General features: G+C 37.1%; 46 protein-coding genes, 1 tRNA gene, 1 rRNA gene and 5 pseudogenes (1 of these 53 running past the window's edge). 12 read left to right on the forward strand and 41 right to left on the reverse strand.

From position 1 onward, the window contains the following. The 6 genes from V192_RS0108345 to V192_RS0108370 form a co-directional block, all read right to left on the reverse strand. A 16S ribosomal RNA gene (locus V192_RS0108345) occupies positions 1-727 on the reverse strand; the annotation flags it as partial. Between the two features lie 621 nt (positions 728-1,348). Then, positions 1,349-2,851, reverse strand: a complete 1,503-nt coding sequence (locus V192_RS0108350) for a HAMP domain-containing sensor histidine kinase (protein WP_025870777.1) — start codon at positions 2,849-2,851, stop codon at positions 1,349-1,351. An 11-nt stretch (positions 2,852-2,862) separates the two neighbouring features. Further along, positions 2,863-3,549 carry a response regulator transcription factor gene (locus V192_RS0108355; protein ID WP_025870779.1) on the reverse strand — a complete coding sequence of 229 codons (687 nt, stop codon included), beginning with the start codon at positions 3,547-3,549 and terminating at the stop codon, positions 2,863-2,865. A gap of 147 nt (positions 3,550-3,696) precedes the next feature. Beyond that, the gene (gene gndA / locus V192_RS0108360) at positions 3,697-5,118 is read right to left on the reverse strand and encodes an NADP-dependent phosphogluconate dehydrogenase (RefSeq protein WP_025870781.1); all 1,422 of its coding nucleotides are present in this window, start codon (positions 5,116-5,118) and stop codon (positions 3,697-3,699) included. Positions 5,119-5,362: 244 nt separating this feature from the next. Continuing rightward, positions 5,363-5,542, reverse strand: a complete 180-nt coding sequence (gene rpmF / locus V192_RS0108365; protein WP_010763436.1) for a 50S ribosomal protein L32 — start codon at positions 5,540-5,542, stop codon at positions 5,363-5,365. A 56-nt stretch (positions 5,543-5,598) separates the two neighbouring features. Beyond that, positions 5,599-6,168 carry a YceD family protein gene (locus tag V192_RS0108370; protein WP_025870785.1) on the reverse strand — a complete coding sequence of 190 codons (570 nt, stop codon included), beginning with the start codon at positions 6,166-6,168 and terminating at the stop codon, positions 5,599-5,601. Positions 6,169-6,326: 158 nt separating this feature from the next. Between V192_RS0108370 and V192_RS19715 the strand changes: the two are divergent. Next, positions 6,327-7,105: pseudogene (locus tag V192_RS19715) on the forward strand (ABC transporter ATP-binding protein). Between the two features lie 410 nt (positions 7,106-7,515). Here the strand turns inward: V192_RS19715 and recQ are convergent. The 5 genes and pseudogenes from recQ to V192_RS0108405 all read right to left on the reverse strand — a co-directional run bounded on the left by recQ (position 7,516) and on the right by V192_RS0108405 (position 14,011). After that, positions 7,516-9,303, reverse strand: coding sequence for a DNA helicase RecQ (gene recQ / locus V192_RS0108380; RefSeq protein ID WP_025870787.1), 1,788 nt, complete (start codon positions 9,301-9,303; stop codon positions 7,516-7,518). A gap of 254 nt (positions 9,304-9,557) precedes the next feature. Then, positions 9,558-11,392 (reverse strand): annotated as a pseudogene (gene typA, locus V192_RS19720) (translational GTPase TypA). A 243-nt stretch (positions 11,393-11,635) separates the two neighbouring features. Next, positions 11,636-12,408, reverse strand: a pseudogene (locus tag V192_RS19725) (inositol monophosphatase family protein). 1 nt (position 12,409) lies between these two features. Then, the gene (locus V192_RS0108400; RefSeq protein ID WP_025870789.1) at positions 12,410-12,688 is read right to left on the reverse strand and encodes a UPF0223 family protein; all 279 of its coding nucleotides are present in this window, start codon (positions 12,686-12,688) and stop codon (positions 12,410-12,412) included. A gap of 45 nt (positions 12,689-12,733) precedes the next feature. Continuing rightward, complete coding sequence (locus V192_RS0108405; protein WP_025870790.1) at positions 12,734-14,011, reverse strand: voltage-gated chloride channel family protein; 1,278 nt, start codon at positions 14,009-14,011, stop codon at positions 12,734-12,736. A 319-nt stretch (positions 14,012-14,330) separates the two neighbouring features. Here V192_RS0108405 and V192_RS19730 point away from each other — a divergent pair. Continuing rightward, positions 14,331-15,694 (forward strand): annotated as a pseudogene (locus V192_RS19730) (MATE family efflux transporter). A gap of 42 nt (positions 15,695-15,736) precedes the next feature. Here the strand turns inward: V192_RS19730 and V192_RS0108415 are convergent. Next, positions 15,737-16,243, reverse strand: coding sequence for an HD domain-containing protein (locus V192_RS0108415; RefSeq protein WP_025870792.1), 507 nt, complete (start codon positions 16,241-16,243; stop codon positions 15,737-15,739). Positions 16,244-16,644: 401 nt separating this feature from the next. Between V192_RS0108415 and V192_RS0108420 the strand changes: the two genes are divergently transcribed. Then, the gene (locus tag V192_RS0108420; protein WP_025870794.1) at positions 16,645-18,366 is read left to right on the forward strand and encodes a MucBP domain-containing protein; all 1,722 of its coding nucleotides are present in this window, start codon (positions 16,645-16,647) and stop codon (positions 18,364-18,366) included. Between the two features lie 26 nt (positions 18,367-18,392). After that, a complete protein-coding gene (locus tag V192_RS21205) occupies positions 18,393-18,578 on the forward strand; it encodes a MucBP domain-containing protein (RefSeq protein ID WP_420834556.1) in 186 nt (61 codons plus the stop codon). 227 nt (positions 18,579-18,805) lie between these two features. Here the strand turns inward: V192_RS21205 and V192_RS0108430 are convergent, their stop codons facing one another. After that, positions 18,806-19,765 (reverse strand): aromatic acid exporter family protein, encoded by a 960-nt coding sequence (locus tag V192_RS0108430; protein ID WP_025870797.1) that lies wholly within the window; start codon positions 19,763-19,765, stop codon positions 18,806-18,808. A 116-nt stretch (positions 19,766-19,881) separates the two neighbouring features. On the opposite strand from V192_RS0108430, the gene V192_RS0108435 reads away from it, so the two are divergent. Then, on the forward strand, positions 19,882-20,490 hold the full coding sequence (locus V192_RS0108435; RefSeq protein WP_025870799.1) for an FUSC family protein: 609 nt from the start codon (positions 19,882-19,884) through the stop codon (positions 20,488-20,490). 130 nt (positions 20,491-20,620) lie between these two features. Here V192_RS0108435 and V192_RS19735 read toward each other — a convergent pair. From V192_RS19735 to V192_RS0108455, 4 genes and pseudogenes are all read right to left on the reverse strand, one after another. Then, a pseudogene (locus V192_RS19735) lies at positions 20,621-22,098 on the reverse strand (flotillin family protein). A gap of 20 nt (positions 22,099-22,118) precedes the next feature. After that, the gene (locus V192_RS0108445) at positions 22,119-22,643 is read right to left on the reverse strand and encodes an NfeD family membrane protein (protein ID WP_025870800.1); all 525 of its coding nucleotides are present in this window, start codon (positions 22,641-22,643) and stop codon (positions 22,119-22,121) included. Between the two features lie 218 nt (positions 22,644-22,861). Next, positions 22,862-26,290 carry an FtsX-like permease family protein gene (locus V192_RS0108450; RefSeq protein ID WP_051581941.1) on the reverse strand — a complete coding sequence of 1,143 codons (3,429 nt, stop codon included), beginning with the start codon at positions 26,288-26,290 and terminating at the stop codon, positions 22,862-22,864. A 6-nt stretch (positions 26,291-26,296) separates the two neighbouring features. After that, complete coding sequence (locus V192_RS0108455) at positions 26,297-26,998, reverse strand: ABC transporter ATP-binding protein (RefSeq protein ID WP_025870802.1); 702 nt, start codon at positions 26,996-26,998, stop codon at positions 26,297-26,299. A 163-nt stretch (positions 26,999-27,161) separates the two neighbouring features. Here V192_RS0108455 and V192_RS0108460 point away from each other — a divergent pair, with 163 nt between their 5' ends. After that, entirely contained in the window at positions 27,162-27,833 is a 672-nt protein-coding gene (locus V192_RS0108460) for a DNA/RNA non-specific endonuclease (RefSeq protein WP_025870803.1), read from the forward strand. An 83-nt stretch (positions 27,834-27,916) separates the two neighbouring features. Then, positions 27,917-28,303: a hypothetical protein gene (locus tag V192_RS0108465; protein WP_025870804.1), complete on the forward strand. Its 387-nt coding sequence runs from the start codon at positions 27,917-27,919 to the stop codon at positions 28,301-28,303. Between the two features lie 44 nt (positions 28,304-28,347). Here V192_RS0108465 and nagA read toward each other — a convergent pair whose 3' ends face one another. Further along, positions 28,348-29,496 carry an N-acetylglucosamine-6-phosphate deacetylase gene (gene nagA / locus V192_RS0108470; RefSeq protein ID WP_025870805.1) on the reverse strand — a complete coding sequence of 383 codons (1,149 nt, stop codon included), beginning with the start codon at positions 29,494-29,496 and terminating at the stop codon, positions 28,348-28,350. Between the two features lie 104 nt (positions 29,497-29,600). Further along, positions 29,601-30,428 carry a helix-turn-helix domain-containing protein gene (locus tag V192_RS0108475; protein WP_025870807.1) on the reverse strand — a complete coding sequence of 276 codons (828 nt, stop codon included), beginning with the start codon at positions 30,426-30,428 and terminating at the stop codon, positions 29,601-29,603. A 188-nt stretch (positions 30,429-30,616) separates the two neighbouring features. On the opposite strand from V192_RS0108475, the gene V192_RS21635 reads away from it, so the two are divergent. Continuing rightward, positions 30,617-30,793 carry a hypothetical protein gene (locus V192_RS21635; RefSeq protein WP_086346745.1) on the forward strand — a complete coding sequence of 59 codons (177 nt, stop codon included), beginning with the start codon at positions 30,617-30,619 and terminating at the stop codon, positions 30,791-30,793. A gap of 82 nt (positions 30,794-30,875) precedes the next feature. Here V192_RS21635 and V192_RS0108485 read toward each other — a convergent pair whose 3' ends face one another. The 9 genes from V192_RS0108485 to V192_RS0108525 all read right to left on the reverse strand — a co-directional run bounded on the left by V192_RS0108485 (position 30,876) and on the right by V192_RS0108525 (position 40,507). Continuing rightward, positions 30,876-32,093 carry a pyridoxal phosphate-dependent aminotransferase gene (locus V192_RS0108485; RefSeq protein WP_025870809.1) on the reverse strand — a complete coding sequence of 406 codons (1,218 nt, stop codon included), beginning with the start codon at positions 32,091-32,093 and terminating at the stop codon, positions 30,876-30,878. A 212-nt stretch (positions 32,094-32,305) separates the two neighbouring features. Then, complete coding sequence (locus V192_RS0108490; protein WP_025870810.1) at positions 32,306-33,964, reverse strand: glycoside hydrolase family 13 protein; 1,659 nt, start codon at positions 33,962-33,964, stop codon at positions 32,306-32,308. A gap of 287 nt (positions 33,965-34,251) precedes the next feature. Next, positions 34,252-34,992: a glucose 1-dehydrogenase gene (locus V192_RS0108495; protein WP_025870812.1), complete on the reverse strand. Its 741-nt coding sequence runs from the start codon at positions 34,990-34,992 to the stop codon at positions 34,252-34,254. 321 nt (positions 34,993-35,313) lie between these two features. After that, positions 35,314-35,769, reverse strand: coding sequence for an ASCH domain-containing protein (locus V192_RS0108500; RefSeq protein ID WP_025870814.1), 456 nt, complete (start codon positions 35,767-35,769; stop codon positions 35,314-35,316). Between the two features lie 116 nt (positions 35,770-35,885). After that, positions 35,886-35,968 (reverse strand) — tRNA-Leu (locus V192_RS0108505). A 92-nt stretch (positions 35,969-36,060) separates the two neighbouring features. Beyond that, positions 36,061-36,786, reverse strand: a complete 726-nt coding sequence (locus tag V192_RS0108510) for a YdcF family protein (protein WP_025870817.1) — start codon at positions 36,784-36,786, stop codon at positions 36,061-36,063. Positions 36,787-36,954: 168 nt separating this feature from the next. Further along, positions 36,955-37,452, reverse strand: a complete 498-nt coding sequence (locus V192_RS0108515; protein WP_025870819.1) for a SprT family protein — start codon at positions 37,450-37,452, stop codon at positions 36,955-36,957. Positions 37,453-37,454: 2 nt separating this feature from the next. Continuing rightward, positions 37,455-39,647 (reverse strand): Tex family protein, encoded by a 2,193-nt coding sequence (locus V192_RS0108520; protein ID WP_025870821.1) that lies wholly within the window; start codon positions 39,645-39,647, stop codon positions 37,455-37,457. Between the two features lie 125 nt (positions 39,648-39,772). Further along, positions 39,773-40,507, reverse strand: a complete 735-nt coding sequence (locus V192_RS0108525; RefSeq protein ID WP_025870824.1) for a metallophosphoesterase — start codon at positions 40,505-40,507, stop codon at positions 39,773-39,775. A gap of 208 nt (positions 40,508-40,715) precedes the next feature. On the opposite strand from V192_RS0108525, the gene V192_RS0108530 reads away from it, so the two are divergent. Genes V192_RS0108530 through V192_RS0108540 form a run of 3 tightly spaced genes read left to right on the forward strand, consistent with a single transcriptional unit; the run spans position 40,716 to position 43,520 of the window. Then, positions 40,716-41,576, forward strand: a complete 861-nt coding sequence (locus V192_RS0108530) for an efflux RND transporter periplasmic adaptor subunit (RefSeq protein WP_025870825.1) — start codon at positions 40,716-40,718, stop codon at positions 41,574-41,576. Between the two features lie 12 nt (positions 41,577-41,588). Beyond that, complete coding sequence (locus V192_RS0108535; protein ID WP_025870828.1) at positions 41,589-42,281, forward strand: ABC transporter ATP-binding protein; 693 nt, start codon at positions 41,589-41,591, stop codon at positions 42,279-42,281. A 15-nt stretch (positions 42,282-42,296) separates the two neighbouring features. After that, entirely contained in the window at positions 42,297-43,520 is a 1,224-nt protein-coding gene (locus V192_RS0108540; RefSeq protein WP_025870830.1) for an ABC transporter permease, read from the forward strand. 63 nt (positions 43,521-43,583) lie between these two features. Here V192_RS0108540 and V192_RS0108545 read toward each other — a convergent pair whose 3' ends face one another. From V192_RS0108545 to V192_RS0108570, 7 genes are all read right to left on the reverse strand, one after another. Next, on the reverse strand, positions 43,584-43,994 hold the full coding sequence (locus tag V192_RS0108545) for an EVE domain-containing protein (protein WP_025870832.1): 411 nt from the start codon (positions 43,992-43,994) through the stop codon (positions 43,584-43,586). A gap of 21 nt (positions 43,995-44,015) precedes the next feature. After that, positions 44,016-44,435 carry a pyridoxamine 5'-phosphate oxidase family protein gene (locus tag V192_RS0108550; protein ID WP_025870835.1) on the reverse strand — a complete coding sequence of 140 codons (420 nt, stop codon included), beginning with the start codon at positions 44,433-44,435 and terminating at the stop codon, positions 44,016-44,018. A gap of 115 nt (positions 44,436-44,550) precedes the next feature. After that, positions 44,551-44,934: a DUF4430 domain-containing protein gene (locus tag V192_RS0108555; RefSeq protein WP_025870837.1), complete on the reverse strand. Its 384-nt coding sequence runs from the start codon at positions 44,932-44,934 to the stop codon at positions 44,551-44,553. A gap of 23 nt (positions 44,935-44,957) precedes the next feature. After that, complete coding sequence (locus V192_RS19740) at positions 44,958-45,647, reverse strand: ECF transporter S component (protein WP_025870839.1); 690 nt, start codon at positions 45,645-45,647, stop codon at positions 44,958-44,960. After that, entirely contained in the window at positions 45,637-46,086 is a 450-nt protein-coding gene (locus tag V192_RS22580) for an ATP-binding cassette domain-containing protein (protein ID WP_275574532.1), read from the reverse strand. The genes V192_RS19740 and V192_RS22580 overlap by 11 nt, the downstream gene beginning before the upstream one ends. 49 nt (positions 46,087-46,135) lie before the next feature. Beyond that, positions 46,136-47,302 carry an energy-coupling factor ABC transporter ATP-binding protein gene (locus tag V192_RS19745; RefSeq protein ID WP_275574533.1) on the reverse strand — a complete coding sequence of 389 codons (1,167 nt, stop codon included), beginning with the start codon at positions 47,300-47,302 and terminating at the stop codon, positions 46,136-46,138. Further along, a complete protein-coding gene (locus V192_RS0108570) occupies positions 47,275-48,162 on the reverse strand; it encodes an energy-coupling factor transporter transmembrane component T (RefSeq protein ID WP_025870841.1) in 888 nt (295 codons plus the stop codon). The genes V192_RS19745 and V192_RS0108570 overlap by 28 nt, the downstream gene beginning before the upstream one ends. A gap of 315 nt (positions 48,163-48,477) precedes the next feature. On the opposite strand from V192_RS0108570, the gene V192_RS0108575 reads away from it, so the two are divergent. After that, positions 48,478-49,416, forward strand: coding sequence for a helix-turn-helix transcriptional regulator (locus tag V192_RS0108575; RefSeq protein ID WP_025870843.1), 939 nt, complete (start codon positions 48,478-48,480; stop codon positions 49,414-49,416). 54 nt (positions 49,417-49,470) lie between these two features. Here V192_RS0108575 and dnaJ read toward each other — a convergent pair whose 3' ends face one another. The 6 genes from dnaJ to mgtA form a co-directional block, all read right to left on the reverse strand. Then, on the reverse strand, positions 49,471-50,637 hold the full coding sequence (dnaJ, locus tag V192_RS0108580; protein WP_025870845.1) for a molecular chaperone DnaJ: 1,167 nt from the start codon (positions 50,635-50,637) through the stop codon (positions 49,471-49,473). 205 nt (positions 50,638-50,842) lie between these two features. Then, positions 50,843-52,672 (reverse strand): molecular chaperone DnaK, encoded by a 1,830-nt coding sequence (gene dnaK / locus V192_RS0108585; protein WP_025870847.1) that lies wholly within the window; start codon positions 52,670-52,672, stop codon positions 50,843-50,845. A gap of 66 nt (positions 52,673-52,738) precedes the next feature. After that, complete coding sequence (gene grpE, locus V192_RS0108590; RefSeq protein WP_025870849.1) at positions 52,739-53,299, reverse strand: nucleotide exchange factor GrpE; 561 nt, start codon at positions 53,297-53,299, stop codon at positions 52,739-52,741. Between the two features lie 61 nt (positions 53,300-53,360). Then, a complete protein-coding gene (hrcA, locus tag V192_RS0108595; RefSeq protein ID WP_025870851.1) occupies positions 53,361-54,398 on the reverse strand; it encodes a heat-inducible transcriptional repressor HrcA in 1,038 nt (345 codons plus the stop codon). A gap of 181 nt (positions 54,399-54,579) precedes the next feature. Then, on the reverse strand, positions 54,580-55,740 hold the full coding sequence (hemW, locus tag V192_RS0108600) for a radical SAM family heme chaperone HemW (protein WP_025870853.1): 1,161 nt from the start codon (positions 55,738-55,740) through the stop codon (positions 54,580-54,582). A 219-nt stretch (positions 55,741-55,959) separates the two neighbouring features. Then, positions 55,960-57,671, reverse strand: partial view of a magnesium-translocating P-type ATPase gene (gene mgtA, locus V192_RS0108605; protein ID WP_082266000.1) — the 3' portion only. It continues 1,018 nt past the right edge of the window; only the last 1,712 of its 2,730 coding nucleotides appear in the window; its start codon lies off the right edge, out of view; its stop codon occupies positions 55,960-55,962.

Here is a 57,671-nt window from a genome sequence, read left to right on the forward strand (position 1 = left end):
CATATATCTACGCATTTCACCGCTACACATGGAATTCCACTCTCCTCTTCTGCACTCAAGTCTCCCAGTTTCCAATGACCCTCCCCGGTTGAGCCGGGGGCTTTCACATCAGACTTAAGAAACCGCCTGCGCTCGCTTTACGCCCAATAAATCCGGACAACGCTTGCCACCTACGTATTACCGCGGCTGCTGGCACGTAGTTAGCCGTGGCTTTCTGGTTAGATACCGTCAAGGAAGAGCAGTTACTCTCCTACTTGTTCTTCTCTAACAACAGAGTTTTACGATCCGAAAACCTTCTTCACTCACGCGGCGTTGCTCGGTCAGACTTTCGTCCATTGCCGAAGATTCCCTACTGCTGCCTCCCGTAGGAGTCTGGGCCGTGTCTCAGTCCCAGTGTGGCCGATCACCCTCTCAGGTCGGCTATGCATCATGGCCTTGGTGAGCCGTTACCTCACCAACTAGCTAATGCACCGCGGGTCCATCCATCAGTGACACCCGAAAGCGTCTTTCAAATCAACACCATGCGGTGTCGACTGTTATGCGGTATTAGCACCTGTTTCCAAGTGTTATCCCCCTCTGATGGGTAGGTTACCCACGTGTTACTCACCCGTCCGCCACTCCTCTTTTCAAATGAGTGCAAGCACTCGGTAGAAAAGAAGCGTTCGACTTGCATGTATTAGGCACGCCGCCAGCGTTCGTCCTGAGCCAGGATCAAACTCTCATAATAAAAGTTGAACACAATCCGAAGATTGTTAAGCTCATTTGTTTGCTAGCATATTGCTTCGCTTTGTTAAAAATTGTTGTTTGTTTTTACYGTTGTAAAAACAACCTACACATTTGGTTCGTCTTACTTTGTTCAGTTTTCAAAGGTCTACTGTGTTACCTCGCAGCAACTTTTATATCATATCAAATCTTCGATTTGATGTCAATACTTTTTTTAAAAAAGTTTCAAAGTTTTTTTCTGCTTGATGTTATCGAATGTTTCGCGACAACTTCATTAGTTTATCAGGTTGTTTGTTATTTGTCAACAACTTTCTTCTTGATTTTTCAAGTTGTTTTGCTGTTTCTTAATTAACAACTTTGTTATTCTATCATGAATATCTTATACTCGTCAAGAGGAAAAAAATATTTTTTTCTGTCTCTTTTCAAGTGACGTACACTCAGTAGAACATGTATAAATATAACAAGTCTTATCATAAAATGCAACTAGAAAATGTCTATTTTTGTTTGTTTTTTTCGTTGACGAACAAATCGTTTAAAGTTTGTCCAAGCATTCGTTTTTCCCGGCTCGTTAAACATCTCGAACTGTATGATCATTCGTTATTCAAAAAAGTAGGGACTTTCGCCCCTACTCTACTATCGCACTGGTATCCACTATCGGAATATAAATTCTAAAGATCGTTCCTTGATGAACAACACTTTCTGCATCGATTCTTCCTTTATAGTTTTCTACTAACTGTCTAGCAATCGATAAACCTAGTCCGTTTCCACCTTTATTACGTGCTCGAGCTTTATCTACACGATAGAAACGATTAAATATTTTATCCAGATCCTCTTCTGGGATCCCTTCACCAAAGTCTTGTATGGCAATCTCAAATTCATTCAATGTTTTAGAAATTGAGATATGGACTTCTTTGCGCGTTGTTGAATATTTTACTGCGTTATCCAAAATAATGATCAGCAGTTGTTCAAAGTGATTACGGTAGATCCCTAATGTCACTTCATGCAATAAATCATCATCTAACGTAATGACAAAATCAGGATATAGAATTTTGAAATTGTTAAATACTTGATAAACAACTTGCTTAGCATTGGATGTATGATTTGAATATTGAACATCCACTTGCTCTGCACGTGACAGATCTAGCATTTCTTGAACTAGGCTCTTCATACGAACAATTTCTTGCAGACTAGCTTCTAAGGATTCATCTAGAACTTCCGGATCTTCTTTGCCCCAACGGTTCAATAGGTTCAAATGCCCTTCAATTATTGCAACGGGCGTGCGTAATTCGTGGGAAACGTCTTCTACAAATTGTTCCTGCTGCTCGATATAGCGTCTCATACGATCTAGCATCTCATTAAATATCTCTGCCAAATCTGCTAGTTCATCATTAGAATGAATGTCTGGCATATGAATATCAGACTGCGGATCTTTTCTGATCGTATCCATCGTATCTCTTAGCACTTGCAATGGTTTTAGGAAAAATGAAGACAAAATGAAGCCCAGAATACTACTTAAAATCAATGAAATGATTTCCAATGCAACTAAGGTTAGTAATAAGCGGTTTCTGATATCATAAAATGAAGAAAGCTCATAAAAAGCCTGAATATATCCAATTTGCTCTCTATTTTCTTTAGAATAAATGGGTTGGATAACCAAAAAACCCGTTTTGTCCTCTAGGGTTTGAATTTCAGCCGCCTGTTTTTCTTTTTTCAGTAGTTGACTTTTTACTTTCTGGGTTTCAAATATAAGCGTTCCTTTTGTATCATATATCGATAAGTATAAAGCTGGCTGCCCTAACTCTGAAAGCATAGTATCCATTTCCATCAAGGAGCCTTCTACAGAAACTTTCTTGTTATTTAGATCGCGTTCATCAACATTAGGCGTCTTTAACTTTTCATAGACCTCTGATATTGTCAAATTTTCTTTTGCATTAGCTAAGCGATTTCCAACTTCGCCAACCGTTCTTTCTACATTTTCGCGTTCTTTTTCAACAATAAGATTCACTGAGGTTTTATAGGTGATCACTGCAAAGATAGTGAACACAACGAATATGAAGAAAGAACTTGCAGAAGCCCACTTGATTGTCAAGGAAGGCCCCTTCAGTTCTTTTTTTGCCGCTTTTTTCATTTTTATTGATTTCACGAGCGCATCACATAACCTGTCCCACGAACAGTTTGAATGTAGCTCTCCTCGCCAGGAACATCAATTTTATTGCGTAAATAACGAATATAAACATCAACAACATTCGTTTCGACTTCTGTCTCATAACCCCAGACTTTATTTAATAAGACATCACGGGCTAATACAACATTTACATTTTCCATTAATGTTAATAGTAATTCATATTCACGCTTTGTTAATTCGATCATTTCAGAATTACGGCGCACAACACGATTTTCCTTTTCGATGGTTAAATCACGATAAGTAATCGTTGTTTGTTTTGCCACATTTTTGTCACCTTCAATATCAATACGACGAAGTAATGCACGCAAACGAGCTAACAGTTCTTCTATTGCAAAAGGTTTTACGATATAGTCATCCGCTCCGTGATCTAAACCAGATACTCGATCAATCACAGAATCTCTTGCTGTCATCATAATAATCGGCGTATTTTTCACTTGGCGTATACGGCGACAAACTTCAAGCCCATTCAATTCAGGCAACATCAAATCTAAAAGGATAGCATCCCAATCATTATTTAAAGCCGCTTCTAAACCAGTACGTCCGTTGTAGTGAACTTCTGCAGTATAGCCCTCGTGTTTCAGCTCCAGTTCTACAAAACGTGCTAAGTTTTTTTCATCTTCAATAATTAGAATATTACTCATTGGTTATTTGTCCTTTCTCTTTAAAAGCTATCTTAAAGCTTACCCATTATACCCACTTTTATCTTAAAAAGCTAGCAACAACCCATATTTTCCATACAGCAGAGAGAAAACCATGAGAAATTTTTGAATCCCATGGTTTCCAACATATTATTCTTCGTTATACCAGCTATAGTGGTAAGTGCCTTCTTTATCAACTCGTTGATACGTATGAGCACCAAAATAATCTCTTTGCGCTTGTATAAGATTTGCTGGCAAACGTTCTGAACGATAAGAGTCATAGTATGCAATTGCTGATGCAAATGTTGGAACAGGAACTCCCGCTTGGACAGCAATCGATACAACATCGCGAACAGATTGTTGATATTTTTTTGTAATATCAATAAAGTACTCATCTAATAATAAATTTTCGATCGTTGGATTTTTATCATATGCATCCGTTATTTTTTGTAAAAACTGAGCACGGATGATACAACCTGCACGCCAGATTTTGGCGATCTCACCGAATGGCAAGTCCCACTCATAATCTTCTGAAGCGACACGTAATTGAGCAAATCCTTGCGCATAACTCATGATCTTACTAAAGTAAAGAGCTTCACGAATTTTTTCAATCAATTCTTTTTTATCCCCTTGATAAACAGGAGCTTCTGGCTTCGCTAGGACTTTACTTGCTTTCACACGTTCATCTTTATATGCAGAAATGAAACGAGCAAAAACAGATTCAGTGATCAATGGTAGTGGAACCCCTAGATCTAACGCACTTTGGCTTGTCCATTTACCTGTCCCTTTATTACCAGCAGCATCCATGATGACATCAACGATTGGTTTACCAGTTCCTTCATCGTCTTTACGTGTTAAAATGTCTGCTGTGATTTCTACAAGATAGCTATCCAACTCACCTTGATTCCATTCTTTGAAAATATCAGCCATTTCATCAACAGAAACACCAAGAATATTCTTCATTAAATCGTAAGATTCGGCAATCAATTGCATATCACCGTATTCGATTCCATTGTGAACCATTTTAACATAGTGACCCGCACCATTTGGGCCGATATACGTAACACATGGTTCGCCATCTTCGGCTTTAGCAGAAATTTTTTCTAAAATCGGAGCAACTAATTCATAAGCTTCTTTTTGACCTCCCGGCATGATTGAAGGACCTTTTAATGCCCCTTCTTCTCCACCAGAAACGCCCGTTCCAATAAAGTTAATACCAGAATTAGCCAATTCTTCATTTCTACGGATCGTATCTTTAAAGAACGTATTCCCGCCGTCGATCAAAATATCTCCTTTATCTAAATGAGGCAGCAACTCTTGAATCGTCGCGTCTGTTGCAAAACCTGCTTGAACCATCAACATAATACGGCGCGGTTTTTCAATAGAGTCTACAAACTCTTCGATTGTATACGTCGCTTTGAAATTTTTATCTGGATGTTCCTCAACGACATCTGTTGTTTTTGAACCTGTACGATTAAATAGAGCAACTGTGTATCCTCTACTTTCGATATTCAAGGCTAAATTTTTTCCCATTACGGCCATTCCGACTACGCCAAATTGTTGTTTTGTCATCTTGTATCCTCCCACTATCTTTGAAAAGAACTTCATTAGAACTTTCTTATAATCTACATCATTATAACGTAGAATGCTTGATATGAAAACAAAATAGTTCGAATATTTTAATTTACTACTCTTTATTTATTAGATTTTGGACAATTGAAGATAATTGTCCATCCGTTTGATTATTTCTAATCAAAATAAATCCCCTAGGCTCCATGGTTAGCCTAGGGGATTTTAACATTTTCAAAAAAATGTTTTATGCTTCTTTAGAGATTACGTCTTTTCCATCGTAATGACCACATGCTGGACATACGTGATGGCTTTTTCTCATTTCACCACAGTTTGAACATGCATTCAAACCTTTAATAGTTAATTTGTAATGAGTACGGCGTTTGCCCTTTTTAGCTTTTGAAGTTCTTCTAGCTGGTACTGCCATTGGTGTTCCACCTCCTTGTAAAGATGTGTGCATAAAATGCACGATATATTCCAATCTTACTGCTTATCGTCCTCATCAGATGTTTCACTGAACAATTCGGATAATTTAGCAAGACGAGGATCCATTGTTTGTTGTGCTTCTTCTTGTCTTTTTCGTGCATATTCATCTTCTGATAGAACTTCCCAGTCATTACCCTTTGGCATCTCTTGACTCACTTGTTCTTCTTCTGATAATACTTGAATCGGAATAGACAAAAGAATGTTATCTTCGACTGATTCATCTAAATCGATCGTTGGTTTCTCCAACAAGATGATTTCTTCATCTGCCAAACGTTCATCTCTTTGCTGATACTGTTCTAGGGTCATAAAGACCTCATCAACATCAATTGTCAGCGTAAGCGGAACAGGTGTTAAAGAACGTGAAGATGGAACTGTTACAATAACATCGATTCTATAATGAAGCAAATACTCTTCTTTTCCTACTGTTAACATCCCGGTTGCTTTAACAGGACTAACATCTAGAATCAGACTATCTCTTTTCATCAGGGACGCTTTTAAATCCAATGTCTCTGAAAATTCACATGGTTTGTCTTTGTATTTGTTTAGTTCTAGTAAAGACCATTTCATATTCATCACCTCATAACGCAACAAAAGCAATTATACAAGGCTTTGAAAGCTTTGTCAATGAAATTTTCTTGACGACGTTTTCTTCTTTCAACTTTTTTCATATACTACTATTCTATCTACATTCTTTAATGGTAAAATAAAACAAAGGAGGAGTTAGTATGAAAGCATTTGAGTTTAAAAACGTTTCTTTTATTCGGGATAAAAAAACATTGTTAAATAACGTAAACTGGACAGTTCAAGCATCTGAAAATTGGGCAATTCTCGGCCTGAATGGCGCTGGTAAAACATTGCTTTTACAATTGATTTGCGGATATCTTTGGCCTTCAAAAGGACGCCTAGAAGTTTTAGATCAAGTATTTGGTCATGCATCTATTCCTGAGCTGCAGCGGCGAATCGGCTGGGTCAGCACGGCTTTACAGTATCGTATGAAAGATGGAGACATTGCTGAAAAAATTGTTTTGTCTGGTAAATTTGCCAGTATCGGCATCTATCAGCACTATACCGCTGAAGAACTTGAACAGGCAAAAGCTATTTTGAGAAGTGCAGGCGGTGAATCCTGATCGGGAAAAAATATAGTGTCCTCTCTCAAGGCGAACGACAGTTAGTCTTAATTTCCAGAGCTTTGATGACCGAACCGGAGCTATTGATTTTAGACGAACCGTGCAATGGCTTAGATTTGTTTGCTCGAGAAAAGCTCTTATCTCAAATTCAGAAAATTGCAGAGCAAGAGATTCACCCAACACTTCTTTATGTTACTCACCATACTGAAGAAATTCTGCCATGTTTTAATCATTTGATGTTGCTCAAAGATGGAGAAATTTTCGCCCAAGGAACGCGAACAGAACTATTCAATGAAGCAACATTCACAGATTTTTACGCTGAGCCGATTCAAATCATTCCATTAAAAGATGAACGCTTAGCTGTTTACCCTAAATAAAAATCGATACAAATAAAAATACTCAACTCGAATAACCAAGTAGGGACCACGCAATACCATTTATCTGCGGCAAGCTGAACCTTTAACGAGAACGCATCAAGCCGTATGTACCTCGCCCTGTTTTACGACAATAAGAGGGAATTTACGGAAATTGCCATGAATTATTGCGAGCTTATAAACTGATAATCGTTGGTGTCTACTTGGTGTTTTTCATTTTATTGAGATCAAATAGACATTGCACACTATCTGTCCTGGTTACAAATTAGTGCTTCTCAACAATGTCAACTTATTTCCGTCGTCTTTAATTTTTAGTGGCTTAGCTCTTAGATCTTGACGTTACCTGAACAGAGTATTAGTTGCTGCTCTCACCATTTATCCAAACCCAACCATTTTTTGTCAGCACTAGATACTTACTGAGTACTAACATTTTTTTCTTCAGATTGCTTAAATGTTTCGATTGCTACTAAGAATTTCTCCCCGTATTTATCTAATTTATTTTGTCCAACACCTTTTACTTGTAATAACTGAATCGAATTTTTAGGAAGTTTTTCACACATTTCTTTCAACGTGCTGTCTGAGAAAATCAAATACGGCGGTACACCTGCTTCTTGCGCTAAGTCCATCCGTAATGCTCTTAACGTTTCAAAGAGTCCATCATTGACCACAACTTTTCGAACACGCTGATCTTCTTTTCTAAATACAGTCTGCTGTCCCAAAAGAACTTGGACTCCTGTTGGCGAAACAGATAATAACGGATATTGGCCATCTGATGGATTTAAATATCTTTCTGCTGTCAAATAGTCGATCAATTGATTGACTTCTTTTTGCGTTCGATCTTTCAGTAATCCATAGGTAGGCAAACGATGAAAGTGCCACTGATCGATTTTTTGATCCTTTGAACCCGTCAAAACTTTTCCAACAAGCCCTTTACCAAATTTCTCTCCCATACGTTTGACACATGATAAAACCTTTTGAGCATCTACAGTGATATCCACCAATTCCCGTTCATCTAAGCAATTGGAACAGCGGCCACAATCATGTCCTTTCTCTCCAAAATAACGCAAAATGAATTTTTGTAAACACATTTGAGCATTCGCATATTGGGACATCTCTCTTAACTTCATATATTCTTTTTGTTTGTAGTCAATCGTCATTTCAGATTGATCAATAAAAAATTGCTGGATTTGAAGATCATGTGGTGCATAAAGTAAGACCGCATCACTAGGAAGTCCGTCACGTCCAGCACGTCCAGCTTCTTGATAGTAAGACTCGATATTTCCCGGGATTTGGGCATGGATAACAAAACGAACATTACTTTTATTGATCCCCATACCAAACGCATTCGTTGCAACCATCACCTGTAGCTTATCGAATAAAAACTGTTCTTGATTATCATTTCTTTCTTTTTCATTCATGCCACCGTGATACATACCTACAGTTATCTTCTTACTTTGAAGCAAATGATAAATTCGTTCTACTTCTTTTCTTGTGCTAGCATAAACAATCCCCGATTGTCCCTGATTCAATTTAAGATACTCTAAAAGGAACACATCTCGATTTTGATCCTTAATTACTTGAAATGACAAATTTTCACGGGCAAAACCCGTTTGCACCTGATTTTCTTTAGGTATGTGTAATTGTTTAAGAATGTCTTCTGCTACTTGAGGTGTGGCTGTTGCAGTTAATGCAATCACTGCTGGTTGTTGCTGGAATTGTTCAATAATTTCAGCTAAGCGTAGATAGCTAGGTCGAAAATCGTGTCCCCACTGCGAAATACAATGCGCCTCATCTACTGCTAATAAATCGATTGGCACATGTAAGAGTAATTGTTGAAAATCAAAAGATTCTAAACGCTCAGGCGCCACATATAGTAGCTTAACCTCACGATTAACTGCCATTTGAACACGATTGTTCATCTCTTGTTGTGAAATTGTGCTGTTGATGAATGTCGCTGGAATCCCCATCATATTTAGTGCATCTACTTGGTCTTTCATCAAAGAAATCAACGGGGAAATGACTAAGGTAAGGTTCTCCAGCATAAGTGCAGGCAACTGATAACAAATTGATTTTCCACCCCCAGTTGGCATGATCCCTAAAACATTTTCTTTATGTAAAACATGATTGATGATGTCTTCTTGTCCTTGACGAAACTCGTCGTATCCAAATTTTTCTTTCAGTAAGTCTTTGATGTCAATCATGAAATTCTCTCCGTTCTTTGTGTCTGGTTGTTATTTTAGCATGCGTTATAGTTCAATTCAAGGGAGGATCAACATAGCGTGAAACAATTTGCTTGTTGTGAAACACTAGTCTATTTTATAAAAAAAATAAATCCTTTATTTATCAAGCTTTCTATAACTAACATACGCAATATTTTCGATTATTTATTAAAGTTATCCACAAAAAAAGGTGGAACAAAACTTTTTAAGTCTCGTTCCACCTACCTAGCTTCTTTCTATTCAGCTACTTTTTTCTTTTTACTTGCTTTTTCACGTTCGTTTTTGTTAAGAATTTGTTTTCTTAAACGAATGCTTTCTGGTGTTACTTCACAATATTCATCTTCATTCAAGAATTCTAACGATTCTTCTAATGTAAGGATTTTTGCTTTTTTGATGACAGATGTTTGGTCTTTGTTTGCAGAACGAACGTTCGTCATTTGTTTTGCTCTTGTAATGTTTACAGTCAAGTCATTATCACGATTGTTTTCACCGATGATCATTCCTTCGTAAACGTCAGTTGTAGGTTCTACAAAGACCGTTCCACGTTCTTCGATACTCATAATACTATAAGTTGTTGCTTTACCTGTATCGATTGAAACAAGCGCACCTTGACGCGTCCGCCAATTGTTCCTTGAATCATTGGTAGATATTGATCAAATGTATGGTGCATGATACCATATCCGCGAGTCATTGATAAGAATTCAGTTGTATAACCGATTAGACCACGAGCAGGTGCTAAAAAGATCAAACGGATTTGACCATTACCAGTGTGGATCATATCTTGCATTTCACCTTTACGTAAGCTTAATGATTCGATAACACTACCCATGTATTCTTCAGGAGTATCGATTTGAACACGCTCAAACGGTTCGCATTTTACGCCTTCAATTTCACGTTCGATAACTTCTGGACGTGAAACTTGCAATTCATAACCTTCACGACGCATATTTTCAATCAAAATTGACAAATGCAATTCGCCACGACCAGATACAGTCCAAGAATCTGGTCCGATTGGTTCTACAAGTAATGATACGTCTGTTTGTAATTCTGCCATTAAACGTTCTTCAATTTTACGAGACGTTACGTATTTACCTTCACGACCAGCAAATGGAGAGTTATTTACTAAAAATGTCATTTGTAATGTTGGTTCATCAATGTGTAGGATCGGTAGAGCTTCTTGGTGCGCTACATCAGCAACAGTTTCACCAACGAAGATATCTTCCATACCCGAAACGGCAATTAAATCACCAGCTTTTGCTTCATTGATTTCAACACGTTGTAATCCAAAGAAACCAAAGATTTTAGTCACACGGAAGTTCTTCACGCTACCATCTAATTTCATCAAGGCAACTTGGTCGCCCACTTTCATTGTTCCACGGAACACACGGCCGATACCGATACGTCCAACATAATCATTGTAATCCAATAATGATACTTGGAATTGTAATGGTTCATCTGAATTATCCACTGGTGCTGGTACGTGTTCAATGATTTGGTCAAAAATTGGTGCCATTGTTGGCTCTTGGTCTTCTGGGTTATCAGAATTGCTTGAAGTTCCGTTCAAAGCTGATGCATAAATAACTGGGAAATCCAATTGATCATCATCCGCACCTAATTCGATAAATAATTCTAAGACTTCATCAACAACGTGTTCTGGACGCGCTGAAGGTTTATCAATTTTATTTACAACAACGATTGGTGTTACTTTTTGTTCCAATGCTTTTTTCAATACGAAACGTGTTTGAGGCATCGTTCCTTCATAGGCATCAACAACTAAAACGACACCATCGACCATTTTCATGATACGCTCTACTTCACCACCGAAGTCCGCGTGTCCAGGTGTATCTAAAATGTTGATACGAGTACCTTTGTAATCAACTGCAGTATTTTTAGCTAAAATCGTGATTCCACGTTCGCTTTCAATCGCATTTGAATCCATCGCGCGTTCTTGTAATTGTGTGTGTCCATCTAAAGTATCTGATTGTTTTAAAAGTTCATCTACTAATGTTGTTTTACCGTGATCGACGTGGGCGATGATTGCCACGTTTCTAATATCTTCTCTGTATTTCAATGTAATTGCTCCTTATCCTTTTGCCTTACGTCACTTGTTCATTAAATCCGACTTTTTATTATACCAAATTTTTTTCATGAAATATAGTCTAAAGCTTTCAAAAGTTGTGAAAACTTCATATTTTATTGCCTTTTTTTGAAAAATAACACATTTCCTGAAAAAAAGCAATGGTTTCTTTCAGGACAGACTGATTGTTTTCGATATTTTCTTGATTTTTTTCCTTATGTGTCACGAGCGTAAGTACTATTTTTGGATAAAGTTTTCCTGAATTTCTGTGTAAGCCGCAGGTGTTGCTGCTAAAAAATATTCCCGCTTAGCAAATGCTAATGGTTTTCCTTCTATATTAGAGTATTTAAACCCAAACTCATCCAACAAAACTAAACCGGCCGCATAATCCCAGGGGCTTAGGTTAGAAATGTAGCCGATATGATTGCCTTTCAACATAGCAATCAGCTCAATACCTGCACATCCACTAACTCTGATCCCCATACTTGCCTGACCAATTTCTCCTGCAGAATAAATATTTTTACCATACATATACGCATTCATGCCTAACAGGCCTTCTGATAAGGAGGTATTTTTTGGCTGCAGCAATTTTTGGTCATTCAAAAAGACACCGTAATCTTTACCGCCCCAGTATAATTCGTCTTTCATCACATCATAAATAAAGCCTAGTTGCCCGATACCGTCTTCAAACACAGCAATCATGATACAAAAGTTCTCTTGTTCCATCACAAAATTCATCGTGCCATCAATCGGATCAATGATCCAAACTCGACCAGCTAAAGAATCGATCGTGTCATAGCCTTTTTCCTCAGCCAAAATTCGATCATCAGGATAGTGCTGGTTTATTTTTTGATCAAAAACAATTGAGTTTCTTCATCAATATTTGTAACAAGGTCTGTTCTACCAGACTTTTGTGAAACGCTCAGTTCACCAGTCAAGCTAACAGAAATGTAGCCTGCTGCTTCTTTTAACCATTCTTTGATTTCAATGATCATTTTTTCTTTTGTCATTTTAATCAGCTCCCAGTTTCAATCTGCCTGACTCTTGCTTTTTGGCTTGTTGAAGTGTTCGATATAAAGAGTAGCCAGATGCTTTTTGAAATTCATTCCCTAAACGCTTTTCTTCACCGATGCTTTTAACCACAGTTTTAAATTCTTTATACGTATTAAAAAATGCGTTAGTATCAATTCCAGTTTCATTTGCTTGTTCTACGGCCGACCACATATTCGTAACAATCACCATTTCAGCTGTTGTCCAGTCTAGATCTAAAGGGTATTGATAGTCTTTCATGTTTTCACCTCATTTCCTAGTTTATCATAGGCTTAGAATATTTTTCTATAGCTCATTATTTTCTTTTTTATTTTTCCAGTTTGTCAATAATGGGAAAAATACAACCCCTTTTTCCACTTCTATCTTTTGAGCTGAATAAATCCCGGCATTTCCTGAACACATGTAACTGATCAAACAAATCATAAAGAAAAATAAGGCTGCCTCGCCTCCAAATAGTTCGATCCCCATAATAAAGCAGGCAATTGGTGTATTTGTTGCTCCCGAAAAAACGCCAATAAAACCCAGTCCAGCTAAAAATGGAATCGATAAATGGAGAACACCTGCTAAACTGCTGCCTAATGTTGCACCAATCTCAAACAATGGCGTCACCTCACCGCCTTGATAACCTGCACCCAATGAAAGAATTGTAAAAAAGAGCTTTCCAAGAAAATCAAATCCATGATTATCTCCATTAAACGCATCTTTTAATAAAGGTAAGCTTAGCCCCAGATAACGTTGCGTCTGCAAAATAAACACAGCAGCCACCACGATCACTCCTCCAATGAAGTTACGTAAAACGACATTCCCGATCCAGTTTGCATAGAATTTTTTGACCAAAACGATCGAACGACTAAATAACCACCCGACTAAACCAAAACAGATTCCTGCAATCATTATTTTAAAGAACATCATTACTGACCAATCAGGTATTTGTCCCATCCCGTAATGTGTATGTGTTACACCAAAAGATTCTGTCACAAAATTAGCAAAAAAAGCCGCAAAAAAGCTTGGAAAAAGCCCATCAGATCTCAAACGACCGATCATTAAGACTTCTAACCCAAAAATAGTTCCAGCTAACGGGGTCCCAAAAACAGAGCTGAACCCAGCGCTGATCCCGCAGATGATCACAATTTCGCGTTCAATTTTATCGAGTTGAAAAAGACGCCCCACAGCATTCGCTACTGTGCCTCCCATTTGAACAGCTGTCCCTTCACGACCAACTGAACCTCCAAATAAGTGTGTGGTGATCGTACCAAATAAAGTCAGCGGAATAAGACGCACAGGAATATTTTCTTGTTCACCATTGGCTTGATCGATTACAAGATTATTCCCTCTGATCGCATTCCCACCATATTTTTTATATAAGAAGGCAAATACACCCCCACTGATTGGCAAAACAAATAAAAGCCAAGGGTTATCCAGCCTAATTTGGGTGACTATATCTAAACTTTTCAGAAAAAAAGCTGACAACGCTCCCACTATCAATCCAATCAACAAAGTAATGCTGAACCATTTGATCATATAGATGCTGATTTTTATTGGCCTGCTCAATTCATTTTTCACGCGGTCATCTCCTTAAAAATACATCAACTATTCTATGATACCACTTCTGACATCTACGCTGATCAATTATAGCAATTTTTATTAAAAGAAACGAGAAATAAATAGATTTCTCATTTTTTTATAGAAAGAACCCTCATTTAAAATAAAAATAATTTTACCTCAATAAAGCACTTGCAAAAGCTTAATATTGTGCTACTATGAATAGGAAATTTTTAATTATTTTAAGCTATTTATTCTATCAGATTTGACTGTTATTTTCATTAGAGTTGTAGAGATCATTTTCCTCAATTTGTTCTCTCAGAATGAAAGGATGTTTTTATTGAAAGAATTAACACATGGCAATCCAGCAAAATTGATTTTCTTCTTTACGATTCCTTTATTGATCGGCAACATTTTTCAACAGTTCTATAATATGGCAGATATGATTATTGTTGGTCAAACGCTTGGGAAAGATGCTCTAGCAGCAGTTGGTTCGACCGGTAGTATTACTTTTTTGATCATTGGTTTTGCGCAAGGTTTAACTGCGGGGCTGTCCATCCTAACGTCACAACGCTTTGGCGGACAAGACTATCGCGGTGTGAAAAAAGCTTCGCTACTGGAATCATGATCAGTACTATTGTAACGATTGTCTTGACTGTTTTAAGCTTGATCTTTGTTCGTCCAATGTTGCAGCTCATGCAGACGCCTAAAGAAATCATCGATGATGCGCAAACTTTTATCTCTATTATTTTTGTAGGAATCTTCGCTGCAATGGCCTTTAATCTACTTTCAAATGTAATTCGGGCTTTAGGTGACAGTCGAACACCTCTGTTATTTTTGATCATCGCCAGTATCATCAATGTCGTGCTCGACTTAGTTTTGATCATCAATTTCCATATGGGGGTTGCTGGTGCTGGGATTGCAACGGTTACCGCCCAACTAGTGTCTAGTCTTTTATGCGTAATTTACATTCGTTGGAAAATCCCTAATCTACAGTTGCGGAAAAAAGACTTTTCGATTGATAAGCATGAATTTCGCGCTCATTTGAATATTGCTTTACCGATGGCCTTTCAATCATCGATTATTGCAATCGGTGCGATCATTTTACAGGCGGCTTTAAACAGTTTGGGAACAGACGTTGTAGCAGCTCAGGCTGCTTCTGGTAAGATCGAACAATTTGCGACGCAGCCAATGATGTCTTTTGGTATTGCAATGGCAACCTTTACTGCTCAAAACTATGGTGCGAAAAAATATAAACGGATTTTACAAGGTGTTAATCAGTGTCTATTGATGAGTATTGGTTTTAGCCTGTTAGCTGGTGGTATTGTGATTTTGTTTGGTCAAAATCTTGTGATGCTATTTGTTAGCGGAAAAGAAACAGAGGTGCTCAGTCTTTCTCAAATTTATTTTAATGTCAACGGCAGTATGTATTGGCTATTAGCAATCTTATTCATCCTCCGCTACACGCTGCAAGGGTTAGGTCAAAGCGTCATCCCAACCTTAGCTGGAATCATGGAGCTGATTATGCGCTCATTTGCTGCCATTATTTTAACCGCGTCCTTAGGGTTTGTTGGTGCAGCTCTCGCTTCACCACTCGCTTGGGCAGGTTCTGTACTCGTCTTACTTGCTTCTTACTTCAAAGCAATGAAACACTTGAAAAGATTAGATCAAAAGCAAACCTACGAAGCCCAATCACTGAAATAGTCAAAAAAACGACCGATTCTCAAAAGAAAATCAGTCGTTTTTTTATTGTAAAGATTCTTTTCTACCAAAATACTGGCGCCATTTGGCTTTTACAGAGTTCGTCATTGGCTCAGAGGCTTCTTTAACTGCACAATATTTATCTACCATTGTAACAATATAGCTTTCTTTGTATTTTGGTGGAGCGATCGTTGCTCCCCACATATGTTTGATGATGATATCACGTTCTAAATCTGAAAGCTCTGTTAGCTTCTCAGCATTTTTTACAGCGATTCGAGGATGCATATACGCATGGGACCCTTCATCAAACTTTGTTGTACGCCAATCATAATAGAATAAATCATGCAATAGCCCAGCACGAGCTGTTGCTCTGGCATCACCATTCCATTTTTTAGCTAGTTTATAACTATGGTATGAAACGCTGATTGAATGATCTAAACGAGTTGAGTGAACATGCTGCGTGTAATTACCTAAACGCTGTACTTCTTCAGTTTCCAACAAATCTTCCACATAAGACATATATTCTTGATCTTCACGCCATTTTTCAGTCATTAATTCTGGTTCCACCTTTTTAGAGATTTAAAGTTTCTATTTATTCTAATTTAAGAAAAAGTCTTTTTTTAACTTGATGAAAGTATAGCACCTAGCATTTCTAATTACTAGGATTTTTGAATTCCGTAACTAAACTTTAATATTTGCTTTACATTTAGATTCGCAAAGTTTCAAAGATCTTATTTCATTATATATATATTCATTAAATAAATAATAAATAGTATTTAATTCCCTTCAATTACCACCTTTTTTTAAGGCGAATAGAAATGATAAAATAACAAGCGTTCAAAAGCAATAAATTAGCATTTCTCTGACATTTATGAGAATATATAATAAACAAATAAGTAAATTCAAATTTATTTAATCGTTTTGTAATCATAAATAAAAAGGAGGCGTTTATTGTGAAAAGAACCTTTAACCTATTTGTGCTGACTCTTCTTTTATTTGGACAACTCAACTTTGTAACCGCTTACTCAACTGATGATCCCCCTGCTTCTCAAACAGACCTCTCCCTTCAATCAGATACTGTTGCTTTAGCAAATATAGCCACTGGTACTTGGGGTACAAGCGCTTGGTATCTCACAACTGATGGAATATTACACATTGGAGCTGGACAATTAGCCAATACCATCAATCAAGATAGCCCATGGATAAATTGGGGAAATATGATTTTTGAAATTATTTTTGATGGTCCTGTCATTGCCCCCACAAATTCCGAAGCATTATTTTCAAATTTTGTGAATTTGACTTCGATTCAAAACATTGGCTATTTGGATACTAGCAATGTCACAACAATGAGAAGGATGTTCTATCAGAATAATTCTATTCAATCGCTTGACTTGTCGTCTTTTAATATGAGCAATGTCACAAATACTGAATTTATGTTTGGCTATACAAACGCATTAACAAGTTTAAACACCACTGGTTGGAATACTGGAAATATTACTAGTATGGAGTATATGTTTTATTATACCGCTCTGCCTCAGTTAGATCTTTCGCACTGGGATACTAGCAAAGTAATCAGTATGAGAGAGATGTTTAGTAACGCACAATCACTTCAATCATTAAATGTCGCTACATGGAACACTAGTAACGTATCTATGATGTCTAGTATGTTTGCAAATGATGTTTCACTTGAATCTCTTGACTTATCAGGATGGTCGACTTCTCCTTCAACAAATATCGTTGCGATTTTCAACAATACAGTTTCAATGTGGAAACTCACATTACCCAACACATTTGACAATTTGCTGATTTCAGTTATTCCTGAGGTGCCGACTAATAGTATTTATACTGGAAAATGGCAATCAGTTGGAACTGGTACACCGCTAATTCCAAATGGACAGCATATGCTGACGTCAGATGAATTAGCCAACACATTTAATGGTCTTACTATGGCTGAAACGTACGTATGGCAGCCTAATACAAGAGGAACTGTCATTGCCCAATATCTAGATAGTGACGGGAATGAGCTTTCTCCACCAGAGACGTTTAATGGTGACCTGCGTGCCGCTTATATTACACAGCAAAAAGTTATTGCTGGCTATACGTTGAAAGAAATCGTTGGTCAACCTACTGGGCTTTATTCAACAGAAACGATCGTCGTAACATATGTCTATGTCAAAGATGCGGCACCCATCATAGATGGCACTGTACTCACACAATATCTGGATGATGAAGGCAATGAAATCGCGCCTTCCAATTCAACTAATGGCCCTGCCGGATCAGACTACTTAACAGAACAACTTACTATCGATGGCTATACCTTTAAAGAGGTCGTCGGTAATCCCAGCGGACAATATACGGACACCACTATTACTGTTAAATACATCTATTACAAAAATCAACTCCCCGTTAAAGATGCTACAATTATTGTCGAGTATGTCGATGTGAACGGTAATGAACTTACATCTTCACTCACACTAAACGGAGCAGTTGGTACAAACTATACTACAGAACAAAAAGAGATAGATGGCTATACGTTTAAAAATGTTGAGGGTGACGTAAGTGGAACCTTCACTGATTTACCTATTACCATCAGATATATCTACACAAAAAATACAGCTCCTTTAATGAAAGGAACAGTCGTTACACAATATTTCGATGATCAAGGAATCAACTGATTGCCCCAAATACAGTAAGTGGAACTATTGGTTCTGATTACAAAACTGAGCAGAAGAAATTAGATGGATACACTTTTAAAGAAGTCCATGGAAATCCAACAGGTCGGTTTACCGATAAAACAATTACAGTTAAATATATTTATACTAAAAATGGTCAAACAACGAAACTTAGTACCATCAATCAAAATCCAAAAAACAGTTACTTAGTCTAACGCAAAGTGAGTTACCGAAAATGAATGAGATTCAGGATAGCTTGTTTTTCCTATTCGGTATGGGCTTCATACTTAGCGTAGCCTTCTATTTTATGAATAAGAAGAGCTTGAATGATCTTTAGTAGTAATCTGTAAAGCAATAAAAAGACTGAGAAAGTGATTGTGTAGTGACCCCAAAAATCTAACTTTTTGGGGTCAGCTCAATTGATTCTCGGTCTTTTTATTGCTTATTTTTCATTTTGATGTTTTGCAAATTCAGCTTTGATTTCTATAAAGGATTGAAATACCTGTAAAAACTGAAATAATTGTGCTCGATTTTCAAATTCTTCTCTTGTTTTTGGCAATTCTTTTTGGCGATAAGCTTCGTATACCTGATCGATGCGATCTAAGATTTCTTGTCCGTCGTTATTTTCCGCAAATGTTTCAGCAGTATAAAGCAATAGTTCTTGAATATTTCCTACTTGCTCAGGTTCAACTGTGATTTTTTCGAGAATCCTTAACATGTCTTTTAGATTATTGCTTTGGAGACGTCTCATTGTAAAATATTCAATGTAATAATGATTGGAAGAAATCAGTTGATTCTCTGCATGATTTTTTGCCCAATTTTCGCCCGTTCGTATAAAAGCTTTTAAGTCATTACATTTTTCAAATAAGTCTCGTTCTTTAACATGTTGGTTCAGATAAGCCGCCATATTATTCAAGATTTTTCGGAACATGGTTTCGATGACTTCTTGGTCTTCTTTTAAGCGTTTCTCAGTATCTGGCATATAGAGATTCATCAACAAAGCAAAACCAACACCGATCGTCATCAATAAAAACTCATTACCGATAATCGTCCAAGATAGGTCTTGTTCAACTAAATACTGCGTCACCAAAACGGAACTAACTACGATCCCGTCTGATAGCTTAAAATAAACTGCTCCTGGAATAAATAAGAGCAAATAGACCCCAAAGGCAAATGAATTAAATCCTAAAATAGAGAAACACAGGTAAGCAATAGCTGTAGCTAATGCTAAGGAAAGGAGTCTGTAAAGCCCTGTTAATAAAGAGGTTTTTTTTGTATTCGTAACACTCAATACCGAGATAATCCCAGCAGATGCTGGATATAATAGACCTAAACTTCCTGCAACGATCATCGATAACGTCGCACTTACAGCCGTTTTGATCGTTCGTAATCCAATTTTCATTTGACAGCTCCTCATAAATTGATTAATCTTTTGTTTTAATACTAGTAATTTTACCTCTATTTCGGTTATCATTAAATAGAAAACTGATTAAATCTTGATTATAGGAGAGAAAGCTCATGGAAGTCGGTCCTTTTCGTTTAGGCATGCGCACATTCAAAACAGCTTTAGCTGTTATGTTGTGTATTATTTTATTTAAAGTATTCGATCGGGGTGCACCGATGATTGCGGCTTTAGCTGCCGTCTTTTCATTGCGACAAGATTTAACGACCAGCCTTACTTTTGGAAAATCCAGGATTCTTGGAAATACCTTAGGCGGCGGTTTGGCAATTATCTATTTTCTAGTGAAGGATCTTTTCTCCAATGATTTCTTAGTTGAATTATTTTTACTACCCTTTTTAGTAATGGTTGTGATCGTTATTTCTGACGGGATGAATAATAATTCTGGGATCATCTCAGCAATCGCTACACTGCTACTGATTTCGTTGAGTATCCCTCAGGGAGAATCATTTTATTTTGCTTTATCACGTGTGATCGATACGTTTATCGGAACCTTTATCGGGATTGGGCTGAATTTCTTTTTCAAACCAAAACCTATTGAAGAAAAACATGAAATCGAAGAAGATTTAGCTGAACTAGCAAAGAAAGAACAAGAACTTGAAGTGCTTAAAAAGAAAGTACAAGAACGAGTTGAAACAGAAAAAAAGCAGAATGAAAGCAAAAAATAAAAAAGAGCCCAGGACAAAACTAAAAAATCAGTTTTGTTTTGGGCTCTAACTCCGGATAAACGGTGGGAGCAGAAGCAATCCTTTCTTATTTCTCGGGATTAAACACTTCTGTCCCATCCTCTCTTCTTTACTACTCTTTGTCGCTAGACGGATCTTCTCCATAGAAATTCACATTACTGTTCGTGCCTTTTTTAGAGAAGTTTTCAATCAATTCTTTCACATCTAGCCCTGTTGTTTCTTTTAATGTTTCTTGCGTTCCAGCTAATAAGTTGGTCGCATAGTTGGTAATACGGTTAGCTCCGGCATTTTCACCACCGCCACCTGTATCAACAACAGAGATTTTATCAATATTGCTAAGAGGTTGGGCCGCTTCTTTCATTAATTGTGGTAACATTTCCATTACCATACTTAAGACAGCTGCTTCACCATATTCCTTGAAGCATCGGCGATTTTTTGTTTTGCTTCGGCTTCAGCCGCACCACGAGCTAAAATAGATTCAGCTTCCGCTTGACCTGCTAAACGCGTTTGATTTGCTTCGGCTTCGGCTAATGATTCCACACGGAAACGTTCCGCTTCAGCTTCGGCCACTTCACGTGCTTTTTGCGCCAAAGCTTCTTGCTCTTTGGCATAACGATCAGCATCGGCTTTTTTCTTCACTTCTGAATCGTATTGCTTTTCACGACGAACGATTTCTTTTTCTTCTAACTCGATTTGCTTTTGACGCTCGATGACTTTAACTTCCATCTCTTGAGCGATAACTTCTTGTTGGGCTTTAGCTGTTTCCAAATTGTAGGCTTGGTCAGCTTTGGCTTTTGCGATATCTTGCGCTTCTTTATATGTTGCTAGTTTTAATTCTTTTTCTTTTGACGCTTCTGCGATTTCTGTTTGACGTTGCAATTCTGCTTGTTGTGATTCTTTTTCAGCTTCAGCTTTTTTGATACGCGTTTCTTTCCAAGCTTCAGCTTCAGCGATATCTGCATCACGTTTAACTTGAGCGATTCTTGGTTTACCTAAAGAATCCAAGTAGCCGTTTTTGTCGCGCACTTCTTTAATGGTAAATGACACGATGATCAGACCCATTTTTGCTAAATCCACACTTGCTACTTCTTGCACACTTTGGCTGAATTTATCACGATTTTGATAAATCTCTTCTACCGTCATTGAGCCTAGGATCGAACGTAGGTGGCCTTCTAATACTTCTCGTGCTTCATTTTCAAGCTCTTCACGTGTTTTACCTAAGAATTGTTCTGCAGCTGTTGCAATTTCTTCGACAGATGAACCGATTTTGATGATCGATGTTCCATCACACATCACTGGAACCCCTTGTTCTGTGTATACTTCTGGCGTTGATACATCTAGTTTACTTGATAATAAACTGATTCTGTTTGAACGTTGGAAGACGGGTAATACAAAAGCCCCGCCGCCACGAACGATTTTTATTTTATTGCCTCGTTCATCGGCATGTACATTCTTACTGCCTAAATAACTCCCACTAATGATCAACGCTTCGTCTGGTTTAGCTGTTTGATATTTTGAAATAAACACAATCAACATCATCAATAAAATAAACACAACCAGAACAATTGGTCCTAAAATCCCTAATTCCATTCTCTTCTACTCCTTCTTGTTTATAATTGTAAACTTCCTTCATAAGGAACTACATAACAGACCCGTTCTCTGATCTCGATGATCAGCACTTGTGCTCCGCGTTCGATTGTTTGCTCTTGAGGCGCATAGAAAGCAGCTGGTCGGCTGATCGAGCCTGTGACACTTTTCAACTGTATTTCCCCCATTCCACCGACTGGAATTGGTGTCACAACAGTTGCGGTGTTTCCTTCCATATCCTTTTCAGATATAGAGATGGTCGATTCTGCATTTTTCATTGGCATCAACACATAAAAATTCAGTAAAAAAACAAGAATCGAAGCAATCGCTCCGCTGACTAAAAACAACATCAGATGATTCCAGCCTAACAAGCGCTCTCCCAAATAACCAAATAATGAAGTAAAAGCCAACCATGGAATTGCTAACATAGGATCGATAGGGCCGTCAAAATCAAACACATCCCCAAAAATCACTAGCAAAACAGCAATACCCGCACAAACAATCAAGGTGTATAGATAAATCGTCTCAAGCGGAATACCTTGTATCACGTTCTCACATCCTTTCTCCTACCTAAGCATCTTAAATTTATCACTTATAAGCAACTTCCCATTCTCACTCGACGTGCTCCCGAAGATACTTATATTTTACCAATATTTTGTACAAAAGGATAGCTAATCTTGAAATATCATCCCAAGGATGTATCTGTAAAAAAATGAAACGAATCGATCTTACTGAAAAGAGGATTCGTTTCATTTATTCATTTCATTTATTCATTTGATTTTAAAGCTTCGATCATATCAACTTTTTTCAACTTCCTATGCATGAAAACCATAACCAATAAAGTAAAGAATAATGTGATCAATGCTGAATATAAATAACTTAACCAATGAATCGTTGGTGAAAACATCAGCATATCGACTTCAACTGTGGTCAATACATAACTATGAACAAGTTTTCCAAAGAAGCAGCCGAAGAAAATACCGATAAATGTTAAGATAATATTTTCCCGATACACATACATCGTTACCTCGTTGTCGTAAAATCCTAGTACTTTGATTGTGGAAAGTTCTCTGATTCGCTCTGAAATATTGATATTCGTCAAGTTGTACAAAACGATAAATGCCAGCAAACCAGAAACTGTAATCAAGACCCACACGACGATATTCAAACTGTGGATCGTATCATCTAAAGCATCACTTGAAATTGATAAGAAGGAAACATTTAAGACATTTTGATTTTCCATCAATTCTTTACCAACCGATGACTCTACTTTTTCACTTGGTGCCTTATCAAATAATAGGAATTCTGTATTGTAAACAGGTGTTTTCTTGAATACTTTTTCATAATAGGCTGGTGACATATAGGCAAAATGTCCCGTATAATTTTCAGCGATCGCACTGATTTTAAGCTTGTATTCTTGATTATCACTGTTTTTCAAAACAAGTGTGTCCCCTGTTTTATAGTGAAATAAATTGGCTAATTTCTCATTGATGATCACACCATCATCAGTCAATCGATATTTTTCACCAGATTGTCGATCATTGAATAAAATAAACGAATCGATTTCTTTAGGTGTTTCAGGAACATAGATTGAAACATCTTGTTTAGCATTGGACTCTTTCGTCGTTTTCAACGATTCTACATAAAGCGGCATGGTTGCTTTCAAATCATCAACTTTATCTAATACCGCCTGATATTTTTTTGTGTCCGTTTCAGTTGGGTCCTCTTTGAAAGTAACAACTGCTTGATAATGCCAGATTTTATTAAATTGAACTTCAACAATATCTGAAATAGAATCTTTTAAGCCAAATCCTGTAATGATCAACGCCATACATCCAGCGATTCCTAAAACCGTCATCAACATTCTTTGTTTATAACGGAATAGATTTCGCGCTGTGACCTTTTGAATGAAACTTAATCGGTTCCAAATCGGTTTTATCCGCTCCAGCCAGATTCTTTGTCCTGCTTTAGGAGCTTTAGGACGTAGCAGACTTGCTGGGGTACTAAATAAATCGATTCGTAAAACGACCATTGCAGCACCTGCTGTACATAAAACGGCAACGAGTATTCCAATCAAGCTGTAACTTAGGTACCATGGTGTAATAAAATCTGGAATATTGTATAACTGACCATAAGCGTCAAAAATAATGGTCGGGAATAGATAGTATCCGACAAACAATCCTAAAACAGCTCCGCATACGCTGGCAATTGCTGCGTACACTAAAAATTTAAAGGCAATTTCGCCATTCCGATAACCTAGAGCCTTCAAACTACCGATTTCCATCCGTTTTTCTTCAACCATACGCGTCATTGTTGTTAAACTCACTAAAGCTGCAATTAAGAAAAAGAATATTGGAAAAACTGTAGATAGCGAAGAAATTCGATCAGCATTGTCTTCATATTCTGAATATCCAGGATTATCATCTCTTGTAAAATAATAATAATCTGCTGCTTTTAAATCAGCTAATTCTTTTTGTTTCTTCTCTAATTGTTGCTTGGCATCATTCAGCTTAGGGAGTGTTTCTGTTTTATTTTTTTGAAATTCAGCCAATCCTTGATCATAGGCTGCTTGACCTTCATCAATTTTCACTTGGGCTTCATTCAGCTTTGCTTGACCATCAATTTTTGATTGTTCTAATTGCGCCTGACCTGCTGCTAATTGTTCTTTCCCAGAAGCTAATTGAGCTTCTGCTTGAGCAATTTGCGTTTCTGCTTGGGCTAGTTGTTGCTGACCTTGTGTATATTGATCAATCGACTGATTGATCGTTGTCATCGTTTGGTCCAATGTTTGCAAACCTTGTGCAATTGGTGCTTGCTGGTTAGACAAACTAGCCAACGCACCATTGATTGCGCTCATCACAACTGCAATATTCCCTCGTTCTGGTTGTGCAATCAATTGATTTACAGCAGCAGAAACATCTGCTGGCGCCCCTAACGCTTGAACACCCGCTTGAAGTTGAGGAGCGGCCTCGGCAATACTTTCTGCTAATGAATCATCGGGTACACGATCTAAAATAGCGATCGAGGCCCCTAAACTTTGATACCCATTAACCAATTGATTGAGTGATTCGCTTGATGCAGCTAAATCATTCCGTTGTTGTTGTAACCCAGGCAACGCATTTTGACCTTCGGCGACTTGGGCTGCTGCTTGCGCTAATTCATTTTGTTTTGTTGCGAGTAGATTTTTCTGTTCAGTTAGTTCATTTTCCCCGTTTGTAATTTCCGTTTGACTCACTGCAAGCTCATTTTCTGCTGCAGCTATTTGCTGTGTATAGTCAGCTTGTGCTTGCGCAAGTTCTTGCTTGCCTGATACTAATTCTTGTTCGCTCGCCTGCAACTTTGCTTCAGCATCTTTTAATGCATTCTCACCATCAGAAATTTCTTTTTGAGCTTTTTCAAAAGATGACGTTGATTCTGCGCGGATTTCTTCGACACGTTGTTCAGGTCGTTTTTTCATTCTCTGTTTTACAGATGCAACGTCGTTTTCGCGTTTCTCTTTGTACTCTGTTGAATAGCTATCCAGTTTGTTTAGACCTTTAAAGGATACTAGAATTTCAGTATAAATCGACAGATCCATATCTTCTTTAGGAACAACAGCAAAAAAATCTAATGAACCTTTGCCGATCGTCGTGTTACCTCTTGAAGTATTCTCGATGTACTCTGGCGATTGAACGAAACCGACGATTTTAAATTTTTCTTTTTTTAATACATTATCCTTGTTATCATCTTTAGAAAGAGTCAGTGTTTCACCTAATTTGTAGTGTCCTCGTAATTGGGCTAGATCATCCAAAACGATTTCCCCACTTTTTTCAGGTAAGCGACCGTTTACTATTTTATAGTCGATCAAAGGTTGTTTTTGCTTTAAATCATAGCTAACAAACTTTACCGCTACATTCCGCTCACTAATTGCTAGATCTTTCGTATATCTCGGATAAACAGTTTCTACATTTTTCGCTTGTTTGATCGCATCGATATCTTTATCAACTAAACCCAGAGTGGAAACAATCCGAGCATCTGGTAATTTTTGTTTTTGATAATAATTGGATGCCGTCTGAGTCATATCAGGACCTGTGGCCTTTAGACCAACAAACACCATAACACCCAGAAAAATAATCCCCATGATCGATATAAATCGTGTTTTCGACTGCTTGATTTCACGAAAGCTTGTTTTGAGTAAGGCTGTTTTTTTCAACACTACCACCTACCATTCTATTTCAGATACTGGTTTTGGTTCTTCATTGATCGTCATACTGCGAACCTTCGCATCATTGATACGAATTACACGGTCTGCCATTGGAGCGATCGCAGAATTATGAGTGATGATGATTACAGTTGTACCAGTATTACGCGCAGTTTCTTGTAAAATCGTTAAAATTTGCTTTCCTGTTTCATAATCCAATGCGCCCGTAGGTTCATCACATAATAATAATTTAGGGCGTTTGGCAATCGCTCTAGCAATCGTCACACGCTGTTGTTCGCCGCCAGATAATTGTGATGGAAAATTATCTAAACGCTCTCCTAAACCAACAGATTTCAATACTTCGTCTGGATTTAAGGCATCTGAAACAATTTGAGAAGCCAACTCGACGTTTTCTTTTGTTGTTAAATTAGGGACTAAATTATAAAATTGAAAAACAAAGCCCACATCATTTCTACGATAGGTCGTTAATTGTTTTTCATTAAATTTTGCAATATCAGTACCATCGATTATGATTTGTCCTTCATCACAAGAATCCATTCCACCTAAAATATTAAGCACAGTTGATTTTCCCGCACCACTTGGACCTAAGATAACTGCAACTTCTCCTTTTTCTACAGAAAAAGTAATCCCATCATTTGCAGCAATGGTCGTATCTCCCATATGATATCTTTTATATTCATTAATTACATCAATATAAGCCATGACTTTCAATCCCCTCTCAAAGGAATTTTATCATAAGACAGCCAACAAGTCCTCTAACAGCTCAAAAGCTTTTTGATTTTTTGATTTTTTTTCGTATAATAGAAGGATGACTTATAAAGAATTCTCTATAAAAGTCAGCTTTATTTAAGTTAGGAGAAAAAATATGGCAAGAAAGAAACAAAAACCGCCATTCAGTCCAGCAGTTATGTTGGTGGCCGTTTTAATTATTTTAGTTTTAGGCGTCTTTGGCGTTCAAGTTCCAGACAACATCCAAGAACTGTTTGGGATTCATACTCAACAGCAACAAACTAAGCCAAGTACAAATAAACCTGTAAGTTCTACAAATCCCGGACCTAAGGAATTAGGCGCCGCAACATTTTCAGCAGATGAACTCGCTGATAATAAAAAAGGCTGGATCGATTATCATACACTAGATTCACTTGGTCGTGCAACGGGAGCCGATGCCTTATTGAAACCTGCTATGGTCAATACTGGAACTTCTGCCAATAAAGATATTCGTCCCCCTGGTTTTATTTCTGGCTTGGAGCCGACACTTCATTCTAGAGGGCACTTGATTGGGCGCCAACTTGGTGGCTCAGGTGATGATCCTCGTAATCTGACTACACTCTATCAAACACCTGTCAATACACCTTATATGACCAAGTATGAAAACCAGGTTCGTCAAGCGTTAGACAATGGTGAAACTATTCGTTATCGCGTAACGCCTGTGTATGAAGGAACAGAATTATTATGTAAGCAAATTGACATTGAGGCAAAAGGACTTAATAAACATACAACCATTGATTTTCGTGTTACGATCTTAAACGAACGATAGATTAATAAGCAAGCAACCCTATCAAGCAATTTTTCAAATAAGATCAATAAGCTTACTCAGCTTTTAAATCAGGAGGCGTATATATGGACTTTCAAAAGCTCAAAGAAGAACTCATAGACACTGATCCCAACAGTTTTTTAACAACTGTTTTAGAAAATGAACAAGAGGAAGACAGTACGATTATTTTTAGTCGAACAGTAGAAGAACAATTCGAGCAAGCGATTCAGTACCTTGCCTCAGAAGATACGATTTCCTTAGATGATCTTTCGAGTTGGAAAAAATGTGGGTTTCTAGTCGTTGCTCAAACGATTGATGGAGATTATATCGCAGGAACAAATGGGCAAACATTTGTGATCCCTGTTTCCCTTTATAAAGAAGATATTGAACGTTATCCTCTTTCTTTACCTGACTTTTTTATCGCCTACACAGATCATACAATTGTTTCATCGATTTTACCGAAAAATCCATAAAAAACAGATTTTGGCTTTTAATTAGCCAAAATCTGTTTTTTTGTTTATGCACGGTAGCGTTCTACGCCATCAAGATACGTTGCCGCTAATTCCATATCAGGATTCAATACGATAAAGTCAGCGTCACGCCCATTTGCGATCATGCCGCATTTATCTTCTATTTTACAGCTAACAGCTGGAACTAAAGTCGCCATCATAATCGCTTGTTCTGGTGTCGCAATCTCCCAGTCAACAACATTTTTGATTGCTTCTTTTAATTTCAAGATACTACCTGCTAGATTACCCGACTCCAAGCGAGCCGTTCCGTCTTTTACGACAACAGGAAATTCGCCTAAATTATAATTTCCATCTGGCATGCCTCCTGCCATCATACAGTCAGTAATCAACGCAACATGATCATGTCCAGCTTTTTCCATCAAAATATCTGCAGCATTTGGATGTACATGGTGCCCATCACAAATCAATTCAGAGAAAACATGATTTAATGACATTAACGCACCGACCATACCAGGTTCACGATGATTTAGTCCACGCATGCCGTTATAAGCATGAACAAAAACACTCGCTCCAGCTTCCACTGCATCCGTTGCTTGTTCAAGTGTTGCATCACTATGTCCTAAGGCTACGACCACACCTTCATCTGTTACAGCTTTTACAAATTCTTTAACACCTTTACGCTCTGGAGCTAAGGCGATTTTTTTGATCAATCCGCCTGAAGCTTCTTGCCATTCATTGAATGTTGCAAGATCAGGATCACCAAAATAGCTAGGATTCTGCGCACCTTTGTGTTCTTCCGTGAAGAATGGTCCTTCAAAGTAAATTCCCTGCACTTTGGCACCCGGAACTTCTTGATATACCTCACCGATCGTTTTAGCAACATCTTTTAGACGCTCTTTGCTTGAAGTCAGGGTTGTAGGTAAAAATGAGGTAACCCCACAAGATAGTAAGCCTTCTGACATGACTTTCAAGCCTTCTGCATCACTGTCCATGACATCATGATTCATATAGCCATGAATATGAGTATCCACCAAACCAGGTGCGATCCATTTTCCTTCTTCTTTAATCACTTTAGCATTGTTAACAGGCACTTCTTTATAAAAGTCTCCAAATAAACCATCTGTAATTTCTAAATATCCCGGTCCTTTTACATCACTTTTTAAAAAGAACTTTTCTGCAAAGATAAACGTTCTCATCTTCATCCTTCTTTCTTTAATTTTCTACTCTAAACGTACTCTTAAAATCAGCTAAAGTCAAGAATGGTGTAGACCTTTTCTAAAAAATATTTACTTAACTTTCTTTAAATTTTAATCGTTTCAATACGTTGGATTTGCTCAGATAAAACCAGATATTCAGCAGCCTTCTCTGAACATCCTTTAACGACCAATAATTGACTCTTCAACTGGAATAATTCGCTTAAAAAATAATAGCTATTTCTATGTCTTGACCAAACAATGCCTTGATCGATATAGATTTGCGCTTCTTCTAATCGATTTTGATCTGTCAAAAACTTAGAATAATTATAAAAAATCTTCGTTAATTCAGCAGTAACGCGTTCGTTCGGTAATTTATGAAAATAATGAATACTTAATTTTAGATATTTCTCTGCTTCAACAATTTGCCCAATACTACTATAGGTACTACCAATACAACTGATCACTTGTATCTCAAAGTCAGATAAATTCTCTTTATTTGCCTGATAAGTGTATGACAGTCCTTTTTTCAAGTCGAGTATTGCTTGCTCATAATCACTACACAGGTAAAATTTACAACTTCCTAGATAATAATAGTAGCGCTGCCAATCTGTATCTAAATGTAATCGTTCTTCTATTTGAGTGTCTCTCATGTAATGCATGATTTTTCGATATTCTTTATGGCGAAAGTAATCAGCTATTTTTTCAAATATTTGAGTAATCAAACGTACTTCGTCTGACTTAAACTGCATGATTTGATCCATCGTGACACCTAAACGCTGACAAATTTGCTGCATCACTACGACATTGGGCAACTCTTCATTGTTTTCAATCCTACTCAAGACACTTTGTGAGCAAATATCTTCTGACAACATTTTTTGTGTTAATTTCCTATTCTTACGAATTTCTTTGATAACCGCTCCAAAAGAATCCATGCTTTCACTCCTAAGCCTATTTCAATAATCTATCACAAATAACTTTTGCTTTATCAAAAGTTCAAAATATGCGAATTCGCATTATGCATTTATTGTACTTTATTGCATAATATACTGCAAGAACATTACCTATTACTAAACCGAGACGATTGAAAATAATTTTGCTTTGCAAATAAGGGGTGTTATTCATGACACAGGAGAAACGAATTAGTTTTAGTTGGGACAAAAGTAGTTATAGTGGCTACGTTGAAAAAGAATATGAAAATGCTTATTTAGTGGTTGTTTCGGATCCAAGTCCGGACATGGAAGAAAAATATACAAATCGTATGGTAATTAGTAAAAAAGATTGTCAAGCATCAGAATAATTTCTTATGCTACATTCTTAAAATGAGAGTGACTCAAAACTTTTTCGTTTTGAGTCACTCTTTTCATTTAGCAATCCTTTGCTTATTTTTGTTTATACGTACTTAAAAATTGACGCATTTTTTCAGTGGTAAACTTCAAGTCTTCCATTTTCGGAAGATAAACGATTCTAAAATGGTCTGGCTGTGTCCAATTAAAGCCGCCGCCATGTACAAGCAGTATATGATGCTCATGTAGGAAATCTAGAACAAATTTTTCATCATCATAGATATTAAAACGGGCCGTATCGATCTTAGGAAAAATGTAAAAAGCCGCTTTAGGTTTTACAGCTGAAAGTCCTGGAATATCATTGATTGCATTATAAATATATTCCCGTTGCTCATAGATTCTGCCTCCTGGCAACAATAAATCATCGACACTTTGATAACCACCTAAAGCTGTTTGGATGATTTGTTGGGACAATACATTTGAGCATAGACGCATCGATGCCAGCATGTTTAATCCCTCAATGTAGCCTTTCACATGTTTTTTGTTTCCACTAAGTACCATCCAGCCGCAACGGAATCCTGCAACTCTATGTGATTTAGATAGTCCATTTAAAGTAACCACAAACAAATCAGGTGCCAGTGTAGCAATTGGAATATGGGTTAATCCATCCATCACCAAACGATCATAGATTTCATCTGAGAAGATGATCAAGTCATTTTGTCTTGCTATTTCAACGATTTCTTCAAGGATTTCCTTTGGATACAACGCTCCTGTCGGATTATTTGGATTGATCAAAACGATTGCTTTCGTATTTGTTGTCACTTTAGATTTGATATCATCAATATCTGGATACCATTCCGCTTGTTCATCACAAATATAATGAACAGGATTTCCACCAGCCAATGAAATAGAGGCTGTCCATAGTGGATAATCAGGCATTGGAACTAACACTTCATCCCCATTATTCAATAATCCTTGCATACACATCGAAATCAACTCACTAACACCATTACCAGTGTAGATATCATTGATTGTCACATTAGGGAAGCCTTTAACTTGGCAATATTGTTCGATCGCCTTTCGAGCAGAAAAAATACCTTTTGAATCAGAATAACCTTCTGAATTACGAACATTCATAATCATATCGCGAACTACTTCGTTCGGAGCATCAAAGCCAAAGGGAGCGGGATTACCAGTATTAAGTTTCAAAATACGAATGCCTTCTTCATGCATTCTGTCGGCTTCTTCTAAGACCGGGCCGCGTACATCGTAACTCACACCATCAAGCTTGCTAGATTTTTCAAAATTTCTCATACTGTATCCCTCATTTTCAAAATTTATATCTTTAAAGTTACGCCACCTAGAAAAAAAAAGCAATGAAAAATTGGCAATTTCTTAAAAAAAACAAAAAATTCTTACTATTCTTACTTTATAAGTAGATACCAACTGAACAAAAAATAAGAGTGTCAAAGTAAACATCGATGGCTAGGCCACTACAAACGTTTACCATGCACTCCTATCTGCATTTATTTTTTATTTTTATACTGATAGACTCTTGCTTCATAAGGAGCAAAAATCGTGTGTTGATGGATGATATGATTATTTAAATTACAAACCTTTAAGTCCCAGTCCTCAATCTGAACATTTTTTGGTAAATCAGCAGAAGCAAACTCTTTTGATAAGTTGATGATCACGACAAACCGTTCTTCTTCTAGACGTCGACCATATACAAATAACTGCGGATGATCAGGTAAATAGAGCTTATAGTCCCCATAAATCAATGCCTCATTTTCATTTCTTAACTGAATAACCGTTTTATAGAAATTCAAAACAGAGTCTGGATCAGCTAACTCATCCAATACATTGATTTGCTGTTTATTAGGATTAATAACCATCCAAGGTTTTCTTCTTGAAAAACCAGCGTACTCTTCTGCTGTCCACTGCATCGGTGTTCTTGAGTTATCCCTAGCTGTTCGACGAATCACATCCATTGCTTTTTCTGGATCAAGTCCCGTATTGATCATTTCATAGTAAAAATTTTTAGTATCTACAGCATCGATATCAGTTATCGATGCAAATGGCATATTAGTCATCCCGATCTCTTGTCCCTGATAGATAAAAGGAGTTCCTTGTAACAAGAGAAATGTCAGTGCCAAAGCTTTAGCCGATGCTTGCCAAAAAACGATCTCTTCACTACCAAAACTAGAGACTGAACGAGGCAGGTCATGATTTTCCATATAAAGAGCATTCCAGCCTTTTCCTTCCGCTAAAGCCTCTTGCCACGTAGTGATTGCCTGTTTAAATTGAACGACATCGAATCCTTCTTGTTCACCTTTATTCCAAAGAGCAATATGATCAAATTCAAACAGCATATTGAAATAACCTTCTGTATCTCCAACCCACTGATAAGCTTCCGCCGCACTGACACCATTGGCCTCACCAACAGTTAAAATATCTCGCTTTTTAAATATATCTCGTAACTCTTCCAAATGAGTCTCGATTCCTGGGACATTTTTAAATGAAGCAAACGGATCTTCCGTTGAAGCAGTTTCTAACGGTGCCTTTTTTATATGGGAAATAGCATCCACACGAAAGCCATCGATTCCTTTATCCAGCCACCAATCGATCATTGAAAAAAGTGCTCTTTTTACTTGTGGATTTTCCCAATTAAGATCAGGTTGCTCCTTGGCAAAAACATGAAGATAATATTGATTCGTCGTTTCATCGTATTCCCAAGCAGAACCGCCAAAGATCGAGACCCAGTCATTCGGTGGTCCATCAATTGAACCGTCCGCCCAAATATAGTAATCTCTATAATCATCTTTTACCGAAGACCTGGATTCAATAAACCAAGGATGCTGATTTGATGTATGATTGATCACTAAATCCATGATTATTTTAATACCGTACTCATGGGCTTCTTTTAACAACAAATCAAATTCTTCCATCGTACCAAACGTTCCTAAAATGTTTTGATAATCACTGATATCATAACCATTATCGACATTAGGCGATTCATAAATCGGTGTGATCCAGATAAAGCCGATCCCTAAATCCTTAAGATAATAAAGTTTTGAACGAATACCATTGATATCACCAATGCCGTCGCTATTCGTATCCATAAAACTAGCTGGATAAATCTGATAACCAACCGCTTCTTTCCACCAAGCTTTCTTAATGACCATATGCCCACCCCTTAAAGTATCTTTTTTCCTATTATATAAGATGCAAGGAAAAAGCGTATCTAAAACGCATATATCCACCTCGGCTTTAGATAAATTTAAATGGCTAAAACACTTGGATAAAAACCTCAATAAGTGATCGTTCTACCTCCTACTTCTGCCATCTCTAGTATGACGGGAAATAGTACGTAAAACGATCACTTTCGTTTTCCTATTATCAGACAAGAATACTAGCTCTAAAAGTATTTAACCTGTCTTCATTTAATTCAATCAATTTAGCGAACAAAATTTTAAGCTAAAATACCTCCATCCGCAATAAACTCACTTCCTGTTGAATACGATGAATCATCAGAAGCTAAAAATAATACTAATTTTGAAATTTCTTTTGGTTCCGCCATTCTTTTCATCGGGATCGTTTGTTGGAATTGTTCAATCGCAGCTTTTTGTTCCCCTGTTGCCTCTGTTACCATTGGTGTAACAACGCCACCTGGATGCACTGAATTCACACGAATATTTTTATCAGCAAATTCTAAAGCAGCACATTTAGTCAAACCTCTAACTGCAAATTTGGAACTGACATAACCATAGCCGCCAATACTTCCTTCAAATCCTTCAATCGAAGAAATATTGATAATTGAGGCTGCACGACTTTTTTCCATTAATGGGACAGCCGCTTTCATTCCTAGGAAGACAGATAGTTGATTGATTTCGATTGTTTTCATGAACTCTTCTTGACTAGTATTTATTAGACTATTAAACATACTAATTCCTGCATTATTGACCAAGACATCCAAACATCCACTTTCCTTGGCAATCTGTTCAATTGCTGCTTGCCATTGTTCCTCTTTGGTCACATCTAAATGGATAAAGTGGGCTTTATCTCCCAAATCATCAGCGGTTTCCTTGCCTTTGGCATCATTGATATCTGCAATATATACGGTAGCACCTTCCTTTATAAATAAAGAGGCATGCTCTTTGCCCATTCCCATTGAAGCACCAGTGATTAACGCGATTTTTCCTGCTAATCTCATATATAATTCCTCCACTCTTAAAATAGAATTAAACTAAAAACGTAATAAAACGCTTACACTCATTATATCGCTTTAATTTATTTTGTAAATGAGTTTCAGCAAAAGAAAACATATCGAATGTATTACATGTATCTTCTCCTACTAAATGAGATATTTAAAAAAATGTGTTATAGACATTCTCCTCGGTTGTTTCGCTATTTTTTTATCGGTTTTTACTTTATGATTCGTTCGGTGAGTAACATCCTACTAAAAATAATCTTCTTAATTAAATCTGTTAGCATCCATCCATTGTCAAACAGCACACTTATTTTTTAGAATGTTCTATTCATAGATAACTTTAAATGTTTCAAACACCACTAAAGATTCCTCATCAAATGTAACACCAGCCACTCCGTTGTACGACTCCGTAAAGAACTTGATATGTGCTTTACGCCAATATGCTAACGTTTTATCGCCTTCTCCTTCAATTTTTGCATGATGTTCGGTGATATTTTTAAATTTTAATACCTCTACAGCCGTATTTTTAATAATCGCTGCAGGATTTCCATTACCATCTAAAACAACACTTATATCATCAACTTTTGGTATCTCTTCATTTTCTAACTCATATAATTGATGTAAACTAGTCGTTCCGCATTTCTCTCCTTTAATAACAAGCTTCGCAAGTTCATTGGCCATAGATACTCCTCCACCAAACGCAAAGGCTTGAATGTCTTTATTTTTGTATTTCGGATGTTCCTTTTTAAATTTTTCTATATAAAAATCTAGTTGATTCATTTTACTTACCCCTTTTTCAATCATTTAATCATAACAATAAATAGTTGGACATTAGATAAGAGAAGGAATTATAAAGAGCCCTAAACCTTAACACAGAAAGGTTTAGGGCTTATTCATGCGGCCAAGAAGACTCGAACTTCCACGGGGTTGCCCCCACCAGCCCCTCAAGCTGGCGCGTCTGCCATTCCGCCATGACCGCTTTTTTAGTGAAAAAACACCACTTATTCTATCATAAAATACGCTTTAGTTTTTGTCAATATTTCCTCTTTTATCCCAATCATCCCATTTTACTCAACGTTTTTGTCGATACTCATACATTTGGCATAACTTTTCATAAGACTGTTCCACAGATTCTGGAATATCCACAGTGCCAATATAATTGCTTCCGTTAGGTCCATACCCATTTTTATCATTTCTAAGTCGTGGAATCTCACCTAACACTAAAGAGAGAAAATATTCTTTATCCCACAATCCATCAAACTGACTGTTTTCAAATAGAAGTGAATCCCCAACTTCTTTGACAAACGGAATCAATGGTACGTAATTTGTAAATGTAGCTTTAGTATCTTGCCATTCTTTTTCAAAGGTTGCTTTAATTCTTCTTTGCAACAATGGATCTTCTAATAACAAAACTTTTTTAGGTGCTATTCCAGCTGCTTCAGCCACCTTTAATGAGAATAAAGCATTTTCACCAGAATTGGTCGAAGTATTTTCAGTTAGAAATCGTTCTTTGTCGATAGCATATTTAAACTTAAAGTAGTCTAGATACATATCCGTTTCACTCTTATAACAGACATCGACACCGATTTTTTTGAAATTCCTCTGCAAAAACACCGTAGCATGACCGATTCCACCCACTAGCATAAATCTCGATGCAGCGCCTTGTTTATACAAACGGATCAATTCATCCGCAAGATATGGCAGACTATTGCCAGCTAAAATTGCTAAATCATAGGTTCCATCTACCTGTTCCTTTGCAGCTAAAAACTCAATCACCCTGTTCCAATGCTGAATCATCGGATGCCTCTTTTCTTTTAAATTAATCACTTCTTTTTCTAATACATTATTACAAGATAAAATTTTTTAGAGTTTAATGTGCGAACAACTTCTGAAAAAATCATTCCATCAGAAGCTGTTCACACCTTTAACTCTGTCCAGATTTTTTACAGTTTCATTGTGTTCATACTACTTACTTGAATCAACTTCCACTAATTTTCCATGACACTTTCCACAAACATAGCGTTGCGTATTGATTCTCCGCTTTCGCAAAATCAAAGTCTGGCATTTCTCACACTGATATTGATGATAGGATTGAGGCTTCTGTTCAACTAAAGGTCGAACATAGCGACTCCCCCCTGTTTGCTTTAATAAAGCTTTAAACTCAGCGTCCTTATGCTGATACCCTCTAGATTCTAGATGAAGGTGATAGTGACATAGTTCATGTTTGATTACATTAATCAATTCTGTTTCGCCATATAATGCAAATACTTTAGGATTAAAATCAATGTTATGAGAACCTAAATGATAGCGGCCTCCGGTCGTTTTTAAGCGCCGATTGAAGAACGCTTTGTGGCGAAACTTCTTTGCAAAAAAGGTCAGTGATATTTCTTCCACCATTGCTTGCAATTGGTCATCTGTTAATTCTTGTTTTGCTGGTTTTCCTTCTTTAGAAAGACGGTTCAAGACTATTCTTTCCTTTCAGCTTGCGGCAGCATCGTTAGACTGATGCGCCCTTTCTTCGTATCAACGTCCTCTACCCAAACGGTCACAACGTCACCTACAGCAACAATATCGGTAGGATGCTTCACAAATTTTGAGCTAAGTTTTGAAATATGCACTAAGCCATCTTGTTTTACACCGATGTCAACGAATGCGCCAAAGTCGATTACGTTACGAACGGTTCCTTGTAGTTCCATTCCTGATTTTAAATCTTCCATTGATAAGACATCTTTTCTTAAAAGCGGGGCTGGCATTTCATCACGCATATCTCTTCCTGGTTGTACTAACGCTGCAATAATATCTTTTAACGTTTCACTACCAACTGCTAATTCTGTTTCTAAAGTTTCCAGTACTAAGCCTTTGATTCGTTGAGCAGCGTCTGGTGTGCCAAGTTCTGCTAATTTCACGTTTGCTTTTTCTAAAATCGCTTTTGCTACATCATAACTTTCTGGATGGATTCCCGTATTATCTAGAATATTTTTCCCATTTGGAATACGTAAGAAACCAATAGCTTGCTCGTATGCTTTTGGTCCTAAACGCGGAACTTTTTTGACTTGATTACGAGCTGTAAATGCCCCATTTTCATCACGATAGGCCATTAAGTTTTGAGCTGTTGTTTTATTTAAACCTGAAATATGTTGTAAGAGTTGTGGGCTAGCCGTATTCACATTAACTCCAACTTGGTTAACAGCGGTTTCGACAACAAAGTCCAATTGCTCCGCTAAACGCTTTTGCGAAACATCATGTTGATATTGACCGACTCCGACTGCTTTAGGATCGATTTTTACAAGCTCTGCTAAAGGATCTTGCAAGCGACGGGCAATACTGACTGCACTTCTTTCTTCTACTTGTAGATCTGGAAATTCTGTTCGTGCTACATCACTGGCTGAATAGACTGAAGCCCCAGCTTCGTTAACAATTACATAAAATACCTCACGTTTGATTTGTTTTAATTGCTCAGCAACAAATAATTCTGATTCACGGCTAGCTGTTCCATTACCGATTGCGACCATTTCAACTTGATACTCCTCAATCAACTTATTAAACGCAGGACCTGCTGCTGCTCTTTTCTCTCCAGAAGCAGGCTTATGAGGATAAATCACTTGGATTGCTAATACTTTTCCGGTCGCATCGACGATCGCCATCTTACATCCTGTTCGGTAAGCTGGGTCAAAGCCTAAAACAACTTTTCCTTTCAATGGTGGTTGTAATAATAAATTACGCAAGTTTTCACCAAAGATATTGATTGCTTGTTCATCTGCTTTTTCGGTAAGTTCATTGCGGATTTCACGTTCGATTGCTGGACCAATAAATCGTTTGTAACTGTCCAAATAAGCTGTTTCAACATAGATCGCGGTTGGCGATTGTTTATTGTTTCCAATCAATTGAAGGTCTAAGTATGAAGCAATCTTATCTTCTTCAACCAAAAGGGCTACTTTTAAGATCTCTTCTTTTTCGCCACGATTAGTCGCTAACACTCTATGAGAAACCATTTTGCTAACCGGTTCTGAAAAATCATAATACATTTCATATACTGATTTTTCATCTTTGTCTTTATCTTTGACTGTACTGACATATTGCCCATGCTTAAAGGTAAAGTCGCGAATCCAAGTCCGAAATTTGGGTTCATCACTCACTCGCTCAGCGATGATTTCATGTGCACCCAGTAAGGCCGCTTCGGCAGACTCCACTTCTTTTTCTGCATCTACGTATTTTTCAGCTTCTGCCGTTACATCCGCCTGCATCGGGAAACTCAACAGCCAATCTGCTAAAGGCTCTAATCCTTTTTCTTTGGCAATCGTGGCTTTCGTGCGACGCTTTTGTTTATAAGGACGATATAAATCTTCTACTTGCTGCATTTTCGTCGCTTTTTGAATAGATTTAGCTAACTCATCTGTTAATTTGCCCTGTTCTTCAATTAAACGCAAGACTTCTTCTTTGCGTTTTTCCAAGTTCCCTAAGTAAGTATAACGTTCTTCGATTTCTCGAATTTGAACTTCATCTAAACTACCAGTCATTTCTTTACGATAGCGCGCAATAAAAGGAACAGTGTTGCCTTCACTCAATAAAGTCAGCACTGTCGTTAGTTGTTTTGGACGATATTCTGTCAATTCTTTTTGAAGTAAATCAACTACTTCTTGATTATAAGTTTCTGCCATATTTACATACCTCTTTTCATTAACATACTGTTTCATTTTAGCATATTTTCCACTTGAAATATAGGAAGAGAACAAAGCTTAACAAAGACATTGATGAGCTTTGCAAGAATGAAAGACAGTTTCTCCTAAAAATCGGGTTGCCATGGGCCGTTCAAATTTTGATATTCAATATCTTGTATGATCCCATCAGAATCAAAAATCACCCCGTGAACAGAACCTCCGAAAACAGCACCGCCATCGATCCCAATTTTATGATCTGAACACCACAAATCGGTTGTTTCCATGTCACCATGGAGCATCGGTGTAATCGTATGACCAAAGACGATTGTTTTCCCTGTATTATTTTTTCCTGTATGGAAGGCTTCTCTGATCCAGATAAAATCATGAGGACTGGTTTCGTGCCAATCCTTTTTAGTCAAGTCGACACCAGCATGGACAAAAATATAGTTTTTCCATTCAAAGTATAAAGGTCTTTCCATCAAAAATTCAATCAACTCTTTATAGCGGCTGCGAATCATCATGGCGATTTCGGTTGGAGAGTATTCCTCTGTAGCTCCTTTATGCAGTAAGCTTTCCATCGTTTCTTTACCGCCATTACGGATGTAGCTAGTAAACCAGTCTTCAGGACTGTTTAGAAACTGCAGAAAATATTCTTCATGATTTCCTCTAAGATAGATAGCACCATGCTTCTCTGCTAGTTCTTTTCCTAGCAAAAAACTCTCTTTAGTTTTAGGTCCACGATCATTTAGATCACCAATCAAAACTAGTTGATGCATGGCCGGATCATAGTATTGGATCAAGTCTTTAAACAATTCATACTCTCCATGAATATCACTGATTGCATAAACAAATTCTTTCATCGCTCCGACTCCTCCTTCATTTTCTTTCCTTTATTATAACGCAATAGACAAAATAGCATTCAACGAATCGATCAAAACGGATCGAAATCTCCGTTTATTTAGTAATCATTTAAATATTGAAATAAATCTTAGACTTTTCATGAAAAAGAGAGTAAAATTACATAAATGACACTTTGTCATAAAAAATAGCAGAAAAGAGCTGAAATCTATGAAAAAGAAAACGATTTTCGGGATTCTTGCCGTTTTATTCGTTGGGATCGTTATTTTCTTATTTGTTCGAGGGAATTCAGGAACATCCGATACTTTCACTGTTCGAACGGGCGAAGTCAAAAAAGAAACGATCGTCGAAAAACTTTCGACAACTGGCACTTTGATTCCCAATCAAACGCAATCACTTATGGGCACTGGAAATGTGGTCGAAGTAAATGTTCAAGTTGGTGATAAAGTAGCAAAAGATAAGGTTTTAGCAACCTATGACAATGGTCTGCAATTAATTGCTGGTTTCGATGGCACAATCACTCAAGTCAATATCAAAGCCAAGCAAGCTGACACAAATGCCCAACAAGGAAAACCATCGATTCAATTAGATGATCTTTCCACCTTAAAAGTTCAACTAGAACTATCTAATTCTGAAGCATCCGCCGTTGCAATCGATCAAAAAGCAGAAATTACGAGCGGCAATCAAACATTCTCTGGTAAAGTAGCTGAAAAAGATCCAGTCGCACAAAATACACAATCAGCAACTGGGACAACTGCAAGCTTAGCCGCTATCGTAACATTTGATAACGCACCAGAAAATTTGTTCGCTGGTTTTGATGCCGATGTTGATATCACAACAAATACCGTTGAAAATGTTCTAGCTTTACCAATCGAAGCCTTAACCTATAACGACAAAAATGAACCAATCGTTTATGTAGTCAATCAAGGAAAAGCCAAAGAAACAAAAATAGAAATTGGCGTTCAATCAGATAAATTAGTCGAAGTAAAAAGTGGTTTAAGTGAGAATGCGACAGTGATTCTTTCGCCAAACTCTGACATAAAAAATAACACTGAGGTAACCAAAGAATAGAAGGTGAACTAATTGATCGATTTAAAAAACGTAGTAAAGATCTACCGTACTGGCGGTGAAGAATTAGAAGCGTTAAAACGTGTTTCTTTGCATATTTCTGAAGGTGAATTCACTTCTATCATGGGTCCCAGCGGTTCTGGTAAATCAACCATGATGAACATTCTCGGCCTGTTGGATCGTTTTGACGAGGGAACTTATCATTTAAATGGGCAAGATGTTACAAATTTGTCTAGTAATGAAAGTGCTCATGTGAGAAACAAAGAAATCGGCTTTGTTTTTCAGTCCTTCAATTTGATGCCACGTATGTCTCTTTTAGATAATGTCGCACTCCCTATGGTTTACTCTGGTATTTCAGCAAAAGAACGAAGAGAACGAGCCTTAGAAGCATTAAGAAAAGTTGGTTTGGCTGATCGAGTATCTCATAGGCCTAACGCTATATCCGGTGGGCAAAAACAACGTGTGGCCATCGCTCGAGCAATCGTCAATGATCCAGCCGTTTTAATGGCCGATGAACCAACTGGAAATTTAGACTCAAAAACAACACTAGAGATCATGAAAATTTTTCAGGACCTAAACGATGCTGGCACAACGGTCGTCATGGTCACACATGAACCGGATGTAGCACAATACACAAAACGTATCGTATCGTTTAGAGATGGTGAAATCATTGATGATCAACCTGTTGTTGAGCGAAAAACACTATAGAAAGGAGCCGTTCCTATGGGAATTATTGAAAGTTTTAAAATGGCGATCGATAGTATTTTAGCCAATAAAATGCGATCCTTTTTGACTATGTTGGGAATTATCATCGGAATCGCGGCAGTTATCGCAATTTTAGCTGTTGGTAACGGTGCAACGAGTCAAATAACTGGGACATTCAGTGATTTAGGTGCTTCTACAATTTCTGTTTCGACTAGTCGCGATGCAACGGATAGTCAAAAAATCACAAGCAAAGATGTTAAAGCATTGAAAGATGGGATTCCACAAATCGATCATGTTTCTCCTGCCGTATCGATTCAAGCAGTTGGTGCAGCAAACGATAAATCAAAAGCAACATTGATCATGGCTGGGACGCCTGATTTACAATATACGAATCAGACAATGGATAAAGAGATTGTTTATGGGCGCTATTTCAATACTACAGAGTATTCAGAAGGCAGTAAAGTGGCTGTGATCAGTGCAGATACCGCTCGCTATTTCTTCAATGGACGGGAAAATGTCATTGGTGAAAAAATCAATTTACGTGGTCAAAAAGGACAAATTAGCGCTCGAATCATTGGCGTTACTAAAAGTACGGTAGAAAAAATGGTCGGCTCTTTTGATGAAGAAGAAATGATGGGTTATATTTCAATCCCATTGACTACAGCCAATGACTTAAATCCTGATGCAACGAAAATCACTAGTCTGACTGTCATTGCCAAATCCAAAGACGATATCGATGCTGTGTCAAAACAAATCGTAAATATTCTTTCTGTTCGTCATAATACAGTAGGTGACAAAGTCTATACTGCAACCAATTTCTTACAAGCGTTGGATCAAGTCAATAATGTTTTAGGATTATTTATTAACTTTATTGCAGCAGTTGCAGCTATCGCTTTACTCGTTGGGGGGATTGGTGTGATGAATATTATGCTAGTTTCTGTTACTGAACGAACAAGAGAAATCGGGACCAGAAAAGCTTTAGGTGCAACAGACAGTAATATTTTATTCCAATTTTTAACAGAATCAGTGATTTTGTGTTTGATTGGCGGATTGATTGGCCTGACATTAGGCGCCATCTTAGCTGTTACTGTAGCTAGCGCTTTAGATATCACTGCTCAATTTACATTGACTTCTATTGTTGCTGTATTAGTTTTTTCAAGTGCTATTGGGATTTTCTTTGGTGTATATCCAGCCAGAAAAGCAGCTAAACTTGATCCAATTGAAGCATTGCGTTACGAATGATCGTTTAAAATCGAGAATAAAAAAGCAAGACGAGAAGATTGTTTCTCTGTCCTGCTTTTTTATTTATGATGCCTTTTTCATTCCAGAAGCAATAAAATCAAATAGCTCTTCTGGAATTTGAAAATGACCAAATCTTAAACGCGAGCGATATTCCTGCCACAATGGCAACTCAGAAACAGCTTGTAACGGAACGGGCTGAACATTTTTCAAAAAATCGATATTTTTCCGATGTGGTATAAAACCAGGTGCCATTTCAAACGAGTACGTATCACCAGGCAATACTTGTCCCAATGCAATAAACTCTTGACACGGCTCTTTGCTTTTTAAACTCTGTTTAGGTGCATAGTAAATCAACCAATCGCCTGCTTTCATTTTGTTTAACGGCGCTGATTTACCATGACATAATTGACAAAATCCTCCTGCTACTCCAAGTTCAACATGATCTTTAGATGCTACACCGATCCAATAGTTCATCTCCACTCCTCCTTTATGTCCTTATAATTGGATATTTTCTCTACGATCCATACCCAAAATCACGATGGCTTTTGTGAAATGAATTTCGTATAGTTCAAGCATTGCTCCCGCCTGCTTGATGTTTTCTTCATAACTAGGAATTTTTTTAATCCATTGTTCCGCAACGTCATACACGCTTAACTCACTTTTTCTAACTTGAGCTTCTCTAACCCGAACATGATTTGTTTGACTAGTCGGAATTGTTGTAAATGCTACGTTTGGATTCTTTTGAAACTCAGCGATTTTCTCGTTTCCCTTAAAAGTAGAGAAAAACAAACATTTCTTCGTTTCATCATAAAAGAAGTTGACGATTCGAACATTTGGTCTTTCTTCAACACTTGTTGCTAAGGCGATTTCTGTTTGTTCGTTCATTATTTTTTTAAATGCTTCTGTTGTTGTCATAAACGTTTTGCTCCTTTATTGTTCAATTGTCTGATTGACAAGTTCATTCTAACAAACAAACCCTGACAACTGATTGTCAGGGTTTGCTAAATATTTTTTCGTAAGTGTATCTATTCTATAGTTTATTCAATGTCCAAGTAACTGTATCACCATCTTTTAGAAAATACTCGACTGCTCCTACATCAGGTTGCTTGCCATTGACATCATACATCCAGTATTTACTAGATTTTTCATCTTGCAAATGACCATCGATTCCACTAATAAAATCTTTCGACATTTCGATTTTATAATTTGTTTCCAGAATTGTTTGAAGCGACTCATCTTTTTTGACTTCCAATTCTTTTTTATCAAACTCTTTATCGTCTTCTTTTAGGATGATCGTAACGTTAAGTAATTCTTCACTGGCCTTTGTAGCATCTTTTTTATCTGTTGCTTTGCCACATGCGCCTAGTATGAAGAGTAGCATCACTATTGTTGCTGTTTTTATAATTTTTTTCATTTTTAATTCCACCTTTAGTTTCATTATTTTATATCATACTTGATTAAGATTCGTTGTAGTTTTGTTTGAATGGATCGGAAAAGAAAGCATGAGAAAAAGACATTCGAAAAACAATACGACATTGTATATGGGATAGCACTTACTAATAACGCTAAGTATCTTTGCCAAGAAAAAAAACGATCTATGGAAAAAACCGTCCATAAGTCCATGAAAAAGGAAAAGAATAAACCAGCTAAAATCCCATATAGTCCCAGAAACCAATAACTTTTTTTCAGCCTTTTCTGTAGCCAAGGTAATCCAGCCACAAGCCCAATCATCCCCCACGAAAACATTTGAAAAGGAGTCCAAGGTCCTTGTCCAAATAATATATTCGAGGTAACAGCTGACAAAGCTCCAACTAAAAAACCAACTTCAGATCCTAAGCAAACACCTGAAATGATGATGATGGCTGTCATCGGAGTGATCGCAGGAATCATGTAAAACAAAAATCTACTTAACACTGCAATCGCCGTCAACACTGCAATCAAAACGAGTTCTTTACTATTCACCTGTTTTCTTTCATAACGATAATAAATTGGAAAACACGCAACAATTACCAATAGCATAGAAATTGTCTGGTATTGACTAGCTTCTAGTAGTGTGGCGCCTAAAATAAACAAAAAGAGTATACATAGTGATCGCATCCACGCTCGCAAACTCTCTCTACTGTTCATGATTAACTCCTTGACAGGCTTCGATTACCTGCTCTGTCGTAACCAAACCGTGAAAAACGTCTCTTGATATACGACTAGCTGCCGTTGTATAAAATGTATGATGGCTAAAGAAAGTTTTTGGTTCGGCTGTAGTCAAGACATTATTTTGAAAAAATAACCCACAACGATCAGATAGTTCTGCAGCGAAATCCAAATCATGAGTCACTACTAAAATTGTTTTTCCTTCATTAGATAGCTTTCTAATTATTTTGATCAACTGCTTTTTCCCATAATTATCGATCCCTTTTGTTGGTTCATCTAATAGTAATACTTTAGCATTCATCAAAAGCAATTTGCCCAATGCTGCTCGCTGACATTGACCACCGCTTAGATCAAGAGGATGTTGACTCACAACGTCCTTTAGATCAAGTAGGGTTGTAACTCTTTCTATCTGTTTCATTTGCTCTGTTTCAGTCATTTTTTACTATTTAAATAGTACTTGTAATCTTCTAGTACTGAATCTCTAATAAACAGCATTTGAGGCTCTTGCGGTAAATAGCCAATCGTTTCTCGATTTTTTTGATCGATTGATTTGAAATTGAAACTTTACCACGATAACAGTCGTAAATACCAGCAATTACTTTCAATAATGTTGTTTTCCCTGCCCCATTCCCTCCAACTAAAGAAAAAACTTCTCCTTCGTAAAGCTCAAAATGAACACCTGCTAAAATATCTTGGCTATTCTTATCATAGCGAAACCAACAGTTTTTTAACTGTATACTTGGCACTGCTTTTTTTTGGCTAGGTAAATATTGTGGCTCTTGTAATGTCGTATTCTTTGAAAAATGCCGAATCAAAAAACGTTTGCCTTCAATTACTGTGACAGGACACGTATCTTTTAGCTCACTTCCAAGAAAAATTTGGACTGCGCTGGGTAAACTGACCATAAAACGACTAAACTTACGTCTATTCTTCTTTATTTCAGTCGAAATGGCTCTTGGCTCATTCTCAAAAATCAGCTGTCCATCAGCAAAAATAAGCACTTTATCAGCCAATGCAAAAACTGATTCCAAGCTGTGTTCTACTAATAAAATGGTTAATCCCATTTCTCGATTCAAGCGTGTTAATACATCGATAAAGTGTTGTGAGGCAATCGGATCAAGCAGTGTTGTTGGTTCATCTAAAAGCAAAATTTCTGGTTTCATTACCAACACAGAGGCCAAGTTCAATAATTGCTTTTGTCCGCCAGATAATTCACTCGTTTTACATTCTAGTAGCTCTTGAATACCAAGGAAATTAGCCATTTCAGCTATTCGACCCTTAATTTCATATGCTGGGATACCGATATTTTCCAAACCAAAAGCTAATTCATGCCAAACACTGTCCGTCACGATTTGATTTTCTGGGTTTTGCATGACATAGCCGATCTTGCTGGCAGAGAAAGTTTCTGGAAGCTTCGTTAGGTTTTCACGGTTTAGATGAATAGTCCCAGTTTGTTTTCCAGCTGGTATCAATTGAGGCTTAAGCAGTTTTAATAATGTTGACTTTCCACTACCTGTCTCGCCACAAATCAATATGAAGTCGCCTTGCTTGATAGATAATGATACCTCTTTCAAAATAGGTCTATCACTTCCAGCATATTGAAAACTTAAATCCTTGATTTCAAGATACTCCATACAAACACCTCCCTGAGTCGTTTTAATAACGGCAGACATGCTACCACTAATATAAGCAGATAATCCGACCAATCTTGTTGAATTCGACTATAAATATTATCGAAATATGGATAATAGTTAAATACATAGCGATCCTTTATCATTCTAAAAATAAAAAAACTACAAAAAAAGAAGATCAGTATCAACCATAATGTATCTGTTTTTCTCCAACTATAGCTCAAACGACTACTTTTGGTTTTACTTCCATAACCTCGCGCCTTCATTGAATCGGCCGTATCCATTGCATTTTCCAATGACCAAGAAAATAGATTTCCAAATAAATCGAACCCATAAGCAGCTCGTTCCTTAAAGCTGCTTTTTTGCGTGCGTTGAACTGTTTTTTGCACTTGATTCAGTTCTTGAAAATATTGTTGAAGCAAGGGGATAAATCGGAAGACTAGCGTTAAAATCATGACGGTCTTTGGAAACCGTTTCCCAAAAAGATAAAAAAACTGCTCTGATTCAACAGATGTTTGAAAATTTTGAAACAAATAGATAACCGTAACAATCATTAATCCCATAAAGAAACCATAAACAAAGGCTTCCATAGTAATTGGTTTATTAAATAAAAAGAAAAGGATCGTTGCTCCTCGATGGACAAATAACGGATTTGTTATTGTAATAACCAGGCAAAAAATCAAAGGATATAACACTATTTTTTTCGATTTCCCTTTCAAATTAAGCAGTTGCAGTAACAAACTTCCCAAAAAGCAAGCACCGATAATCACTGGATTCGTTGAACTCATTACGATCAACAAAATCACTATATAGTAGCAAGAAATGACTAGTGGATGGCTTTGCCTAAACAGAGATTTATTCATAGTAGACTTCCTTTCTCACCTAGTTATTTGGTATTGTATGCTAATAAAATAAGCACCGAACGACCTTAAATAATTTACACAGTCCTTGCTACTATTTTATAAAACTGGTCAAATAAAGGAGCATATTTACTTTGTCGTTTTAGACAACAGTAACATTATATAAACCCAGATTATTAAAGTCAATCGTTCAGAAGTTACTCTTCTATTATCTACAATCCAATAGAACATAAAACTTTTGCCTATTTTCACAAAATAGCCTGATTTTTCGTTATAATAAGCTAGTAGACCCATTATGTAAACCAAAGAAGGTGCCTCATGAAAACAGAACGATTACTTGCTATCACGATGATATTATTAGAAAAGAAACAAGTAAGTGCTTCTCAGCTAGCAGAAATGTTAGAAGTATCCGTCCGAACCATATACAGAGATATTAATTCTCTTAGTGAAGCTGGTATTCCAGTAAGCTCTTCTCCTGGAGTAAATGGTGGTATTCAAATTATGGAGAATTATAAAATAGATAAGCAATTCTTCACATCAAACGATATCACTTCACTGTTGATTGCATTGGAAAGTCTTTCCAACAATGTTTCTCCTCTTCAAATAAATCAGACTTTTGAAAAAATAAAAACTCTCGTACCAGCTAATTTTCTGGATGAAATCGAATTTAAAACAAACCAAATCGCAATCGATTTAACGCCATGGACGAGCAATCACACCTTGCAGCCCTTTTTAGAAATCATTAAATCCGCCATGGATCAAGAACGCTTAATACAGTTTAATTATGAAGATAATCAAGGTAGAAAAACTGGCAGAATCGTCGAACCCTATCGACTTGTGCTAAAAGAAATCAGCTGGTATTTAGAAGCTTATTGTAGAGAAAAAGCAGATTTTCGAATTTTTAAAATTTCCAGAATGAATGAGTTACTCTTATTATCAGAATCTTTTGAGCCACGATTATTTCAGGCCCAACCTTTAGGAAAAAAACCATTTTATGGCAAGAATTTTACTCAGATCACCTTAAAAGTTACGTCTAAAGTAAAAGAACAACTAGCAGATAAATTTGGGCAGTTAAATTTTCTCCCTTCTGATAACGCTGAAAAATGGATCGTAGAGTTTCCGTTTATGGAAGATGAATTTGGTTATAACTTACTTTTAGGGTTTGGAAATCAATGTGAATGTCTGGCTCCACAGCATGTTAGAGCCGAATTAAAACGACGTATCGAAACTGTATTAAAACTTTATCAGAAACCTTGATACGAAAAAAACTTCTCAGCATGTCTTAAATAGACATGCTGAGAAGCTTTTAATTTATTTCTTTTTCTTACCGCCAAAAGCGTCCTTCATCTTATCAAAGAATCCTTCTTCTTGCTGTTCACTTACGGTTTGACCGCCCGCTTTAGCAAATGTCCGCAATGCTTCTCTTTGTTCATCATTCAAGTTTTTCGGCGTAATGATTTTGACTTTCACATGTTGATCGCCATTAGCACCGCCACGTAAGCGTGGTGCGCCCTTACCGCGTAAACGGAAATTGGTCTCAGTTTGAGTACCTGCTGGGATTTTTAGTTTTACGTCGCCATGGACAGTTGGCACTTTGATTTCATCACCAAGCGCTGCTTGAACGAAGCTCAATGGTAAGTCGTAATAGATCTCTGAACCTTCACGATCAAAGATATCACTTTCTTCTACACTAAATACCACATATAAATCACCATATGGTCCACCGTTCATACCGGCTTCTCCTTGGTTTGATAAACGCATTTGTTGTCCGTCTTCTACTCCAGCTGGAACATTGACTTTGACTTTATGCGCTTTTTTCTCATGGCCTGTACCATGACAAGTTGGACATGGTTCTTTGATTTCTTTACCTGTACCATGACAAACATCACAGGTTTGACGACTCATTACACGACCAAGTGGTGTTTGACGCTCCACATTAATCGAACCCGAACCATGACACTTGTGACACGTTTCTGGATGAGTACCAGGTTTGGCACCATTTCCTCCACAGGTTTCACAATTATCTTCACGATTGTATTTGATTTCCTTTTCAACACCAAAAATGGCTTCTTCAAACTTAAGGTTGACCGTATATTGTAAATCAGCACCTTGTCTAGGAGCAGTAGGATCTACACTACGCGAACCACCTCCGAAGAACGAATCAAAGATATCTTCAAATCCACCAAAGCCGCTACTTGAAAAACCGCCTCCGCCAAAGCCGCCGAAACCACCAGCACCTCCGCCATAATTTGGATCTGTGCCTGCATGGCCGTATTGATCATAAGCCGCTTTCTTTTGAGGATCACTCAACACTTCATAAGCTTCAGACACTTCTTTAAATTTCTCTTCAGCATCTGCTTCTTTATTGATATCTGGGTGATATTGCTTGGAAAGCTTTCGGTAAGCTTTTTTTATTTCATCGTCTGAAGCACCTTTTGCAAGGCCCAAGACTTCATAATAATCTCTTTTCGTAGCCATTAGTTCCCCTCCAACTATTATTCCATTTATTCTAAAAAAAGGATCGACGCCAATTTATTTGTATAAAAACATCGTTGTAATCATACCATAAATTAAGCAAAAGCAAAATAGCTTCCCTTCATTTGCCAGTATTTATCTACAAATAAAGATAGGCAAAGACCAAAGCGATGACTTTGGTCTTTGCCAGCTTGTTAACGATCAAGGATTATTTGTCGTCGCCTTCTACTTCTTCAAAGTCAGCATCTACAACATCATCTGCTCCACCTTGTGCAGCTTCTGGATTTTCTTCTGCTTGTTGTTGCGCTGCTTGTTCATATAGTTTTACTGTTAAATTTTGAACGATTTCGTTTAATGAATCACGTTTTTCTTTCATTTGTTCGATATCGTTCGCTTCAACAGCTGCTTTTAACTCATCACGAGCATCTTCTGCTTTTTTCACTTCATCAGCATCTACTTTGCCTTCTAATTCTTTCAATGTTTTATCAACAGTGAATAACAAAGCATCAACGTCGTTACGTAAGTCTACTTCTTCTTTACGTGCTTTATCTGCTTCAGCATTTGATTCAGCATCTTTCACCATACGTTCGATTTCATCATCTGATAAACCTGATGAAGATTTGATTGTGATTGTTTGCTCTTTTTGTGTTCCTAAATCTTTCGCACGTACGTTTACGATACCATTTTTATCGATATCAAAACTTACTTCGATTTGTGGCACACCACGAGGAGCGGCTGGAATATCTGTTAATTGGAAACGACCTAATGTTTTGTTATCAGCTGACATTGGGCGTTCACCTTGTAATACGTGAATATCTACAGCTGGTTGATTGTCAGCAGCTGTTGAGAAGACTTGTGATTTACTTGTTGGGATCGTTGTATTACGATCGATCAATTTAGTAAATACGCCACCCATTGTTTCGATACCTAATGATAATGGTGTTACGTCTAACAATACAACGTCTTTCACATCACCTGTGATAACTCCACCTTGAATTGCAGCACCCATTGCTACTACTTCATCCGGGTTCACTGATTTGTTTGGTTCTTTGTTAGTTTCTTTACGAACAGCTTCTACTACAGCTGGAATACGTGTAGATCCACCAACTAAGATTACTTCGTCGATTTCAGAAGGGTTCAAGCCAGCATCTTTCAATGCTTGACGTACAGGAGTTTTTGTACGTTCTACTAAGTCACTTGTTAATTCATCAAATTTCGCACGAGTTAAGTTCATTTCTAAGTGCAATGGACCAGCGTCTCCTGCTGTGATAAACGGTAAGCTGATTTGTGTTGAAGTAACACCTGATAAATCTTTTTTCGCTTTTTCAGCAGCATCTTTCAAACGTTGAACAGCCATTTTATCTTTAGATAAATCAACACCGTTTTCTTTTTTGAATTCTGCTACCATGTAGTCGATGATTTTGTTATCAAAGTCATCTCCACCTAATTCGTTATCACCGGCAGTTGATAATACGTCGAATACGCCATCTCCTAATTCAAGGATCGATACGTCAAATGTACCACCACCAAGGTCAAATACTAATACTTTTTCGTCTTTATCTGTTTTATCTAAACCATAAGCTAATGCTGCAGCTGTTGGTTCGTTAACGATACGTTCTACTTCTAAACCAGCGATTTTACCAGCATCTTTTGTTGCTTGACGTTGTGCATCGTTGAAGTAAGCTGGCACTGTGATTACTGCTTTATCCACTTTTTCACCTAAATATTCTTCTGCAAAACCTTTTAAGTATTGTAAAATCATTGCAGAAATTTCTTGAGGTGTATAAGATTTGCCATCAGCTTCTACTTTGTAACCTGCTTCGCCCATATGACGTTTGATTGATGCAATTGTGTGTGGATTTGTCACTGCTTGACGTTTTGCTACTTCACCCACTTGGATTTCGCCATTTTTAAATGATACTACTGAAGGTGTTGTACGGTTACCTTCTGGATTTGCAATGATTTTTGCTTCTCCACCTTCTAATACTGCAACTGCTGAGTTTGTTGTTCCTAAGTCAATACCAATAATTTTACTCATAATTAATGATCTCCTATCTTCTATTTTAATTTTTTTCAATTTATATTATGCAAACATTCCTTGTTGTTACTGTGCAACAACAACCATGCTTGCTCGTAAAACGCGGTCATGTAATTTGTAGCCTTTTTGTAGCACTTCAACGATCGTATCTGCCGGTGTTTCGTCACTTGCAGGAATCGTTTGAACTGCCTGATGCAAATTAGGATCAAAAACTTCACCCATTGTCGGGATTTCTTCGATACCTTCTTCTTTCAACGCAGCTTGTAAGCTTTCAAGAACCATTGAGATCCCTTTTTTCAAGCTTGCACCTTGTTCATCATCAACTTCGATTGCCATCGCACGTTCTAAATTATCAAGTGAAGGCAATAATTTTTTACCTAAATCTTGTGAACGGTATCGTACAAGTAACTCACGTTCATTCTTGAAACGATTACTCATATTTGCAATCTCTGCACGAGCTCTTAAAAACTTATCTTCCATTTCAGAAAAGTCAGCTTTAGCATTTTCAAGCTCTGTCATTTCTGCTTCTGTTTCAGAAACACCTGACGCATCAATTGCCTCAGATAATTCTTCTTGTTCTTCTGTCGGTTTATCCTGTAATTCTTCATTCTCATCTGTTTTACTCACTCTTGCAACTTCCCTTCTCTTTTTCGTAGAATCGTTAAATTTCTATAATTAAACTTTGTTCTTATTCGTCAAGAAAACGATAATAAGCACCAAGTTTTGAAGCTAACTCATGACGAAATACATCTACTAAACCAAACATTTTTGAGTAAGGCATACTTGTCGGTCCTAATAAAGCAATCGTTCCTTTACCATGACCTGTGACCTCATAGGTTGCAGTGATCATACTCATATTGTCTAATAGATTATTGCCTATTTCTGAACCGATACGAATCGCAATCGGTGAATCAGCTTCTGCCGTTAACAGATGTGTGATTGCATCTGTATTTTGCATAAATGAATAAACTGATTTTAATTGATCGAGATCCTGCTTGACACCAAAATCGAGTACATTCATGCGACCACTGACGAATACTTTCTCTTCAAATGCATGTCCTAACATTGCATCAAATAAGCTCATCATGCCGTCTGGTGTTTGAAAATAACGATGTAAAATCATCGGAATTTCAGTTCGCAAGCGATGATAAACAGTCAATAAAGGCTGTCCTACAAGCTTGTCATTGATGATTTGCGTCATTTTTTCTAAATCTTGACTAGATACAGAAGCTGGAATTGCAAAGACTTGGCTTTCGACATTTCCTTTATCTGTCACAATAACCGCTATGATTTGTCGGTCATTTAAAGGCACGATCCGAAAACCTGTTAGTTTCCGTTCTTTCACCTCAGGACCTAATGAAAAAGCGGTATAACTGGTCAAATTAGAAAGAATTTCAGCTGATTGTTCGATAATATCGTTGATTTCATGAAACTCTTTGCCAAATGAATGACGAATTGTTTCTAAATCATCACGCTCAACTTCAGCTGGACTTAGTAAATGATCCACGTAATAGCGATAACCATCCATTGAAGGAATTCTGCCAGAAGACGAGTGAGTCTTCAACAGTAAGCCATGCTCTTCTAAAGCCTTCATATCATTTCTAATTGTTGCTGAACTGGATTGAATACCTTCTTCCATCAGCTTCTTTGATCCTACAGGATTGCCTGTATTCGTATACTCTTGGATGATAAGTCGCAAAATATTCTTTTGTCTTTCCGTTATCATAGTTACCACCCTTCATTAGCACTCATGATATTCAAGTGCTAATACAATTATTAATATAGCAAGTTCTATTGAAATTGTCAAGAGAAAAACATACTTTTTAGCACTCTTTATCACCGAGTGCTAAAAAATAAAAAAAACGAAACGAACATCATAAAAATGCTCGTTTCGCTTCAAAAATAGTTTAATTTTCTTTATCAATTAGAAATGCTTCAAACACATCATTTCCAACAAAAAGTCCTTGTTCTGATAACTGAATATACTCTTCGTTTTCTAAAAGCAGCCCCTTTTGAATCAACTCTGGAATCGTGTCTTGATATACTTGATTCAAAGCCAAACCAAACTTTTCATGGAATCGCGCCTTTGAAACACCCATTTTCTTTCGTAACCCTAGGAATAATTCTTCTTCCATTTGATTATTTAATGTCAAAATCTCAGTTTCAACTGTTGGTAGTTTATTTTCACGTAATGGTTTCAAATAGTGCTGGATCGGTCCATGATTTCTATAGCGAGTATGGCCTAAATAACCACTAGCTCCAGCCCCAAATCCATAATAGTGATCATTGTTCCAATAAACTAAATTGTGCTGACTTTCTTGTCCTTCTAAAGCAAAATTACTTACTTCATATTGATGACGTCCGGCCTTTTCCATTGCAATGATCGTTTCTTCAAACATTTGCGCTTCCACATCTTGATCTGGCAATTGCAGACGTCCTTGACGAACCCAGTTCATAAACATCGTTTTATTTTCTAAAATCAAAGAATAAAGTGAATAGTGTGGCAAATCAAGCTCAATCGCGCGTTTCAACGTATCTCTAAAGCCTTCTAAGGTCTGACCTGGCAATGCATAAATCAAATCGATACTGACATTTAGAAAATCTTCTTTTTCCAAGAATCTCATCGTTTCATAAACATCTTCTGCCGTATGTTTGCGTCCGATTTTTTTCAATAGCTTATTATCAAATGTCTGAACGCCCATAGATAAACGATTTACACCATATTCTTTCATTACCAGTAACTTTTCTTGCGTTAAATCACCTGGATTCGCCTCGATTGTAAATTCATTTGCTGGATCAATCGGTAGTAATTCACGGACACCTTTTAACAATACGTCTAACTGCTTAGCTGATAAAGACGTTGGTGTTCCTCCTCCTATATAAATCGTTTCGGTCGTCTTGCTCGGATATTGCTCTTTGGTCAAACGAATCTCTTTTAAAAGACTTTGAATATATTCATCGACTGGCTGACCTTCCAAAAATACTTTATTGAAGTCGCAGTAAAAACAAATATGTTCGCAAAACGGAATATGTATGTAAGCTGAAATTTTTTTATTTTGGTTTTCCAATTTTTTATTCCTCCAATTTAGAAGTCTTCTATTTATAAACCACTATATAGAAGACGTCTCTTATCTTAACATATCCCATCATAAAATGTTCTAATTTGATTCAAGAAATTCTGCTCTTACACAACTACTGTTGTTCTCAAATGCAGATTGAAAATGACACCTTGAATCCTCTAAAAGAGGTCAAAGCGCCATTATTATAAGATATTGAGAATTTCTTGACTAAAGTAACTCTTGATATTTTCTCATATAGATTTTTTTGATCACTGTTACTAAAAATAAATAGGCAACAATAGTTGGAATCAAATAATAAAAATAATTTCCAGGCAACGGAGCAAATCCAATACTAGCGCCTAGACCCGTGAATGGTAAAATTGTTCCAACCAAAATCCCAATCGAAGTAACTAGCGTCAAAATACCTGACGCTCTACTTTGAAGAAACGGTATTTTAGGCGTTCTCAACACATGTAGCACCAGCATTTGTGACCATAACGATTCAATAAACCAACCAGCGTGAAAAATAGCGATAAATAGTAGTTGTTTATCAGCAGTTAGCGAAAAGAAGCCGCCACCTAAAATAGCTGGACAAATAATAAAGTACATAAATAAATACGTTACGATATCAAAAATAGAACTTGTTGGTCCAAACCATTTCATGAATGAACCGATCGATTTAGCTTCCCATTTTTTCGGCTTTTCTACATATTCAGCATCCACATTATCCCAAGGAACTGACATACATGATGTATCATAAATCAAATTCAAAAAAAGTGATTGGATTGGCGCTACTGGTAAAAATGGTAAGAAGATACTAGCTGGAATAACAGAAAATACATTACCAAAATTGGAACTTGCAGTCATTTTGATATATTTCATTGTATTACTAAACACTCTGCGACCGGATATGATTCCTTTTTCCAAGACCATCAAGTCTTTTTGCAGTAAAATGACATCTGCCGATTCTTTGGCAATGTCGACTGCAGTATCGACAGAAATTCCAACATCCGAAACTTTCATCGCACCGGCATCATTGATCCCATCTCCCATGAATCCAACTGTTTGTTCATTTTTTTTCAATGCTTTTACAATTTTTGTTTTTTGATCAGGAGTTACTTTTGTGAAAATATTATATTCGTTCACAGCTGCTTCTAACTCGGTCTCAGATAGTTTTGTAAGAGCTGAACCATTGATCATTTTTTCTGTACCGAGTCCAACTTCTTTACAGACTGAACGAGTAACTAGCTCATTATCACCTGTTAAGATTTTTACTGAAACACCGTTATTTTTTAGTGCTTCGATTGCTGCCGATGCAGTTTCTTTAGGTGGATCTAAGAATGCTAGATATCCTTGCAAAATCAGCTCTTTTTCATCTTCAACCGAATAGTCATCTAATTGATTATTGACTTCTTTATCTGCGATCGCTAACACACGTAACCCATCTTCATTTAATTCGCTTACTGTTTTTAGTACTTGTTTTTTTATGTTAGAGGTTATTGGTACAATTTCTCCGTGCTGATTGATATGAGAACATGCTTGCAGCATCTCTTCAACCGCTCCTTTAGTGATCAAGAAGCTTTGATTTGTCCTTCTATTTTTGACCACTACACTCATTCTTCGTCGATTAAAATCAAACGGAATTTCATCGATTTTAAAATAGTCTTCTTCATCGATAGATAATTCTTTTGACGTTGCTTCAATAATTGCTTTATCGATCAAGTTACGCAGTCCCGTTTGAAAGTAGCTATTTAAAAAGGCCGATTGCAGGACTTCTCGATCTTCTTGGCATGACGTATTATAATGATATTCTAAAATCACCTTGTCTTGTGTTAATGTTCCGGTCTTATCCGTACATAAAATATCCATTGCTCCAAAGTTTTGAATGGCATTGACGTTTTTCATGATCGTGCCTTCTTTGGCCATATCTCTAGAACCTT

Origin of the sequence: Enterococcus crotali, assembly GCF_000633635.1 — a bacterium.
GTDB classification, from domain to species: domain Bacteria; phylum Bacillota; class Bacilli; order Lactobacillales; family Enterococcaceae; genus Enterococcus_L; species Enterococcus_L crotali.

Coding starts and splice junctions, on each gene's coding strand:
- V192_RS0108350 (WP_025870777.1), bottom strand. CDS start 2,851: ATGAAAAAAGCGGCAAAAAAAGAACTGAAGGGGCCTTCCTTGACAATC.
- V192_RS0108355 (WP_025870779.1), bottom strand. CDS start 3,549: ATGAGTAATATTCTAATTATTGAAGATGAAAAAAACTTAGCACGTTTT.
- gndA (WP_025870781.1), bottom strand. CDS start 5,118: ATGACAAAACAACAATTTGGCGTAGTCGGAATGGCCGTAATGGGAAAA.
- rpmF (WP_010763436.1), bottom strand. CDS start 5,542: ATGGCAGTACCAGCTAGAAGAACTTCAAAAGCTAAAAAGGGCAAACGC.
- V192_RS0108370 (WP_025870785.1), bottom strand. CDS start 6,168: ATGAAATGGTCTTTACTAGAACTAAACAAATACAAAGACAAACCATGT.
- recQ (WP_025870787.1), bottom strand. CDS start 9,303: ATGATTGACATCAAAGACTTACTGAAAGAAAAATTTGGATACGACGAG.
- V192_RS0108400 (WP_025870789.1), bottom strand. CDS start 12,688: ATGAAAGACTATCAATACCCTTTAGATCTAGACTGGACAACAGCTGAA.
- V192_RS0108415 (WP_025870792.1), bottom strand. CDS start 16,243: ATGACTGAAAAATGGCGTGAAGATCAAGAATATATGTCTTATGTGGAA.
- V192_RS0108430 (WP_025870797.1), bottom strand. CDS start 19,765: ATGAAAATTGGATTACGAACGATCAAAACGGCTGTAAGTGCGACGTTA.
- V192_RS0108435 (WP_025870799.1), top strand. CDS start 19,882: ATGGAAGTCGGTCCTTTTCGTTTAGGCATGCGCACATTCAAAACAGCT.
- V192_RS0108455 (WP_025870802.1), bottom strand. CDS start 26,998: ATGGCTTATATTGATGTAATTAATGAATATAAAAGATATCATATGGGA.
- V192_RS0108460 (WP_025870803.1), top strand. CDS start 27,162: ATGGCAAGAAAGAAACAAAAACCGCCATTCAGTCCAGCAGTTATGTTG.
- V192_RS0108465 (WP_025870804.1), top strand. CDS start 27,917: ATGGACTTTCAAAAGCTCAAAGAAGAACTCATAGACACTGATCCCAAC.
- nagA (WP_025870805.1), bottom strand. CDS start 29,496: ATGAGAACGTTTATCTTTGCAGAAAAGTTCTTTTTAAAAAGTGATGTA.
- V192_RS0108475 (WP_025870807.1), bottom strand. CDS start 30,428: ATGGATTCTTTTGGAGCGGTTATCAAAGAAATTCGTAAGAATAGGAAA.
- V192_RS21635 (WP_086346745.1), top strand. CDS start 30,617: ATGACACAGGAGAAACGAATTAGTTTTAGTTGGGACAAAAGTAGTTAT.
- V192_RS0108485 (WP_025870809.1), bottom strand. CDS start 32,093: ATGAGAAATTTTGAAAAATCTAGCAAGCTTGATGGTGTGAGTTACGAT.
- V192_RS0108490 (WP_025870810.1), bottom strand. CDS start 33,964: ATGGTCATTAAGAAAGCTTGGTGGAAAGAAGCGGTTGGTTATCAGATT.
- V192_RS0108495 (WP_025870812.1), bottom strand. CDS start 34,992: ATGAGATTAGCAGGAAAAATCGCGTTAATCACTGGTGCTTCAATGGGA.
- V192_RS0108500 (WP_025870814.1), bottom strand. CDS start 35,769: ATGAATCAACTAGATTTTTATATAGAAAAATTTAAAAAGGAACATCCG.
- V192_RS0108510 (WP_025870817.1), bottom strand. CDS start 36,786: ATGATTCAGCATTGGAACAGGGTGATTGAGTTTTTAGCTGCAAAGGAA.
- V192_RS0108520 (WP_025870821.1), bottom strand. CDS start 39,647: ATGGCAGAAACTTATAATCAAGAAGTAGTTGATTTACTTCAAAAAGAA.
- V192_RS0108525 (WP_025870824.1), bottom strand. CDS start 40,507: ATGAAAGAATTTGTTTATGCAATCAGTGATATTCATGGAGAGTATGAA.
- V192_RS0108530 (WP_025870825.1), top strand. CDS start 40,716: ATGAAAAAGAAAACGATTTTCGGGATTCTTGCCGTTTTATTCGTTGGG.
- V192_RS0108540 (WP_025870830.1), top strand. CDS start 42,297: ATGGGAATTATTGAAAGTTTTAAAATGGCGATCGATAGTATTTTAGCC.
- V192_RS0108545 (WP_025870832.1), bottom strand. CDS start 43,994: ATGAACTATTGGATCGGTGTAGCATCTAAAGATCATGTTGAACTTGGA.
- V192_RS0108550 (WP_025870835.1), bottom strand. CDS start 44,435: ATGACAACAACAGAAGCATTTAAAAAAATAATGAACGAACAAACAGAA.
- V192_RS0108555 (WP_025870837.1), bottom strand. CDS start 44,934: ATGAAAAAAATTATAAAAACAGCAACAATAGTGATGCTACTCTTCATA.
- V192_RS19740 (WP_025870839.1), bottom strand. CDS start 45,647: ATGAACAGTAGAGAGAGTTTGCGAGCGTGGATGCGATCACTATGTATA.
- V192_RS22580 (WP_275574532.1), bottom strand. CDS start 46,086: ATGAAACAGATAGAAAGAGTTACAACCCTACTTGATCTAAAGGACGTT.
- V192_RS19745 (WP_275574533.1), bottom strand. CDS start 47,302: ATGGAGTATCTTGAAATCAAGGATTTAAGTTTTCAATATGCTGGAAGT.
- V192_RS0108570 (WP_025870841.1), bottom strand. CDS start 48,162: ATGAATAAATCTCTGTTTAGGCAAAGCCATCCACTAGTCATTTCTTGC.
- V192_RS0108575 (WP_025870843.1), top strand. CDS start 48,478: ATGAAAACAGAACGATTACTTGCTATCACGATGATATTATTAGAAAAG.
- dnaJ (WP_025870845.1), bottom strand. CDS start 50,637: ATGGCTACGAAAAGAGATTATTATGAAGTCTTGGGCCTTGCAAAAGGT.
- dnaK (WP_025870847.1), bottom strand. CDS start 52,672: ATGAGTAAAATTATTGGTATTGACTTAGGAACAACAAACTCAGCAGTT.
- hrcA (WP_025870851.1), bottom strand. CDS start 54,398: ATGATAACGGAAAGACAAAAGAATATTTTGCGACTTATCATCCAAGAG.